Here is a 57,422-nt window from a genome sequence, read left to right as displayed (position 1 = left end):
GCGGAAGAAAGCCGACCTCAAACGCGCTGCTCAGTCGGTTGTGGCTGAACGCCTTTTGGGGCAAGTCGCGCTGATGGCTGTTCTTTTTCTGGGCGTATCTGCATCGCTGCTTTGGCCCGGCGAGTTCGATCACCCTGTTCTGAGCATGACAGTTCTTGCTGCCTTACTATCCGCCCTTGTTGTGGGGGGCGTGCTTTCTCTTGCCCTTCCATCGATCGGGACATTCGTCGTCTTTTTGGCCAGGCTGCAACGTCAAGCTGTCTTTGTTCTGGTCGGTTTGGTCAGCTCTGCATGTCTGGTAGTGGGATTTTTCGCATCAGCACGAGCCGTAGGAGTTACCATACCGCCAGAGGGCTTGATGACTGTCATTCCCCTGATCTTGACCGCTATGCTGATCCCACTTTCCATTGCAGGCTGGGGTTGGAGAGAGGGGGCCGCCGCTGCTCTGTTTCCAATGATCGGAGCGTCATCCAGCGTAGGTGTCGCCTCGGGCATAACTTACGGTGCGGTCGTCCTTATCGCCACGTTACCCGCCACTGCATTTCTGCTGTGGCCAAGACCCATAGAACCACATCCATCAACAGAGAAAAGAAATTCATTATGACACAGCCAGCCCACCTTACGCGCCGTTTCTTTCTTCAAACCGGAGCAGCCGGATTTGCCGCTTCTGCATCCGGGCTGCCTGCGTTGGCGGCCAACTTGCAACCCGTGAACTTCCAGTTGTCCTGGCTGCATTCTGTGCAGTTCGGTGGAAGCTATATCGCAAAAAACAAAGGGTATTGGTCCGATCAGGGTTTGGATGTTTCGCTTGCGCAAGGCGGTCCGAACGCTCCTGTCGAACCGCCCGTGGTTTCAGGGACCGCTTTGGTTGGCATATCTGCCGCGGACTACACTGCGGCCGCTGTGGCGCAAGGTGCGCCTTTCAAAATCATCGCCGTTGCAATGCAAAAGAATCCGTTCGCGATCGCATCCCTTGCGGCCGATCCGGTGAATGAACCCTCTGACCTGATCGGAAAGAAGATCGGTATGGCGGTGGCAAATACGCCGGTCCTGCAGGCTCTGTGCACTTTGAATGGTCTAGACATTGACCAAATCGAAATTGTCCCCACCCAGTACGATCCCGCCCCCCTTGTCAGCGGTCAGGTGGATTGTTTGCTGTGCTGGGAAACAGATCTACCCGTTGCCATGGCCGTGCAAGGCGTAGAAAACACCACTATGCTCATGGCTGACTACGGCTATGCCCTGCATTCACAAACCTATATTGCCACCGAGGACTCGCTTGCCGAAAAGCGATCAGATCTTGTGTCTTTGCTGAAAGGCGAAGTCATGGGGTGGACTGATTACCGCAAAAACACTGACGCCGCCGCTGATTTGACGCTGGAGATGTTCCCTGACGCAGGTCTAGACCCCGCCGCGCAAAAACTGCAAGCCGCGCGACAAGTGCCACTTATGTTCTCGGACCTGACAGCCGAGTTCGGGTTCGGGTGGTTCACCGAGGATACGGTGGCAGCCAATATAGAAACACTTGCCCTGTTGGGCCAAAACGTCACGCCTGACCTGTGGGACAGATCGCTGCTGGAAGAGGTGTATGGCTAGCCCGAGGGTTGAAGTGTGACCACGGCCGGAATCTCCTGTACCAGCGTCCGAAAGAGATTTGATCGCACAGAGGCTGTGTCCGAGCTGTCTATTGATTTTCATTCCGGACAGACAACGGCATTGGTTGGCCCGTCTGGCTGCGGGAAGTCTACCATTCTGCGGTTGATTGCCGGGCTGGAGATCCCCGATGCGGGGCGTATCACCATAGGTCAGGAAACACCAAAGCAGGTTGCCCGTCGTGGGGGGCTTGCCATGGCGTTTCAAGACCCAACGCTGCTGCCCTGGCGCACCGTTCGCTCAAACATCTCTTTGGGCGCAGAACTCGCCCGCAAGCCCGCAGATCGAGTCGATGACCTAATCGATCTGGTTGGGCTGGACGGGTTTGCAAACCATCGGCCTGCGGAACTTTCAGGCGGCATGCGCCAACGCGCGGCCATAGCGCGCAGCCTTATTTCAGAGCCAGACGTCTTGCTGCTGGATGAACCTTTCGGAGCCGTTGACGCGATCACTCGCCGTCGGTTGAATCGGGACCTGCCCCCCTTGTGGCGTGAGCGTAAGACAACGACACTTCTGGTTACGCATTCAGTGCAAGAAGCGGTTTTGCTCTCGGACCGAGTGATCGTGTTCTCACCGCGACCAGCGCGTATTTTGGCTGACTTGCAGGTTGATATTCACGAAACCCGCGCGGTCTCCGCAACAAACTCACCCGAGTTTCAAGCTCTTGCAACACGGATTCTGGCCGCCTTGGAGAGGGTCACATAGATGGCTTTTCTGCGAAGTGTTCTGGGCGTCTTGGTTGCATTTTTGATTTGGGAAGGCTTGGCGCGTGTTCAGCCGAACAGTGTTCTGTTCAGCGGGCCTTTAGACATCGCGGGTTACATCATTGATCATTCCGGCCTTTTGTTTCGGGCCGCGACCGAAACCTCGATGAATGCTGCGCTAGGGTTCTTTTGGGGGAATCTTGCGGCAGTGGTGTTGGCGTGTCTTGTGATTTTGGTACCCAGGTCAGAATGGTTGGTCTCGGCACTTGCTCTGCTCGTCTTTTGCATTCCACTGATCGCAAGCGGTCCGATTTTGCGGGTCCTGTTCGGGCCCGGGACAGGACCGCAAGTAACGCTGGCGGCTTTGGCCGTCTACTACACCACATTCCTCGCTTTGGTCGTCGGCCTTCGGGCGATCTCGCAAAGCTGGACGGATTTGATGACCGTCTACGGCCGGAGCCGCTTGTCGACATTGTACCGTGTTCGCGCCAGAGCCAGCCTGCCCTACCTATTTGTCGGCCTGCAAATCGCAGCTCCGGCAGCCTTTTTGGGCGCGATGATCGGAGAGTTCACGGGCGCAGAGCGGGGATTGGGTGTACTTACTTTGAGGGCCATGCGCGGTCTTCAAACGGATGCAACCTGGGCATTGGCCGTCATATCGGCATCGCTGGCTATGTTCGGGTATGGATGCCTTGGTCTGATCAAAAACAGACTGACGCCGCACGCACCGACTATCTTGTTGTCGTCGCTCAGAGTTGGGCAAAGCCGGTCTCTCTTTAACCAAATACTAGGCGTTGTCTCTATCGCGGCTCTGGTCTTGGTTCTGTGGCAGGGAACAATGGATTTGTTCAATTTGAACTCATTCTTTGCTAAGCGACCAGCAGATATATGGAATTTCGTTTCCAACTCCACAAACCTGAACACCTTGCTGACGGCGCTTGGCGAAACTCTGGCTTATGCGATCCCCGGCTATCTCGCTGGCATATTACTTGGGGTAGGTCTGGCCATCGTACTAAAGCTTTGGCCACCCGTAGCGCAAACGATTCTGCCAACGGCTATCGCCTTGCGCGCCGTTCCGATCATCACAACCGCACCTTTGCTGGTTCTCGCATTTGGGCGCGGCTTTAACGGAACTGTCGCAATCGTCGCCGTGATGATTTTCTTCCCTACCCTAGTCGCATGCTTGCAGGGTCTGCGGCAGACCCCAACACAGATCGTGGATCTCTTTGACAGCTACGGTGCCAGCCGGTTCAAGTTGTTGCGATCTGCGGAAATCCCGGCCATGTTGCCCGCTGTCTTCGCCTCGGCCCGCATGGCGGTGCCAGCTGCGTTGTTGGCAGTCACAACCGCAGAATGGCTGGCGACCGGGCGCGGCATAGGCGTGTTAATGGCACTGACCGCGAGTACGTCCGATTACAATATGCTGTGGTCATGCGTGATACTTCTGTGTCTCGCAGCAGTCATCGCATACGCACTGGTTGCAGGGATCGAAAAACAGGTTCTACGGGTTTATGCGAGCGAGCAACTGGCATGACACAGGCTGTTTTTGCAATCCCAGGTGACAAGGACCAGCGCACTGGCGGTTTCATCTACGAAGCTAGGGTGTTGCGCGTGCTGAACGAGATCGGTTGCTACACCGAACACTTGCAACTGCCAGGCAGCTTCCCAAACCCGACCCAAGAGGATATGGCGTTCACGTTGAACGCCTTGCACGCTGTACCCGAAATGCGCCCAATCATCCTTGACGGTTTGGTTTTCGGGGCCATTGATCCAGAGGGTTTGTCGCAGGTAAAAGCCCCGATCATAGCAATGATACACCACCCCCTTGGACTGGAGACCGGTCTGCCGACAGAACGGGCAGAGTTCCTTCTCAAAAACGAAGCCGAGGCGCTCCGGCACACCGCTCGTGTTGTCGTTCCAAGTCCAGAAACGGCAAGAGTCCTGATTAACCAGTTCAATGCAAAGCCAGAATTGATAACCATCGCGCCGCCAGGTTTTGACCGCCCATCGGTCAACAGGCACCCAATAGATCCTCCTTTGATTTTGTCGGTCGGCCTGTTGGCCCCCCGTAAAGGCCATGACACATTGTTGCGCGCACTGGCTACAATCAAGAACTTGGAATGGCGGGCTATTATCGTCGGTAAAGAACACGACCAGGACACGGCCAACGATCTGTACAATCAGTCAAAAACCCTGGGTCTGAGCACGCGCACAACCTTCGCCGGAGAACTAGACCAAGACTCACTGAACCATTGTTTCAATTCAGCGACACTCTTTGCGCTCGCCACCCGGTACGAAGGCTACGGCATGGTGCTTAGCGAAGCGATGATGTTCGGGCTTCCAATCGTTTCCTGCGATGTAGGTGCCGTTCCTGAAACGGTTGGTGACGCTGCGATCCTGACTCCATCCGAAGACGCTCTTGCTTTTGGCGCAAGTTTGCGTTTGCTTCTCGAAGACCAAGATACACGAACGCGATTGGCGCAACTGTCAGTACTAAGGTCGAAATCTCTACCGTCCTGGCGTGCAACAGGCGAGGTATTTGCACGCGTGATCAGATCCCTGGTTGAATAGGCAAAAACTCAAATAATTATTGATAGCAGTAAGCTACCTCAAAAAGCGCATAGCTGAAACCTGAGAGTGGTCACAATAGAGACAGATGACTTTTTTAATACGTCTGCAGTTTCCACTTGCGTTTGTGGGTGCCGGTTCTTCCGATCGTTTTGTTTATCGCAAATGCGCAACCCGTCTTATCAAGGGAGACAAGGATCGGTCGACGATATGCGTCCGATTTGGTTGCCTGTTACTTGGCATACTATTTGCGACCCAGGGCGAACGTGGTTTCGGTCAGTCTAAACGCGAACGACCATTCTGATTTGGTGTTGGGTGGCGAGCCAATTGAAGTTGAAGCGTTGGTCTTCAGCCGTCACGAATGAGCAGTTCTGTTGCAATCGGGTCTTGTTGACCGTTTTAGGGTATTCATCATCCGCGCGCGACATTCACGCCGCAACAACCTGCAACGGAGCCCAGTCTGTTCCACAATGCTGATGGGGAATAGAAATATCCATATTTTACAGCGTTTCAGCAAATTTTTCGCACCAACGCGTCACAAACGTCGCCCATTGATCGTCATCAGAGCAGAAGGTCAACAGAAGGAAGAAGAACATGACGAGTTCAAACGCGATCAAGTATGAAACCGCAATCCCGGATGTCCTGCAAACACTCGCGAGCGTTCATGAGGTTCTCGATGGCATGGGGCTCGATCCAAAGCTGCGCCATCTTCTGCGCCTGCGGGCCTCGCAGATCAATCGCTGCGGCTTCTGCGTCAAGATGCACACAACAGAGGCACGGCGGGATGGGGAAACCAGCGAACGGCTTGACCGGGTTATCGTTTGGGACCATGTCCGTGATTTCTCTGAGGCGGAACAAGCGGCGCTGGAGTGGACCGAAGCGCTGACAATCCTTGACCCGCGGCTGGACCTCGGGTCCATTCGTGCAAAACTGCGAAAGCACTACTCTGAGGCCGAAATCGGGCTGCTGACTGCTGAAATCGGAATGATCAATCTGTGGAACCGGATCAATGTCTCCAAACACTGAGCTTGCACCGGCTGAGGTCCTCCTTTTTGAGGATCTCAGACCCCGCCTCAACGGTCTGGCTTATCGCATTTTAGGCTCGTTCAGCGATGCAGAGGATGCCGTACAGGACACATTCCTGAAATGGGTAGGCACCGACCGATCCGGAATCGAGAACACCAAAGGCTGGCTTATCTCGGTCTGTACCCGCCGCTGTCTCGACATGCGGCGGACGGGAGATCGCGCGCGAATGGACTATGTCGGCGCCTGGCTGCCCGAACCCATTCAGGTGGCGGTGCCGCCCGAGGCCGAGACGCGTGCTGAACTGGCCTCATCCCTGTCGATGGCGTTCATGATGATGCTAGAGCGGCTGACCCCTAAAGAAAGGGCAGCTTTTTTGCTGCACGATGTCTTTGACCTGTCCTACAATGAAATTGCAGAGACACTGGATGTTTCGGAACCCGCCAGCCGAAAGATGGTGTCTCGAGCTCGCAGCAACATCGGCCAATCGAGGGCTCGCCACGCTACCCCCGTGTCGCGTCAGCAAGAATTCCTGACGGCGTTCCAATCCGCTGTTGCGACCGGTGAAGTTGGTCTCCTGACCCGAATGCTGGCTCAGGACGCAAGGCTAAGTGCGGATGGCGGAGGTAAAGTGGCAGCGATACGCGACCCGATCATCGGCCGGGAGGCGATCTGTGATTTCATTGCGCAAAAGTTGCGACGCTATTGGGCAGCGCTTGACTGGGCGCAGGCAGATCTGAATGGAACGCATGGTGTGTTGATCCAAGCTGGCGGACAGACAAGTTCGGCTGTCTCTGTAACCTACGACGAGGCTGGGTTCGTACAGGAGATCCTGATCGTAAGAAACCCTGACAAATTGCGCAATCTGGCTGTGGTGCAGATCCACTGAACCAATCCGCCACAGCTATGTTGTGCGTCATCCGGACAAACATTGGCGGTTCACAACAGACGCCTGCCAGCGACTATCTCTAGCGCGCTGTTTTTGCGACAATGCCGCGGCGTGTAAAATCTCAGATTTTGCGGGCAACGATGTATCGGCTTGGCAACATACCCGCTTGATCGGCTGTCTCTATGATTTCGAAACCTGCATCCTTGATTTTCTGTTCAAGCACCTGTGCCGATTGGAAATTCACGAAAGGCGCCTTGCCGACCGCTTGCATCAAGGGGATCGCGAGTTTGCGGATCAAGGTATATCGAAAACCTCTCTTCTGCGGTGCGCAGACAGTCTTGGAAATGAAGATACCACCGGATTTTGTCAGCGATCCGATATGAACGAGCGATTGGCCAAGGTCAGGCAAGAGGTGCAGAAGGTTGTGCGCAAGAATGGCATCATATGGGTTTTGACCCAGCGTGGGATCCATAACCTCGGCGACCTTGAAGGTCACGTTGTTCAAACCTTCTTCCGCGCGCTTTTCTTCAGCAATCTCAATCATTCCAGGCGCAAGATCGGTCGCGGTGATGTGCGCAACAGCCGGTGCCAGCAAAAGCGCCGTTGACCCGGTCCCACACCCAATTTCCAGTACACGGTCTTCTGACTTCAGGTAAGATTTCGTTCGCTCAAGCGTGGCTAGATATCCCTCCATATTGCGGATGGGGTCAGCCGCATATTTGCGGGAAATTTTGCTCCAGAATGCGGCGTCTTTCGATAGTGCAGCCATGGCGTGTCTCTTTCGTCTTGGGGACTGATGAGCGCTCTAAAACCAAACGTGAATTTATGGAATTGCCATATTTTGCAGAAGTGTTATGCATTTTCGCATGAATTGGAAGGCCATTAACTTTGATTGGAACCAGGTACGGGCCTTTCTGGCGACGGCGGAAGAGGGATCATTCTCCGCTGCTGCCCGTGTGCTCGATCAGACCCAACCGACTGTGGGACGACAGGTGGCGGCGCTTGAACACAAACTTGGGGTGACCTTGTTTGAACGCGTTGGAAAGTCGCTGAACCTGACGACTGCCGGAACAGAAATGCTGACACATGTCCGAGACATGGCTGACGTTGCAACACGGATCTCAATGACGGCGACCAGTCAGGCCCAGACTATCGAAGGACAGGTCAGGATTACTGCTTCTGATCTGATGTCCGCATTCCAACTCCCACCAATACTGCAACGCATTCGGGCTGCAGCGCCGCGTCTGAACATCGAAGTTGTGGCAACAAATGACTTGCGCGACATTCAGCGGCGCGAAGCGGATATTGCCATTCGGCATGTGCGCCCCACACAGCCTGATTTGATTGCAAAACATGTGGCAGAAGTGAAGGCACACTTTTACGCATCACCTTCTTTCCTCGACCAGGTGGGACGACCCAAAGACGAAGAAGAATTGAGCAGGTTGGAGTTTGTAGGCTTCGGAGACGTCGATATTATGGTCGACTATCTTGAAAAAGCCGGTCTTTCTGTGACCCAAAACAATTTTCGAACAAGTTCGAAAAACGGGATCGTAGCATGGGAGATGGTGCGCCAAGGGTTTGGCGTTAGTGTGATGTCAGAGGATGTGGCAGCTCTGACCTCTGGCGTCGAGCGAATTTTGCCGAACCGGAAACCATTCACGTTCCCAATCTGGTTGACCACGCATTCAGAACTCCACACCGCGCGTCGTATCAGGCTGGTTTTCGATCTGCTCGCCGAGCAACTGGGAAATCGCAAGAACTGAAAGAGGATCTTTCACGGTCGAGAACAGGAGTTGGATGCGCGGCACAATCGAGGACACATAAGCGGCGCACAAATTGCATTGGTTCGACCCATCGGATAAAGACTGCGTCCTCTGATGCCTGCCAACTACCAGGACCGCGCTTTCTTGCTTCCTAGTCCGAAACGGGTGGGACAGTCACAACATCGTCGCCTTGCTTCCAGTTCGACGGCGTTACCAGTTGCTGGCCTATAGGTTTCGAAACAAAGAAACATCACCCAACCGGTTGCAGGACTAAGACACTTGAAACAGTGTACTCGAACTGGTCAATGTCACGACCAAGGATACAACAGGCACCTGATTGCCAAATCTAATCGGGTTGTTGGTTTGAGAGAATAGCTGGCACCAAACTGGGGATGACCGATGCACGGGTACGATCAAGTTGCCATGCACTATAGAATGCTGAGCGATCACGTGCGCATGAAAGCATTCGAGAAGGCAATCCAGGATGTCGTCAATCCCGGCGACGTCGTTTGCGATTTTGGGACCGGCAGCGGGGTGCTTGCCATGTTGGCGTGTCGTGCGGGTGCGCGCAGGGTCTATGCCATCGACCGCAGCAGTTTTATCAGGACTGCAGCGAAACTGTGCGAGACGAATGGTTTTGCCGATCGGATTACGTTTCTCAGATCGGATGCCCGTAGTGTAACCTTGCCGGAAGACGTGGATGTTTTGATCTCGGAATGGCTTGGAAATGCCGCGCTGGAAGAAAACATGTTGCCGCCCTTGATCGGGTTGCGGGATCGTGTGCTGAAGCCAAATGGGGCCATGATACCCGGTGTGGTGCGTATCCTGGCCGCGCCGATCTGCGCGTCAGACAGGTTTGAGCAGATAAACTTCTTCTCGAAACCGGTTTGTGATCTGTCTTTCAGGGATCTTGCACCGCCCGCGGCCCATGAGCGGTTCTGGGCGCACCTGAACCCATCAGAGCTGATGGCCGAAGCGCAGCTTGTGGCAGAGTTGGATATGCGTTCGGTTTCGAACAGACCCTTGCAGGAAACGGTGTCATTTGAATTTTCTGAACGGGGTCTGTGCCAAGGTATCGCGGTGTGGTTTGACGCCGAAGTTGCCCCTGGTGTGCTGCTACCCACCGGACCGATGTCAGCGCAGACGCATTGGCGGCAAGTGATCCTGCCTGTTGGACCGGACCCGATGGACGTTGCGCCTGGCACGCGGCTGCACGCTAACATCGCGGCGCGCGGAGCGGGTGAAGTGACGGAATGGGAGTGGTCGACCGAATTCAGAACAGCCGCAGACGATGCATTGTCAATTCAAACCTAGGCAGGCTCAACAGGTTTCGATCAGGGTTTCCTGCCATCGCTTCCACATTTCAATCGAGGCCTTTGTATCCAGAGCACAATCGAACCTTTGCAAAACAGAACGCTGCTCGGGCTTGCGGTGCAGATGGCTCCGATCAGAGATCAGCGTGTCAACGGGGACACCGACAAATCCGGCAAGTTGAGGCAGCGAGCGTGATAGCTGTTTTGTCGACAGGATTAACCTCCGATCTTGCGGAGCTGACACAAGCAACAGTCGATTCTGTGTTTGCCAATAGGCCAGTAGGTTTTGGGACAGTTCCGGTAACGCAATAGCCAACTTCTTGTCATCCAGAAATACTTCGGGCGCAAAGGATCCAACCGCCAGCTCGGCCTGCCGTTCGAATCTCTCGGGATAGGGCAGACCTTCTTGCAGTGTATTGCGTACGTCGCGTCTGATGTGCGTGAGGACAGAATCCAGCCAATCAACCGGATGGCGCAGTACGATCAGGAACAAAGCGTTCGGAAAAAGGGTGACGTATTGTTTGGCAAACCAGCCATTGAAACTGGCGCTGTCGACTTCCAGTTGTCCCATCGCGTCACGCGTTGCTAGATAGGCACGAAGCCCGGTCTCGTCCAACATTCCGGAGTGAAAGGCAGACAAGGCGTTTGTAGCCTCGTCATGTTGAAATTCATGGGCCGATCGGTAGTTGCCGAATATACCCGCGACGGATTTGGTACCGGTTTTCTGCAAACTCAGATTGATGAGCTGAAATCGCCGAAGATGTGAAAAGCCGATCATTCTCTGGGTCGCAAGATCAAGGGCAAAAGGGATTGGTTGTTTTGACAATTTCAAGCTACGAGGACTACCATGAGAAGGACACCGAAAAATTGAACCTCAGGCAAGATGCATAACACGGATGAGCGGACAAATGGCCCGCCACACAAGACTGAGCTGAACCAAGTTCCGCGCATCAAGTCGCACCAGTCCTTCTTTCAAATCACCTCGACACGGATTCTGGCGGTATCGGACCCAAGCATCCGGGTACTGAACGGTAAGATTTTTTCAGCGTTGCTGCCCACAATCGACGGTCTGCGCCCGGTTCGCGATATTGTCAAAGCACTGGACGATCAATTTGCGGTCGAGCAAGTTCTGTTCGCCCTGCGCCAGCTTTATGATCAAAAGATTGTGGCTGACGTTCAACGCTCACCTGATCCACAAAGCCTAGGCTTTTGGGATAGCTGCGAAACGGACGCGACCGCTGTCGAGACTGCCTTGTCCAAAACTGTTGGTGTTTTTATGGTTGGATCCATTGATCCTGTTGTCTTGGAAACCGTAGTTGCCAGTTTGCGTGAAAAAGGCATCCAGGCGTATCCCAGCCCAGATTTTGGCACCTATGATCTGACCCTTGTTCTGACTGATGACTATTTGCGGGATGAATTAAACAGTCTGAACTCTGACGCTTTGAAGTCGGGCCATATTTGGGCGCTTGCGAAACCAACTGGTCGACAGCTCTGGATTGGACCCGTCTTTGGTCAAGCGAGCCAAGCCTGTTGGCAGTGCCTTGCTCAGTCATTGCGCGACAACCGGCGTGAGCAGATCGTCGCGCGATCCGGGGTCGCGCTGAACTTACACAATCCTTCCGAAGCCTGGAGCAGTAACGCACAGCAATTCGGAGCGTTGATTGCGACACAAGTCGCTCTGGCGATGGCAGCGGAGCATGGTGGCAAACTCGAAGACCGGGTCCTTTCCTTTGATCCAATGACGTTCGAAGCCCAACACCATGCCATACGACCACGTCTCAATTGCCGGACTTGCAGAGAACACCGCGTCTTGGAAACTACGGACAAAGCGCGCATCAAACTTCAAGACCACACGAGTATTTTGGATGCCGAAGGCGGCCGGCGGGTGTGCAAGCCCGAGGCTACGTATCAGAGATTGTCGCCGCTTATCAGCCCGATTTGTGGCATCATTCCGTCTGAACCGATCTGCGTTGAAAGAGGTGGCTATCACGTCGCCAAATGCCGTCAGATTACGCCGTGGCGCAAAGGGTCGAACGATTTGAACTTTGATCTGTCTTTGGGCGCGGGCGGCAAGGGACCGTCGGTGATACAGGCGCGTGCTGGCTGTCTGGCCGAGGCAGTTGAGCGCTATTGCGGCACGTTTCGCGGAGATGAAGTTTGCATTCAGGCAAGCTTTAACGACCTGACCGACAAGGCAGTTCATCCTAACGCGATACAGCTCTATAGTCAGGCACAATATCAGGATCGGGATGCAAATGCCTCAAAAGAACCGTTCTGGGTGCCTGAGCTGTTCGATGAGGAAGAAGCCGTCAGATGGACAAGTGCCTGGTCCCTGTCGCATCTGCATCCCGTTCTGGTTCCCACTACGCTATGTTACTTTGATACTCCGAAAAAGGGTCCAGACATTTGCCTTGCGGACTCGAATGGGTGTGCCGCGGGGAATGTGCTGGAAGAGGCCGTTCTTCATGGTTTGCTGGAATTGATCGAACGCGATGCGCTGGCGATCTGGTGGTACAACAGGCTGCGTCGACCTGCATTTGATATGTCCAGGCTCACCAGCTCTGTGCTCAGACAAATTGAAACCCTTAGGGGGTTTTTGACTCAGGAAAGACGCAGATTGTCTTTCATTGACTTAACAAATGACCTGCGCGTTCCGGTCGTCGGCGCAATAGCGTGGGATGAAAACACAGGCGGGCGGATTACCTTTGGCTTTGGCGCTCATCTGGATGCCTCGATCGCGGCTTCTCGGGCCGCAAGTGAACTCGTGCAGTTGGATGTCTACTGCGCCGAGGCCGCGCAATCCCGATTGGCACCACGGATGTCCTATGTGAAGAAATGGTTCGAAACCGCGCGGATTGACACTCATCCTTATCTGGTGCCATCCGACGATAGCGTTCCGGTCCTGCCTCCGGCATTGGCCGGGGAAAATCTAAAAGCAGACATTGATCATCTGGTCGCGCATCTTGCCCGTTCCGATATCGAAGTTCTGGCGGTCGACCTTAGCCGCAACGACGTGGATTTTTCCGTCGCGCGCGTATTTGCCCCCGGATTGCGCCACTATCACAATCGGTTTGCGCCCGGTCGGTTGTATGATGTGCCCGTCGAATTAGGTTGGCAGGATCGACCCACTGCCGAAGTGGATCTTAACCCCTTGGTATATTTTACATAATGTCCCCTGATAGTCGTCGCTTTGCCCCTTATCTGGGCTATGCCTTGAACGCTTTGACAGATGTGGTCGCAGATGGTCAGGTCCGCGCAACTGCTGATCAACGCCTGGGGGGGATGGGTCTGGGTGAAGCTGTCCCACCCCCGCTTGGGATTGAAATCCCTCTTGCGGGCTGCCGACCGGGTATCGACCTTTCAGTCGGCTACGCAACAGGGTTTGGAAACCGTGCGATCTTCGACCATTGCGCGACGGTCAAAGAGTGGATTCACCCACATGCGCCGGATCTTTTGTCAGAGTTCGACAACATCTGGCTCGAACACGATCTCATTGCCCCCCAGTCGCGGCGTGCGAGCGTGTATTTCTCACCGCGGCTTCAAGATGGGATTAGCGCCGCACCAACACGGTTGTCAGGAACGCAAAGCGAGGCGATTTGCAATTTGGCCATGTCGGTGGCACCGGGATTGACGCCAAACGATGTTCAACACATCAAAGATCTGCTTGGTACTTATACAAACCCTCGTGCTTATGTACTGTGCGGAGTGATGACGGGGCGAAAGATTGCTCGTGTTCGGCTGGTCTTTCGGTTCGAAACTCTTGTCGCCGCGCAAGCGTTCTTAGAGGCGCAAAACCTTCAGAACCACAGCGCAGGGCTTGAATGGCTCAACACGCAATTCGGTGAATTGGTTGAGAAAGTGCTTGTTGGCTGTGAGATCGGCAACAAATCTGCTTTGGGGGTCGAGCTTTACGCCCCGGACGGCACGCTGCAACCGGGCAGTGCAGATGACAGGATGCTCGGTATCCTCGAACAGTCAGGTTTGTGCCACGCAGACAAAGGTGCAGCGCTCAGATCCTATCCCGGGTGCGAGGCTCTGTCGACCGGAGTGGAGAACTGGGGACATGTCTTAAAACGAGATGGCCTGTCACAGGGGCGTATTCAGGTGCCCGTTTGCGAACGACGGCTTCACCATATCAAAGTTGGTTTGCACGACGGGACACCGGTGCAGGCCAAAGCCTACATGTCGGCGCTGTTCCGTTGGTGGTTCAGATAGGCACAGCTAGCCTAGCGTCGGAAGCAGTGGGAAATCGTCACCCTCAAACGGCATCAGCGCATCCTGCCGTATCGGAAAGGACTCACCTGCCTGTTTCCGCATACGATCAGCGATCATCTTACCAGCCGGCGCCAGTACGGCATCGAGCGCGGCCCATCGGCTGATATATCGGCGCACCGGTTGCATGTAAGGATTGCCGCAAGCGCCATGGATACACAGGCTGTTGAAGATCAGGCAGTCGCCCGGGTCCATCGTCCACCGCATAATGTCGTACTGGTCGCGAAGCGCGTCGATATCCGGCAAAGGTTCAGGTTTCGATCCGTCGGGATGTATCAGGTCGGCCTGCGCGGCATCGAACTCTGGCTGAAACTTTCTTTCGAAATACTGTTTTTGCCACAGGTGCGATCCCCGTACGACCTCCAGTGACGCGCCTTCTGGCGTTGGATCAAGTGGAACCCAGATGGCAAGGCTTAGCCCGACGATACCCCAGTCCTGATGCCAGGGCGTTCGGGTCAGCGTGCCCGGGTATTTTGCGATCCAGGAATCGAACACAAACCGCGCTTGGGTCGTGCCGATGCACTGGGCCGCGATTGACGAGACATCCGAGTTTTGCAGGAAATCATCGAAACCAGAGGTATGAGATCGCACCCAGAAGTCCATCACGTAACCACCCAGATCGCCGGGTCTGGTAAAGCGGGTGAAATACTCGGAAGGTTTCGACAGGTTTTGGTCAACCGCAGTCTTCAGTTTCTCGATCCACTGCGGGTCAATCACCTGCCGCAGGCAAACGGCACCCTCATCTCTGAAGGTTTCAAGCGTGCGATCTGTCAGTTGCATGGGCTGATACACAGTGCGACTGAGTCCGGATCAGGCATCGGATTCATTAGGTAGAACAGGAAACATCTTGGTGTCGAATGGCTCCATTGCGCCTTGCAACCTGGGTGCTCCTGACGACAGTTGCAGCAGGTGTTCGGCTATCCAGTCACCATGAGGCGCAAGCAACGCACCTGGTTCCATCCATCGGCACGAATAGCGCCGTACCGGTTCAACACCGTAATTGCCGGGCGCACCATGAACACTAAGCGTGTTTACAATGAGGCAGTCGCCCGGTTCCACATCCCATGAGATGATGTCGTAATCCGTGCGATGGCGATCTATGTCCGGGATTCGCTCGGGTTCGCGCTGTCCGGGTGCGGCGCTCTTGCCTTCGGCTTTAGCAGCGGCGATCACCTCATCAAAACGCTCACTGTGGTAGTGACGACCCCAGCTATGCGAGCCGCGCACAACCTCCAGACTGGTGTCTTTCGACATTGGGTCCAGCGGAATCCAGATGATCAGGCAGTCTCCATGAATGCCTGTGTCCTGGTGCCACGGCGTTCGCATGATGGTTCCAGGGTATTTCGTGATCCACGAGTCAAACAGGAACTGGGCCTTTTCGAGCCCCAGAAACCGCGCCGCAATCTTTGCAATCCCTGACGAATCGCAAAACGTCTTGAATTCATCAAAGTTATGCCGAACCCAGGTGTCCGTCACATACCGTCCGAAATGGCCGGGGCGTGTTCGTACGTTTTGAAACTGAGAGGGGTTCTCCAGCCCACGCGTGATCCCTTGCGCAAGCAAATCCAACCATTCCGGAGAGATGAGACCCCTGAGACAAACGGCCCCGTCCGTCTTGAACGCGTTGATGTCTGCATCGGATATGGCGCGAACTTCAAGTGTGTCGCGAGTGTCGGGCATGACGACTCCCTGCGCTGCCGTAGGGTTGTTTTTCAAAGGGTCACCGGCACCAGCAGTTTGCGCCATACACCTGATTGACGTCGCCCGCCCCGATCTCTGCCTCAAGCGGAGAGGATGGCAGCAGGAAGTACTGTTTGGACTCGCTGTTTTCCAGGATTTCGATCTCGATATCCCCAGGTACTTCGACCTCATATTCTTTCAGGACCGACTTGGGGTCTGCCTTGAACCGGTTTTTGAAGTCCTCGTCGGACCAGCAACGGGCAACGATCTGGCCCATCTTCATGCCATCATCACGTCCGAAATTGTTCATATGCTCTTCCTCCAGAACGGTAGCGTTGTATGCACTTTGCTTTGGGAAAACCTAACATCACGCTTGGCTCAACTGCAATCTATTGGCGAGCCACATGAACAAGTTTTAACCTTTCTTCCCAATTCGAGCGATTTTGCGGTCTGAGAGTGCATAGACCTGATCGGCCGTCGAAAGCGCTGCGGTGGAATTGGATGTTACAATTAAGGTTGTAACCAAGGGTTTTATCCTCAGCAAGATTTTGGCGCGCTTTTCATCTGGTAGTGACGAAATCGGGTTGTCGAGGACAAGTATCTCTGTCCGCCGTGCAACTGCTGCGGTCAATTGTAAAAGCTGCCTTTGTGACGTCGACAGCATTGACCCTTTGGGGCCGACATTCGTTTGCAAACCCAGTGGCAAGGTTGCTATGTCATTGATAAAGCCAGTCGCAGTCGCCGCGGCGAGAACGCGGTTGTGCGATAGCGTGCCGAAATTCGAAGTGATCTGTTCGATACTCATTTGGGATACGGGCGGAGAGTCTACCAGCCCATACAAATAGCCTTGGGGAAACCGTTTCAGGGCGTTGCGTGGGACGCCGGGGTTTCCAAAACGCACCTCGCCCTCACTTGGGTCGAGCAATCCTAGCAATATACGGCAGAGCGTTGATTTTCCGCTTCCTGACCCACCGCAGAACCCAATGAAAGAGCCCGATCCTATGTTCAAGTCCAGATGTTCGAATACGAATGGATCCTGATCGAAATATCTTGCTGACACCCGACTTAGACAAAGGTCAGCTGTCAAAACACCCCGAGGGTCATCGCGTTGGAGGAATGTGCCAGTATTTATCGAAGGGGAGCGGGGCAAGGCCCGGACAGTGTCAGCGACAGGAGGGACCAGAGCCGAGACAAATCCCATCCCGAATATGCCGCATGCGACGAGAAACAGTACTCCATAGGCATCCGAGTTCTGCAAATCCATCAAGAAGATAGCACTACAACCAGCAAGCGCCGCGCAGGCAACGGTTGGCAGGTTGCGCATCTTTGTGCTGGGCGAGCCAGAAAATTTCCACAGGCGTATGTGTCTGAGCATCAGCAGGGCAGAAAGTCCAATGCCGATGGGGAAAGCGGACAGATTTGCCATGGCGGAAAGCGCCAATCCAGCAAAAGCGGAAATAGCGACCGCATAGACGTACAAGAAGAATATGCCTGCCTGTTTCCCCTCGTCGCCCTCTCTGGTCGCGACCCGCCAGGCCCATAACGTCATTTCGGGCTGACATGTCTGTTCGTCGTAGCGCGACGGTAGCGAACAACGAGTTTCCAGTGCCCGAGATGCGGTGAGCGAAACCGCTATCGTCAACCCGACGATGGGGATGACGGCGAACACCGATGCCAGCAGCGTGTCGGCCAACGGCAATACCTCGGTCCCTTGATCAAACCAAGCGCCCAGAAAACACGCGAGGGTGGTCGTCGCAATGGCGCCAGCTACACCTAATATAGCTGGCAATGCGCACATCAGCTTGACCCGACTTGGTTGGTCAGTAGGTCACGATAGGTCTCAAAATCCTCGGGTGCGCCAAGCGGGGTAAGTCGTTTGTGTTCAAGCAATTCAATCCGATCACACAGACGCAGCAGCGGCCAATGGTTTGACAGGATGAGACAGGTAATCCCACGGGATCGCACAGCCTGGATGATGCAGGACACATCTTCTTCATCGACACAGGTCAATGCGTCGTCAAGAATAACAAGGCTTGGCTTGGAGGCTATTTCTAGCGCTACAGACAGGCGTTGCCTCTCGCCTTGGCTAAATCGGATCATCGGTTTGCCGTGATTGTATTTCCTCTTGCGGTCTGTCTCCACCAGTTTCGCAAGCCTCAGTTCAGAGACGAGGTCCTCGGGGATATCGTCAATGGACTTTGTGAGCGGCGGTACTTCAGACAGAAAACAAATCCGCGCGCTTTCTGCGTCAGGCGGACCAAACTGAATTATTCCGCTCTGTGGTGGAAAGTGGCCGGCCGCGAGGCGTCCCAGACTAGTCTTGCCACAGGCTGCCGGTCCCGCGACTGCGACGATGTCCCTGTCTTTCAGCGATAGCGACAGGTTTGACAAGATCGGTGGGGCATCTGGATCAAACCCGAAGGTCACGTCCTTTAGGTGCAGCTCAGAAAATCTGGACGCGTCAAGCCCCGTCATTGCCCGAGCGTTTCCTGTTTCAGGACAAGACCCTATCACCCTTCTGATCGCGTGTATTCGGGTCGGATCAATCTGCGCCGACCGTCCCGCAAACAAGAAGACGCTGACGCTTAATAGGAGGAATCCAGACAGTACAACCCAAGGTGCAACACCCGACTCTGAGACCACTGCAGCCAAAATGACCGTCGCGCCCGCAATTCCGACACATCCAGTTTTGAACACATCATACCGCGAAAGAGATTGCGTTTCTCGATCCCTGCGTCGCTGCCAATCCACAAACGTCGAAGCAAAGGCGCTGTCGCGTAGAAGCAACCTAAGCTGATCCGGATGCAGACACAGCTCTGCAAACTGCGCCCGCAACCTATGCGTCCCGGTGCTTGCAATGGCTTTTTGGGCCAGCCTCCTTTGCCGCTCAAAGAGACCTAGAAATGCCGACAACAGCGCCACCAACAGCAGCGCCGCCCCAAGGGTCACAAAACCTGAGTCTGGACCAAAAACGGTCGAACCAACAGGCAACGCAATGAGGCTCAGAATCCAGGCAATTGGCGCATCACAACCCGGGCCCTCCCCTTTTTTCGAAAAGAGGGGTTGTGGCCAGATCTGCCGAATTTTCCAAGGTAGATGCTTGGTCGTTTGGGATACGGGGTTTGTATCCGTTGGAAAGAGGACCCCGCTGGCAATCAGAGCCATGACCCCAAGAAACAAGACAAACAACCCACTATTCGTCAACGCTAGTGGGAGGTACTCAGGTTGACGCAATCCGATCCAACCAAGGACCAGACACGTAATTGAAAAGACACAAAAACTCGAGACCGTCCTCGGCAACCTGCTTTGAGATGCCGTTGCCCTTCTAAACACAGAACGCCGTTTGTTCGGATGATCGAATTCGATCAATCGACCAGTGTAGCGATCGAAGAACCGTTCTTTGGAAATTACCCGTCTGCCAGACTGCGGGTCATTGATGGCGACGCGGTCCTTTGTTGCGCCTTCCAGTACGACAAAGTGGGACCCGCCCCAAAACACGATCGAAGGCATCGAAGCTGTCAAGGCCTGCGCAGCTGTGTAGTGCCTTATTCGAGCCGCCAGCCCAAATGCCTTGGCTGCGCGCAGCAGCCCGGATGTGCTTGTTCCGTCCCGGGAAGTTCCGGCCTTGTCCAGCACGTCGACATAGCTGGCAGAAATATCATTGTATTCTAGGATTGTGCCCAGCGCCGCTGCCCCGCAATCAAATGCGGACAGTTGGGGAACAACGGGCGTTCTGAACGCAAAACGGAGCCGGAGGTATCCGATCCATTTCATTCCGACAAGCCCAGAGCAAACTCGGCAACCGGGGTCTCCTCGAACCACCGCAGCCCGGTTGCTTGTTCAAAGGGTCGCGGGTCACCTGTACCGATTGCACATCCCCCAAGGCCCAGTTCCGCCGCAGCGTCATACATTGCACCGATCGCAACGCCTGCATTCAGCAGCGTCAACCGGTATGCCATCCCTTTGTATTTCCAGCCTATTCGCGACATGCGAGTGGACAAGACCACCAACACCGGGGGCCTTTCCGCAGAATGTCCCATCGCAGCCTTGGCCCGGCTCAGCATGGTTTCGGCGCACTTGGATGAGTTTGGAATGGGCTCAAGCGCGTGATCGTGTCCGCAATACCTGTAAAGGCCCCGCTGCAACCCTGACACTTTGCCTGCGGCAACGTACCATTCAAGCTCGTGGATGCTGCCGGCTGCGGGGATCGGTTTTTTGACACGTTCCAACCCATCCACTGTAAATCTCTGATCCACCTTACTTAAACGCTGCAGGAAGCAGGCCAAAAGGGAAAGAGGCACGGGTTTTGCGTTCCAAGTTCGGCTGGATTGCTGAGCCTTGACTGCTGACGCGTCCTCGTGCGTTTCCAACACAACAGCCTTGCTTAAATCAGTCAGTGCAGCGCGCGCTGGTGGAGCGGGGAACCGCGTCTGAAGGTCCGAATTGTTGCCAACAATCGGCTCATCCCGACCACGGCGACTGGTTGAGTGCAGGATGGCATCAGCAAGGGTCCAACTTGCCCGGTCCTGCGGCTCTTCTGCCTGAGCCGATTCAAGAAAGCCGAAGCGGCCCAAGGCAACGCACAACGGATCGTCAGCCTGTTCGAACCCAATTTCGGAACTCGACTGCCAGATCGTTTCCAGAACCGAAGGCGAAGACAATGTCATCCGGCAGGGCGTTTCCGGACTAAGCAGGACCAAGTCTGAGCCCTCACGCGTGATGTATCCAAAGCGGGACAATATCAGTCCATTGACAGGACGATGGCTGGCAGGGCGAAACGATCTTTCCAGCGAGGTGAAAATCGCCTGCTCGTTGCCATCATCATCAAGAAGTACCCAGTTGATCCAACGCCTCGACCTGAAAAGCTCTTTCAGGTGGAGCCACATCGCGATCTGTTCCGGGTCCTGCGTCTTGGTCCCCGGATTGTCTTCACTGAGTCCCCTGGTTGCCAGAACCTTACAAAGGAATTCAGCGTCAGGAAGCCGCAACGGTAACCTTATCCCATCGCAATCGCCAGGCCCGGTCACTCGGCCATTGGCCAACACTACACCAGATCTGAAACGCTCGATGATCACGGGTTCAATGACCGCCTTTCGCAAGTGATCTCGAAGATCTCAACCAAACACAATGACGCCGCATTACTTTCGCTTTAGGGTATATTTTCCTGCAGAGTGGTAGACCCCGGAGGTTACAAACCGCAGGTCTATTTCATCAGACCCGACCAGCGAGCCAATGGCCGAGAACTCACCCGAGGTTGTCATCATAAAGCTGTCATCGCCAGTCATGACGGCGACAAACGGAAGCGACACGTTTTCCTGCGTGTTCGTTTCAGGGTTCGTGAAAACCGCTTCGAGTGTTCCGGCGAAAGTTTCGCCATTCTGATCATCCACGATGAGTTTCTGATCTGTATAGGCCTCACTATGGCTGAAACTATTGTCCCATCTTACGACGACCTCGACTTCGGTTCCCGTCCATTCACCTTTCAAATCAGGTGTTTCTGCAGCGGCCACAGCCGGACTCAGGGACAAACACGCCAGGATCGCCAACAGGACAAGAGTCTTTGCCCTAAGCAACTCTACTATTCTTCGATTCCGAACATACTGCATCGATGGCCTCCTTCTTGGTGCCTAACCTTGTGGTGTTGAATGACTATTGCGCGGAATGATTGAGAACGCTACCGGCAAATTCACCCACATTGCATCTGCTTGACCTGATCCGGGACACCATGTTCTTTGATCGCGTGAGACACGATGGTTCAAAGACATGTGACCTTGATGCGTTCTATTCCAAGAACGACATTTCCCTTTGGAAGCAAGTTATCGGCGCCGATCTGCATTACCATTTTGGTGATTTCAGCAAAACGGATGATCCGTCTGAAGCCTTGAAGACGACGGTGCGAAATTTCTATGAGGTCATTCCTTCAGGTGCCCGTGTTCTTGACGCAGGCTGCGGTTGGGGGGCACCTGCAAGCCTGCTGGCCAAAGAGCATGGTTGCCAAGTTACCGGCGTCACGGTTTCGGCTGCACAGGCTAATTATTGCCGGGGCAACGGCCTGAACGTTCTCCATGCTGATCTGGAAGAGTGTGTGCCGGATACTGAATTCGATACGGTTCTGTTTCTTGAGTCCTTCGAACATATCGCGGCCAAAGCTGCGCTGCTCAATCGTCTGCAAAAGCAGTGCAGGCAGGTCATTATTTCGTCAAACGCATGGGCAGACGGTAGCGCGATGTACCGCCCGACCTTTGGCCTTTCATCACATGTTTCGACACCAGCAGAGTTGTGCGCATTGCTGCAACACTGTGGATACGAGGTGCTGAAAATCCGCGACAGGCGTCCGCAGTCCCTGAAAACACTGTTTCACTGGAAAGCCAATTTTGACCGATTGCGGGATGTGGAACTGGATTCTCAACTAGAGGTCTTGCGGGATTACACGAATAAGATCACCGCCACGCAAGACACGCTGGAACAGTTCACCCGGAACGCTCCGCTGGTTGATATTCTGGCGGTTTCGCGAAACAGCCAGTTGTCCTAAGACAAATTCTGCATTTTTGGGGTCACATCCGGAGCCCACACCGCATTTCGGTCAAAGACCTTGGTTTGGCGGCGCAGACAGCCAGGCCCTCAGGATGTCAGTCTGAGTATAACAGTTCCAGGATCGCTGCATCAGGCGTATTTCCGATTGCAACATCCGCACCCATTGGTTTCATCAAGTTGTTTCTATTTTGAACGTTGGTTGGAACATCCAACATCAACGTTCTTATGCCGGGATCAGTCAGGCAAGTTGTCCATAGTTGCGGCGCCCTCTTGGTTTCCGGTGCCTTTATCTATCTCCCAATCGATATCGCCCCATACTGTTTCGTCCAACACCATATAGCTTCTAACCAGAGTAACAGAATCCTCCCCTTTCAGCAGCACATAGTCGAATGTCAGGCTTCCATCGCTCAACGCGGGGTTTGTCAGTTCACCAATCAGTGAAGTGGCTTTTCGGTCCACCTCACCCATAAACACCGCATTTGGCGGATCTTCAGAAAAGCTGTCTTTCCCTTTGTTCAAAATCTCGATCAGGCCTGCGGTCGGAGGGAACATGGTCGACCGCATAGGGTGATCGGAGAAGGCAATCATATTCTTGTCGATGTCATCCAGCGTCAGCGTTCCATCTGACAGGGTGGCCGTATCAGAATGCTGAACAAACAAAGCCGCTTTGTTCGATTCGCTTGAGTCTGCGAAGGCAGATGTCGGCAACCCTGCTGAAATGGCAGCATATCCCATGCTAATAATAGTATGCTTTATGAATTTCCCTATACAATTTGATTTTGGTTCATTTCACATCACCAGAGTTTCGTTGCCAAAACACGGTGCTCACCAGATCAATTATCCCCTAAAGTCGTGTAACATCTTTACATTTCAAGAACGAGTTAACCATTCTCAATTGAACGCAAAGGTTGCAAAAAGACTGGACTGCGGAATACGATCCTATCACACTTGGGACATGATCAATCTTGTTTAGCCGCTGCTGGTATCTCGATGCTGGTCATCACCAACAAACGTGACTCCAAATCAGACGTACCGGAAACCATGGGCGTCTTCATCAGGGAGCAGGCAAATGAAGATCACGATCTTTAAACTGGGCCGCATCGGTGTGCTTTCAACAATAACGACGCTGGCGAAAGCCTTACACAGGGTCTTTTGGTGGATTGACTTGAATGAGCAAATCCATGAACCCAAAAGCCTTTTAGATTTACGTTGCGCCGCGACCACGGCGCGTGAATAGTGGGTCCATGAGACCTGATTGCGAGATTGTCGAACACAAGATGAAACGAGCAAACCGGATACTCTTTACCCTCATTGCAATCGGATTGGTTGGGCCTGCAAGCGCGCAGTCGCAATCAGCAGCCCCGCCAAGTGTGGTTGTTGAGACGGCGTCTCTACAGGTACTGCAGAAGCAGGATGAGTTCGTCGGCCGCGTGGTGGCAGATCAGAGCGTCGATTTGCAAGCGCGCGTTGAAGGTGTGCTGGAAGAGGTGAATTTTACCGAAGGCGGCGCGGTTGCCAAGGGCGACGTATTGTTCAGGATTGAAAAGCAGACTTATCAGGCCAGTGTCGAAAGTGCCCAAGCCGCACTGAAGAGCGCGCAGGCTGCTGCCCAGAGTGATAAGGCCCAACTGGACAGGCAAAAGGAGCTATTTGACAAAGGTGATATACCTCAGGCGGTTCTGGACACCGCCAACGCGACCTACGCGGAAGGGTTGGCCGCTGTGGATGAGGCCGTTGCAGCGGTCAAGATCGCACAGATTGATCTGGATTACACCGAAATCACCAGCCCCTTGGATGGCAGGATCGGTTTGTCAGCCGTTGATGCCGGGAACCTTGTCAATTCCGACAGCGGTGTTCTGGCGACAGTCGCCAGCGTCGACCCGATTTTGGTCAGTTTTTTCGTGAGTGAACCCGTGCTGCTACGCGAGCGTCGGAACGGGTCGATCACTGCAAAAGACATAAAGCTGACGACCCAGATCACGTTGGCCGATGGCAAGGCCTATGCGACGCAAGGTAAGGTGATCTATGTCGGCGACAGCGTTAGCCAGGACACCGACACGATCGAACTGAGGGCCACATTCTCCAACCCGGACGGCGTCTTGATTCCGGGTCAATTTGTCATTGTCGGCCTCAGTGGATCGGAAGACACCAAAGTACTTACGGTCCCGCGCAACGCTGTTCAGTTCGACAAAAAGGGGTATTTTGTGTTCTCGGTCGATGACAAAGACACGGTCCATCGCAAGGATATTGAGATTGGCACCCAGACGGCGACCCGCACTCAAATCACCAAGGGTATAAAAGAAGGTGATGTCGTGGTGGTGCAGGGTCTGCAAAAGGTTCATGACGGGTTGGTTGTAAAACCTGTTGATAGCCAGGGTTAGGGACAGGCTTGATCTCTCATTATTTCATCAATCGTCCGCATTTTGCAGCTGTCATCGCAATCTTGATGGTTCTGTTCGGCGCGGTCTGTGTGCGTTTGATGCCAATCTCCGAATACCCAAATATTACCCCGCCGCAGGTCTATGTGACGACCAGCTATCACGGTGCCGATGCGCAGGTCATCCAGGAATCCGTGGCAACTCCCATCGAAGAACGCGTGAATGGCATCGAAGGGATGCTGTACATTCAGTCCAAAAGTTCGAACGACGGCAGCTATGACCTGAGCGTGTCCTTCGAATTGGGCACCGACCCCAACGTCGCCGCAGTCGAAGTTCAGAACCGGATTGCACTGGCAAGCGCGGAACTTCCATCCGAGGTCCAGCAGCAAGGTATCGAGGTCACGAAACAATCGGGCAACATGATCCTTGTGCTCAACCTGACTTCGCCGGACGGATCGCGGGATGAACTGTATCTGAGCAACTATGCCGCCAACTTCCTACACGATCCTTTGCAGCGCCTACCCGGTGTTGGCGGCGTCGCGCAATTTGGTCAGCTGGAATACAGCATGCGGGTCTGGATCAACCCGGTACGGATGGCCGCATTGAACATAACGGCGGCCGAGATAGCCGATGCGATTGAAAATCAGAACATTGTCGCCGCCGCTGGGCAGGTCGGGGCTCCCCCATTTGGCGATGCACGCACCGACTTTCAATTCAAGCTGCGGGCCGAAGGTTTGCTACGGGACGCAGATGAGTTTGGGCGGATCATCGTTGCAACGGGCAATGATGGGTCAGTGACACGGCTTGAAGATGTGGCACGTATCGAGCTGGGCTCGGCCACATATTCCGGGTCATCACAGCTGGATGGAAAGGACACTGCCGCAATTGCGGTACATCAGGAAAGCACGGCAAACGCGCTTGAGATTTCGGACAGCATTCGAAACCTGATGCAGGAGTTGTCGAAGAAGTTCCCCGACGGCGTCTCGTATGAGATCACCTATGACGTCACGGATGCCGTTCGCGTGTCCATCAAGGATATTCTGAACACGCTTGCGCTAACTGCCGGTCTGGTGATCGCGGTGACGTTCTTCTTTCTGGCCAGCTTTCGGGCAACTCTTGTTCCCGCCATCGCAATCCCGGTTTCGCTTCTGGGGGCTGTAGCCTTGATTTACGCCATCGGGTTCAGCGCCAATATGATCACGTTGTTCGCATTGGTGCTGGCCATAACCCTGGTCGTGGATGACGCGATAATCATTGTCGAAAATGCCGAACGGATCGTTAGTGAGGAAAACCTGGACCCACGCGATGCCACATTGAAGGCAATGTCGCAGGTGAACAGGCCAATCATTGCGACAACCTTCGTACTTGCCGCGGTTTTTGTCCCGGTCTGTTTCTTTCCCGGTGTGACCGGAACGATCTACTACCAGTTTGCCACGACCATTATTTTTGCGTTCGTTTTGTCGGCAGTGAACGCGCTAACGCTGGCGCCAGTGCTGTGCGTGATGGTCTTGAGATCGGGGACCAAACCGATCGGGCCGCTTCGTTTTGTCCCCGCATTGGTTGGATGGGTCAGACGAGCGTATATGCACCTTGTTGCGCTGATGCTGCGATATATGGCGCTGTCACTGCTTGTCTTTGCCGCCTGCGTTGGCACAACTATCTATCTGTTCAGGACGGTCCCAACAGGCTTGATCCCTCAGGAAGACAACGGTGTTCTGCTCGCCTCAATGCAGTTGCCGGACGGGGCCTCGCTCCAACGCACACAAGCCTTCATGGCCGAGGCCGGGGCGCTGATCGGAAAGGCCCCCGGCGTGGAAACGGTCACAACCGTTTCCGGCGCAAGTATGTTGGCAGGTGGCCGATCAAACGTAGGCATGGCAATTGTCACATTGGAACCGTGGGATCAGCGGACCACCCCAAACCTGGGGTGGAGTGCAATCATGCGGGATCTCGATCAGCAATTGTCCACGTTGCCCCAGGCGGAAAGCTATGTCTTTCCCTTCCCAACAATTCATGGGCTAGGGTCGACCGGGGGCATCTCGGTCGAATTGCTTGACCTCGAAAAGGGCGATGGCGGCCAGCTGGATTCGGTGATGAACGGGTTTGTCACGGCGCTGAACGCCGCGCCTGAATTTGTGCGGGCGCATGGCAGTTTCTCGGGCCAGACACCGCAATACCGGTTGTCGGTCGATCGGGATCGTGCCGAGGCACTGGGTGTGAACGTGTCGGATATCTTCACGGCGCTACAGGCCAATCTCAGTTCGTATTTCGTTGATAATTTCATCCTGTCGGAACGGGTGTACTGGGTTATCATTTCGGCCGATGCCCAGTTTCGGCAGACGCTTGAGGATGTCGACAACATCTATGTCAAGAACCGCGCAGGCGAAACTCTGCCTTTGCGAAATTTCGTAAGCAGCGAACCCGTTCTCGCACCTGATACGATCCCGCGATACAATCTTTTCACAGCCGCCTCGGTCAGCGCGCAATTGGCTGAAGGGGTCAGTTCGGGTGCCGGGATCGCAGCGATGCAACGGATCGCCGATAACACACTGCCCGACGGGTTTCGGATCGAGTGGTCTGGTGTCACCCAGCAAGAAGTGAAGTCTCAGGGCCTGGTGCCTTATATCATGTTGTCTGCATTGATATTGGCCTACCTGTTTCTGGTGGTGCTGTACGAAAGCTGGATACTGCCACTGTCCATCATCACGTCGGCAGTGTTTGCGCTGTTGGGCGCGTTGATACCGCTGGCGCTTTATCCGTTCCTGACCAGTAACATCTTCGCGCAGGTCGGGATGGTTTTGCTGATCGGCCTGGCAGCTAAAAAAGCCATCATGGTTGTGGAATTCGCCAATCAGGAACGGCTTTCCGGGGCAAGCACAAAAGAGGCCGCGCTGAAGGCGGCAGAAATCCGATTTCGCCCGGTCACGATGACTGGCTTGTGTTTTATCATTGGCGTCCTGCCGCTGGTTCTGGCCAGTGGGGCGGGTGCTGCGGCGCGGACGTCAATCGGCTATCCGGTTTTGTTTGGGATGATTGTCGACAGCACGCTTGGTTTGCTTATGATCCCGGTGCTGTACGCTGCTTTTCAAACGCTCAGGGAGTTTCTGGTTCGGGTTGGAAGGCGTACACACGCTGTTTGAATGAGGCTTGCAAGACCAGATTCCGCTGGTGGTGGGACGCTCTCGGAGTGTATGGCTGGCATTGGATGCGGTCGAAGTTGCGCAAATGGTCCGGAGCGACCAGTTCGCAGTCGGAACCTATCCTTTCAAGCAATTCGGGGAACTGATCACCCACGTCCAACCCGGTTGTCGATACAACACGCGGTGGTCACAACTCCCGAACAGATCAGAAGAAACGGCAAGGGCCTTTTCGTTAGCCTAATTCAGTCAGCAAAAGCCTGCCCTGCCAAGTTGCGCATCACATCAGATTTCAATCCGAAGAATATGTGGAGTTTTCCATTGTGCCTGAAAGAAGTACGTTGCCGGTGGAAACGCCCAAGACCTCCAAGGAGTCTCCCCACCACGTTTCATCGATCACGATATAGCTGCGTTCAACTGTGACATCGTCTTGGCCATTCAGAAGTACGTAATCGAAAATCAAGTTTTCTTCTGCCAACTGCGGATTTGTCAGCTCAATCACTACGGACGTTGCTTTCCCGTCCACTTCCCCAACCAAAACAGCATTTGGGGGATCGGAGGCAAGGCTGTCTTTTCCCTTGTTCCAGATCTCGATCAAGCCTGATGTCGGAAACGTCGCGGTGGCCCTGAAGGGACGATCAGAAAACGCCAGCATATGCTTGTCGGCATTCGTCAGTGTCAAAGTCCCGCCGGACAACGTTGCCGATGCCGCGTGCTGAACAAACAAGAGTTTTTCATCGCTTTGATCAGTCTCGGCCGATTGCGCGGCCACACACGTTGCCGTACTTGCCAGTACCGCGACCAACCCGATGCCTTTGAATAACATATTCATAGCTCCATCCGTTCTGAGGCAAGAAGTGAATGGTTTCCATGCTAACGGATTTCTTCATCAAGTCCAGCGGCTAGGAGAATCAGGTCCAGGCTTGACACGTAGAGGATGTATCGCAAACTTTGAACCCAATTGACGGACATCCGCGATCTGCCCTCAGTGCCGAATAAATGGATGTCGAACAGGTTTCAGCGTGATCAACATGCATCAAACACACCAAAAGGGATAAGTACGCCAGTGGGTGAAGGCACAGGATGAGATGACAATTAACTCGGGCAAGAGATCGGCTGCGACCGAAAAAAAGAACCGTTCTTACCTTCTTTGGGGCGGAATAGCAGACTCCCTGTCCGACATTCTTGCAAGTCCAAGCATAGTGCTTCCGTTCTTGTATCTCTCACTGGGAGCGCCGCAATTTCTTGCCGGATTGCTTCTTCCTTGCGTCAAGGGTGCTCGGATTATCGCTGAAGCGACGATGTCTCCATATGTGCGGGTAGGAGATCGCTCCAAAAAAGCGATGATACTGCCCAACCTTGTCATTGCTTTGGTTTTGGCCGTGCTGGCCCTATCGGGCGCTGCTCTTCCCGATGGATTTGTCATGGTGCTTTTTGTGGTCGTGGCCTTGGTAGTGGGCTGCTGCTACGGAATCTGGGCATTGGGAAGCAACCATATTTATGGGTCGGAGCTTGAGGAAGAAGAGCGCGGTCAGGTAGTTTTCACGCAACTTGCGCTCAGCAGCATTCTGGCCATTGCAATCGTATGGATTACGCTGACTCTGATGGCCGGAGAAACACCGTTCGAGCGACATCGTGTGTTGCTTTGGTTGGGTGTTCTGGCGCTTTTGGTTTCGTGCTTTTGCATGTTTCGACTTGTGCTTACAAAATCCTCTGAATCGGACAGCAAGCCTCAGGAAACGAAAGCAAAGGAGTCATTTGTAGCGCAAGTTTCGCGTGGCTGGTCTCTGGCGCTTCAACATGCGTGGTTTAGACGCTTCCTGATCGCGCGAGTGTTTTTCTTGTCAGTCGAACTGGCCACGCCGTTCTACACAATACATGCCGCAACCTTTCATCTTTCCACACCGCATATTCTGAGCATCTTTGTTACAGCAACGTGCGCTGGAAGGGCTCTGGGTGCGATGTTGTGGCGGCGGATTGTACGGAAATCGATCCGCTACACCATCGCCGGCGCATCTATGATCGCCTGCATGTCGTCCCTTATGGCGATCGGGTTCGATTTGTTTGGTCTTGCCAGCAACCCATGGATTTATGCCACTACGATTTTCTTTCTGTCTTTTGGAATTGGAGGAGAGACGGAAGGGCGTTATCTATATCTGCTTTCGATGTCGTCAGCAGACAATCGCCCCTACATGGTTGCGCTCTCTGATGCGGTTGCGGGTATAGGCGGTATTATCTTTGCGGCGGTTCTCGGTCTGGTCGCCCAGATCCAAAGCGTTCTGATCCCGCTGGGCGTTCTGGCCGTGCTAAACGCTGTTTCAGTCTATTTGGCCTTATCGTTGACTGAAAAAAACTTAAAAGAGCCAGAAAAAGCTGGTTCGAATTGAGCTTCTCGGGATTGAAGGCCGAATTCTGTGACCGCCCTCAAGACCGCCCCGGCAGAATTGCGGGCTACTGCAACCGCAGGATTTGATTTCCCGCCCTGACGATGGCGTTGGCAAGAGGACCATAGAGGGTTCCGTGCAATCCGCCAGGGACAATATCGAGTTCCGACCGAGGCATGGCTTTGTGAAGGCGCCACGGCGTCCATAGCGGAGCAGAAAGATCGAGCCGGCTATGGATAAGATAAGCTTTCAGATCGACAAGTCTGGTGGCCTGCTCAACCAACGGGACATCCAACCAGGCAAGGTTGCGAAAGTAATGAGTGACCACCCGTGCGAAACCGAGCCGAAAGCGCTCGTTGTCATAGAATGGATTGGGTTCTACGCGTGGGTCCAAACTGACCACGGCGGCCTCCCACGTGCACCAGGCACGCGCCGCCTCTGAGCATAGAGCAGCGTCGTCACCCGTCAGCAGATCGTTGTACCCGGCTGCGATTTCAATGCCGTCACGGGCGTCGGGCACAAAAGCATGAAACCGTTCATGCGCTTCGGGCAAAAATCTTCGAGCGCCATAGTATAGAAAATCAAGATCTTCACCCGATGTCATTGCGACCGCAGCCAAGATCAAACCGTTCACCCGGTCCAGATGCTCCAAGGCATAGGCGATGGCAAGGGTCGTGCCCCACGACGCGCCATAAAGGTACCAATTCGCCAGATCCAATTTAGCGCGCAACCTTTCCAGATCATGTATCAGGTCTTTTGTCGTATTTGCGCTAAGGGCATCCACACTGTCGCCCGCGTGTGGCGTGGAACGCCCTGACCCCCTCTGGTCAATGGTGACAATGTGCCAACGTTGAGAATCGAACAACTGAACCATTTGCGGACGCGTTCCAGCCCCAGGACCGCCGTGCAGCAGCACGATGGCTGGTGCATTAGGGTTGCCGAAAGTCTCCCAAAATACACAGTGACCGTCTTCTTGGGGTAAAGTGCCAGAAAGCAGAGGTGGCGAAGGGTCAAACAGGGTCATGAGCGTGTCTTACACAGAATTGCGACACCTTGACAGATCGGTGTTCGAATTGGCTCAAACGCTGTTTCCAATTGCAGACCCCCTGCCCGGCCTTTGCATCGTTTGCCGGGTTTTCAACGATATCAATATGAATATCCGGCGGCTCCGAAGTACGCTAGGCTCAAAACCCTTTGATTTCCGTTTGGCGGTGTAGTTAACCGTATCCAAAACAAGTAGCTGACATATTTGATTTTTTTTTGGTTGAGCGACGCGCAGACGGCGCATCTGCAGGATGCTGCCGAGGCGGCGGTCGGACCAAGGGTCACATGAATGCAAAGCTGCATGCGATATGCGAAAGCCAAGGACGTGCTTTGATCTTTTTCGCTATCGCAGGTCAGGCCAGCGACTACATTGGTGCGAAAGCGCGGGTCGGCAGCCCGCCGAAAGTCGGACGGTTGCAAGATGATCGGGTCTTGGTGCCGATTGTTCAGAGAAGTGTTGAAGGACAAAGGAAAACGCACCTGCATCCCCCGCCGAAATCAGCGCGAGGCGACGGTCCGTCGCTACAGGATTGAACTCATGTTCGGCAGGCATAAGGATTGAAGGCGTGTTGCCAGCCGATGCGACCGAAGTCCAAAGGTCTTACCGTCGGTCATCACTCTCGCAGCTCTCATCATCTACTGGTTATGTGTCGTGAGCCTAGAATTTCCAGCGTCACCATCCCGATCTGCATCGGGAAACCAAAGGCTTCAACACTTTTTTGCGGGCTTAAATACCACCCGTACTAGCCCTGTTCCTATTGAGCAATCTTATTGGGTGCCAGTTTCATTCAAGCGCACGACCAAGGAATTTGCGGGACAAGGGCAATTGCACGCCCATGCTTCAGATCGTTGTGTTTAGGTTGGTCGCGGACACTTTGACGACCACATGTCCAGATGTCGGGACCGGGTCGGGCATTTCATCAAACTCGAACGGCGCGTCAGGCCCATAGGATTCTAAAACCATTGCTTTCACTGGGATGTTCCTTTTGCGACGTCGTGTCAGGCGCACATCGCAACAACGCACGCCTGACGAGATCATTGTGTTGTGGATAGGTCAGTTGATGTCCTGCACCTGCATCACCAGATCGCTCCATTTGCGTTGGTTTTCGATGTCGTGTTCCAAACCCTGGTCATCCGCAATCTTGAAACGTTTGATGGCTGGGGTCTTGCTGGTGGCCTGGTAAAGCCAATAAGCTTCGGCCTTCAGCGCCTCATCAATAGGTTTGTCGATGGATTCATAAACCATCTGCTTGCATGCATTGATCGACTCTGCAGGGAATTTTGCGATCCGTTCGGCCAGCGCGGTCACATACGGACCAATTTCCTCCGGCTCCAACGCCTTGTTGATAGTGCCCAAGCGTTCCGCGTCGTCTGCGTCGTAGTCCTGCGCGCTGAGGATAATCTCAAGCGCTTTGCCAAGACCGGTCTGACGCGCCATGCGCGACGCGCCACCGCCGCAGGGCAGGATGCCCATGCCAACCTCCATCTGCATGAACTTGTACTTTCCCCGCGCTGCAAATCGCATGTCGAGCGCCAACGCCAATTCGTGCCCTCCACCACGTGCAAACCCTTCCAACTTCGCGATCGTGGCCTGCGGCACCTTGCTGATCCGCTCACAAACCGATTGCAGGTCCAACAACTGGGCCTCCTCGCGGGATACGGCCTCAGTGGACATATCCTTGAGCAGCTCGGTATCGTAGTGACAGACCCAGATTTCCGGATTCGCGGACTGGAAGATCACAACCTTGGTGTCGCGGTCCCGCTCTAACCGCATGGCCAAACTGTTGAGATCGGACAACATTTCCTGGCCTTGCACGTTTACAGGGCCAAAGTTGAATGTCACCGTGGCGATACCGTTTTCGACAGCTACGTCAAAGGTTTGAAAGCTCTCATATTTCATCAGGCAGTCCTTTCTTGGGCCTCGACGCGGCATGCGTGAGGGGGGTGGGTAGAGTTGATGTTGGAAACGCTTGAGGCAGAGTTGCGCCGCGTGGATCAGCCCGTCTGGTTGATCAGGCCTTGAATGGTTCGCATGACGTCGGCAGCGTGACCTTTGTCCAGTGCTGCGGCGTGTGGATTTGCAAAAGCCCCGCTGTCATTGTCGAAATAGGCACCTGACGCGTCGGCGAACCGCTCGCCCAAGGCCGCATCGATCAGAATATCAGCGCCAATGCTCATGTCGTTCCCGGCGACGCCAAAGCCCTCTTTCACCATCTTTGACGCTAAAAGTGATCCGGGATTTACCGCAATCATCACCGGGGCATCGGCGCGCGATCTGGCCCATTCCTGGGTCCAGATGGTGATAGCCAACTTGCTTTGAGCATAGGCTTCCATATCCGCCAGCTGTGATTTGCCTTGCATGGCCTTGATGTTCACCGGTGCCTGTGCCGCTGATGACAAGTTCACAACGCGCCCGTCAGCGGGAATGATCGGCAGCAACAGCTCGGTCAGCAGATAAGGTGCAAGCGTGTTCACGACAAAGCGGATGTCCTGCCCATTCTCAAGCACGGTTTGCGGGGCTTTCAGCACACCTGCGTTGTTGATCAACACATCCAGCTGATCATGATTGGCTCCTACGCTTTCGGCCAGTTCTCGCACCGCAGACAGATCGCTCAGATCAGCGGCATAGGTTTCGGTATCACCGTCAACTGCGGCAGCTGCGCTTTCCAATTTGGGTATGCTGCGACCATGCAAGAGCAGCTTGTGCCCCTCTGCTGCCAGCTTCTTTGCCGTGAGCAAACCAATGCCGTCGGTTGAACCGGTAATGAGAATAGTCTTGGTCATCGGTCTGATCCTTTAAGAAAAGTCAGGCAGCACAGTGTCCGCCAGATGTTCGAGGGTTGCGTCGATGGGCGCTTGATTGAACCGCAGGTTCAATGCCACGTGATTGACCCCGAGCGCTTCAATCTCACGTAGATAGCTGCGCAGGAAATCGGTGCCGGACTGAAACCCAAGGTGGATCGGGCACGGAGGCGTGGCAGGATCGGCAACGACATCGACATAGAGCGATTGCATGACAGGCTTGTCGGGTTGGCCCGCGGCCTTAACGCGCCGCCGGTAATCTGCGATGACCTGTCCTTGAGCCGCTGCGTTGCGGGGATAGGTCATCCAACCGTCCCCGTTCTGCGCCACCCAATCGGGTGTTTGCTGGCTACCGCCAGTAATGAGCATCGGCAGGCGGGTACCATGCGGCTTTGGCAGCAGGTCAATCCCTCCGGACAGTGTGCCCTGCGCACTTTCAAGCTTGGGATAGTCCGATCCAACCGCGCGGATGTATTCAACGCTATCGCGGAAACGTGTTCCACGATCATCATAGCTCCGGTTCATCGCCGGGTACTCCTCGGGCCGGTCACCGGACGCAACGCCCAACAGCAACCGCCCGCCCGAGAGCACATCTGCCGTCGCCGCTGCCTTGGCGACGTGAGCGGGATGTCGCAAAGGCAGGATCACACTGGACGTTCCAAGCGCGATCCGGTCGGTCACCGTTGCAAGCGCACCCAGATAGACAAACGGATCGAAAACCTGTCCGGGATCACCGAAGCTTGGAACATTGAAGGGCACGTCGCGCAGCCAAAGTGCCGCAAACCCGAGTGCCTCAGCCTTCCGTGCCGCGTCCAGATGTCCCCGCAGCGCTGGCTCTGCGCCGACTGCGTATGCCTCCAGCGGCAACACAAGGCCAACGCTCAGGCGCCCCGGGCGAAACACCCGGTTGTAGGCCACGTTGACCTGGGCAAACTCGGTAGGCTGCATTTCATCCAACATGTCTGAGATCCCCTTCAATAGCGTACCAAAGTGCGGCTCTCGATGCTTTTGCGAATAGTTGTGACGTTTGGGTCCTCGATCATATCGAGCGCACTATGCGCAATCGATGGTAGTCCTTGATTGTCATAGATGTTGAAAATCGCAACCTCATCCGGTGTCATCCTTGATTGATAGACCCATTCGTGCGTGGGGTTTCCCACCAGCCCCATTATTTGTCCTTTGCGGTCGGGATAGATCAGGTCCAGCAGAATCCAGTCAGACGGGTCAACCGATTTCGGGCGAACAAAGCCAAGCGGTGCGGAATTGATCGGATGTTCCACAGGACGCCACACATTGACAAAGGCATAATGCCCTTGCGCCCACTCTGCCGCTGTCACGGCCCCCAACAGATCGGTAAGCCGCTGCTCGACTCCATCCTTGCTGTAGTCACTGTGGACGTTGCGCGCGGGTTTGCGCTTCGCATCAGGGTCGTCCACCCGTACGGTGTGATCAAAAACCACAACCTCTCGCGCACCCAGCCTGTCCAGAAGCATCGCCCTCAGTTCCGCATCATATGTCTGTTTCCACGCGTCGCCAGCAAAGTCCCAAACCTGCGATTTCAAAGGAATGAATTCAACGGCATCAGACGTAAATGAAACGGAAGTGGTCGTCTCGCGGTTATCTGCCACCGCTACGGTTGTCGGGGCCAGATCGGGGGAAATCAAGTGTCCCGCAGTCCCACCTGCATCCAGTTCAAAAGCTTGCCGGTAGGGCTTGTGAACATGGTAGTTGACTGTGGCTGTCCGTGTCATGTGCGCCTCCTGTTCAAGCTTTGCTTCGTCTCGAAAAGGGATTTAATGCTAATCAAATTGCAGATAAACTGCCAACTTGTAGATTGATAATTCTGGTTTTGAATATAATGGGACTAGACACAGACGCGTTGCGATTGTTTGTAAAGGCGGCCGATCTGCTGAACATCAGCGCTGCGGGACGCGCGTTGGGCATGGCGCCGGCCGTTGCCAGTGCAAAGCTCGCCAAGCTTGAGCATAACCTGGGTTCCGAGCTTTTGCACCGCACGACGCGCAAAGTATCGCTATCGATTGATGGCGCCGATTTCCTGCCTTTCGCCCGCGAGATCATCGCACAGGAAGAGGCGGCAAAGGCGGCATTGGGCAAGCAGATGACGAGTATCCAGGGCACTTTGCGTTTTGCTGCGCCAAGCACCTTTGCGCAACTCTACATCGCACCGATCCTGCCAAAATTCCTTCGACACCACCCTGACCTCACGCTCGACTTGCGCCTGTCGGATGTGCAATTCGACCTGATCGAAGGGAGCTACGATCTGGCACTCAGAAACGCACCGCTTGTCGACACCAGTTTGAAAGGTCGCAAATTGGCTGATGACCAGCGCATTTTATGCGCCGCGCCGCTCTATCTCGATACACACGGCACTCCCAAAACGCCGGCCGATCTAGTCAACCACCACCTGATCGCTTTCCAAAATCTCCACCCACGCCCGTTGACAGGACCGGCGGGCGAGCAAGCCGCTTTCGACCCCGCGTCGGCCAAAGGTCAATTGGTTATCGATGACGGGCAAAGCCAGGTCGGTGCCACGCTGGCCGGGGCCGGTATTTCCTTGAATGCGCTATGGAGTGTGCATGATCACCTGAAATCAGGACGGTTGATACGGGTTTTGCCGAATTTTGAGGCTGCGGAAGAGAATGTCTTGTGGCTGATTTATCCCAAGTCCAACGTGCTATCCCCCAAAGTGCGGGTATTCATGGATTTTCTGATCGCCGACATTGGCGCACAGCCACCTTGGACAAACAGGCCTAAAACAACTCCTGCGTCCTTGAGACATCCCGACGTCAAGGTCTGAGACAAGCGCTAAACGGGCACGTACGACCCAGTCGCAAAACGTGGATTGCCCACGCCTCAAATATTGCAAATCCAATAGGCTGAGCTTCATGGTTCGCTCTGTGGACCGCATTGCAGCACTTAGACTAGCGGCTCAACGTCGGGATTGGGTCGGCCTTTGATTGAGAAACAGCATTGCAGAGGCAACGGCCCACTCTGCGAGTAATAGCCGCGCGTACAGTCCTTTGGGCGGCTTTGGACCGGGGTTGAGATGGATGATCATCTTGTTGCGGCCATCCGCTAGATAGGTTCCGAATGAGTGTCCGCTCGCACTTCCCCAGATCAATTGTCTTCTGGACTTGCATTTTGCAAGAATAGTAACTATTTGTAGCTAACTTGCAAAATGCAAGTAAAAACTGACCAACAAAGTTTGGTTCCGAGGAATTGCTATTGGGCGGCATACCCAATGTCCCGAAACAGAAGGTAAGAGAATGTCGTTGGCTTCATCTAAACTGAACGGCTCAATTTCGTTCGACATCACCTACGTGTCAGAGGAAGAAGCGTCGGGACGGATGATGATCCAAGATGGCATCCGAAACCCATTTGGGTCTACACATGCGGGGGCACTCATCTGGTTTGCCGATGTGGTTGCCACGACGCTTGCGCTTCAGGGTCAGGCCCCGACCCAGGGTATGGGTGGATTTCCATTGGCCGTAAACCTCAACGCCAATTTGTTGTCGAACTGCCAAAGCGGCCAACTGCAAGCCTCCGCTCGCTTTGTCAAAAAGGGCCGCAGGATTTCGACCATTCGAACGTCTGTCCTCTCCGACACAGGCAAAACGCGCCTCGATCTAACCAGCACGCATATGGCTTCGGAGCAAGCCAAATGAAATCAAGGAAACGGTCAAATTGCCCGATCAGCATGTCACTTGAAGTTTGGGGGGATCGTTGGACCCTGCTCATTATCCGCGACCTATTGTTCGAGGGGAAGCGTACCTATGGCGATTTCCTGCGTTCGGATGAAAAAATTGCAACAAACATCCTGGCCGACAGGCTCAGAAAACTCGTCGATGACGGCATTGTCGAGCAAATGGAAAGTGCCGATACCAAATCGGGGTCAGCATATCGGCTGACTGAACGGGGGATAGACCTGCTGCCAATCCTGGCCGAGGTCTTCCTATGGGCGGACAAACATCTTGAACTGACCGACGAGCTTCGCACCCGCATCGATGCGATCAAGCAAGACAAGCCGGGTTTTATCGATGGCGTGGCGCAAGGGCTCCGTCGAAAAGACAGTTAATGCGAAACACGCGCGGCGGCTTATAGCGCCCCGAGACAGACGACGGAGACACTCGACCGTGGAGACTGTACCAGCCCATTTCTTGAGTTCGCTTGTATTGGTCGGCGGGTCCACGGTCGTTCCCTTTCTCGCACTTGGTACCTATCTGGGGTCCGGCGCGACGGTGCGAAAATCGATTGGCATCGCACTTGGTGTCGCCATTTGGGGTATCGTCGTTTTTCTGTTCGCGCGGCACTGGCAGTTCGGTGTCGACGACCCGATGGTTGTCTGGGCCATCGTGATTACGAACTTCATCCTTCCATCTGTTATAGTCGCGGTGTTTCGGCAGTTCTTTGTCGGAGATGGCTTGTCACTTGCCTGGCTGACACTGCCGCAGGCATTCCGATACATGGGCACCTTGTTTATTCTTGAGAACACACTTGGGCATACCGGCACCGTGTTTGCCTTCACGGCCGGGTTCGGTGATTTCGCCGCAGCAATCATCGCCACCGTCTTGTTGGTTCAGCTTCTGGCAGGCGAAACACCCGGCAAACTAATGTTCTATGTGCTGGTCGTCTTTGGGACCCTGGATTTCCTCGTGGCCTATTCGCTTAGCTTCATGAGCACCGAAGGCGTAACGCTGAACATTCTTGCGTTAAACGAAGACCACCTTATGACGCTTTTTCCGTTGGCGATGCTGCCCTACTTTCTGGTTCCCTTCGCCATGGCCTACCACACCCTGATGTTTCTGACACTAAGGGTGAAGTCATGAAGAACCCTTTTGAGCCCAACATTCTTCCTACGCGCGGCGGATGCTCCTGTGGGAAAGTACGCTACGCAATCACCGGCGTGCCACTGTTTCGAGCGTATTGTCATTGCAAAACCTGTCAGTCGTACAACAAGGCGGACAACGCGGACATCATCCTCTTGCGGTCCGGGGATGTGATGCCAATGGGCGAACACCACATCGACTTCCGATTTCATCAAATGCCACCAGTGCTAAACCGTGGGATATGCGCGGCCTGCGGCGGAGTAGCCATTGAAAGGATCCACCGCCCCCTGATACCCAAGCTGACCATCATTCCTGTGCAGACCCTGGATACACCAGAGACCGCCCCCTCCCCCGCCCTTCACATTTTCTACCACCGGAGGGTCAAGGACGTTGAGGATGCGCTTCCCAAACATTCCGGATATCTCAAGAGCCAATGGGCATTCACAGCTGCGCTCCTTAAAGGGCTGCGCACAAGGCTCCCCACACCCTGAGACATCTGATCAGAAAACCCGTCTTGAGCGGATGGTTGCCCGCGAGCGGGATGGCGACTGAACGGCACATTTCTTCAAGGAGTTCATCATGAAAAATCAACTTACCCTCGAAACCTTCGACGTTCCTCCGCATGCTTTGAACATGCCGTTTCCGATTGACCCGCCTGAGGGCGGTTGGACCTGGCCATATTCGACGGCGACGCTGATTTCCGGTGAGAAGGAGGCTGTTTTGATCGATACGGTCCCCACGCTAGCAGACTCCAACCGTCTCGTTGCGTGGCTCAAGGCAACCGGGAAAGACCTGCGCATGATTTACATCACGCACGGTCACCTGGACCATTACATTGGTGCTTCAATCGTTCTTGACCACTTCCCAAAAGCGTCACTTGTCGCAACAAAATCAACAATAGAATTCATCGAGAAGGAAATGGAGACAGAAAAAGACCGAGCGATGTGGGTGCCTCTCTTTGCCGAAGAAATCGCACAAACCGTCGTCGTGCCGGACCCAACAAACGGGTCGCTCGATATTGAAGGTCACGAAATCACGGCCGTCGAAGTGGGCCAATCGGACATCGCGCGATCAAGCTATGTGCACATCCCGAGCCTGAACGCCTTGATTGTGGGTGACATTGCCTACAATGAGGTTCATCCCACCTTGATCGACAGCAACCACAAAACGCGTGCGGCATGGATCAAGACGCTCTCCGATTTGCTTGCACTGAACCCAGAAATCGTCGTCGCGTCGCACCGCACCCCAGACTCGATAAATGACGTTAACGCCATAAAAAAAACGATGGCCTATCTCGAAGACGCCAATCGGTTCTTGGCGGAAACCGCCACAACGGCGCAGTTTATTGAAAAAATGTTGACGGCCTACCCCGCATATCAAAACCCGACAACGCTCTTTGTCGGCGCGGCCTCTCAGGGGCTTGAGGATACCTCGGGCAATGGATGATCAACTGTCAGGGGCCCAGCTAGTCTTCGTTCTTTTCCCAGTCGTCGGCCCATTGAGGTAGCGCGGGCTACTCCTCGCGCGCGCCCAATTGAGCCAGAAGCTCATCTATCGGAATACGGTCCCGCCCGTTCCTCGCGCAAGCCCGATACAAGACACTCGCGTGGCAAACGTCAATGCGCCAGAGGGTATGATGGGGATAGACGAACCGAACGTCGCAACCAATTGCACATGATTTCATAGTACATCGTCAAAAAGGAAGAAGCAGAATTGTCCAAATTGGTCCCCCCTCGCACGGCCAACGGAAATCTTGCTGGATCAGTAAAGGTCAGGACGCGGCCGATGTTCATTTCTTCGAACATGTCGATGTCCCAGGGCAAGCTATAGTGGTGGGACGTGCGCGCGCCCAAAGTACTCAGGTTGGGCTTTCGTCATTTGCCAAATAAGTCTTCCGAAAAGGACACATGCTCTTCTCTGTCTGAGCCAATTATTGGTTTGGGACCGCGCCACTGGAAATAACCCCACCATCTCAGCATTAAGGCAGTTGCTCAAAGAAGAGGTGGCTTGTGACTTCATCAGTAGGGCAGAGCGCAAGATGGAAAGGAGAAGACGACAGCGAAACCGCCCGCTCCTCTTCTTCTGTAAATCGGCTGCGTCATTGCCCTTAGGGCGTAATAGGCTAGCCCTCCTTGGCGACCATATGAATGGCTCCTGCTCCAGTCGGAGTAACAATGCGCCAAGTTTCAGGTGTCCAAATCTGCTTTTCAGTGGCGCCACCCAGTGCAATCTACCTCGAGGAGTTTGGATCTGACCAAGAGGGCGTTTCAGGTCCAAGAAATTGCCGCTGAGAAAAGCGTTGTCTTCAACAAATCACTTCATACCACTTCGCCGCACAGTTTTTGCTATTCCGTACGACGTCGGAAAACTGCCTGATTGGCACGGGGCCTGTAACCCCGCTTACAGTTGGGCACGTGAGAGCAGGTTGCAGTACGACAGGCTGATTTCTCGCGCTTTACGACGGCAGCGAAGCGTGCAAACGACCGCCTGTCGCTGAGTAGTTTACATCTCGCTTCCAGAGCGACAGTTATCGAGATGTGCCGGTTGGTAGGCCAGATAGTTTTCTTGTATCGAGATCTGGTCTGCGATGAACTTCGCGTCGTGCCATACGCCCCAAATGAACGATGATCCCCGACGCGATTGCCAGGGCAGACCGACGAAATAAAGCCCCGGTACCGGAGAGACGCCGCGCTGATGGACTGGTCTCCCGCTGTCGTCCAGCGCGTCTGCCTCCAGCCAGCCATAATCAAATTGGAACCCGGTGGCCCAGATGATCGTGCTGATTCCATGATCTCTTAAGTTCAGCTCACGGATCGGCTCGGTAACACAGTTGGGATCTTCTGGAATGATCCACGCCTCCGGCTCTGTCGGCAGATCCAGCCCGGTGCGCGCGACATGTGCATCAGCAGCTTTTAGCAGTGACAGCATATTGGCGTCGCCTGCATCAAGATTGGCTTTCAGATCATCGGCAATCTGCAGAATGCCGTCTTCATATCCCGAAGACATGCCCAAAAGAGTGATGCCTCGTTCCGCGAGACGTCTGAAATCCACGGTTTTGCCGCCATGTGCACCGCTCACAGCGATGGTCACATGTTCAGTGCCCGGCGCAGGTGTGTCCATGTTCCAGATACCAAGTACACCCAGCCACCAGACGTTGTCGCGTCCGCGATACCGGCGCGGAGGACGATCGTGCGGCCCGATGGAGAATAAGACCTCCCGCCCCGCGTCGTGCAACTCTGCCGCAATCTGCGAGCCTGATGAGCCGCCGCCGACAACCAAAACTGCACCAGCGGGCAAGGCATCCGGATTCCGGTAAGCGGTTGAATGCATCTGTGTGATGTCTGCGGTCTGCGGAATGATGGGCGGGATCGCAGGCTTCTGAAATGGGCCTGTAGCACTGACAAGGTAGCGGGCGTCGAGCGTGCCTCGCGAGGTTTCAATCAGAAATCCGGCACGTGCGGCATGGGGTCGGACGCGTTCGACCGTGACGCCGGTGCGCACCGGCGCATCGATCATCCTGGCGTAGTCTTCGAAATACTGCGCCACGCTTTCCTTATCTGCAAAGGTGTCGCCGTCGCAGGAAAACTCCATGCCCGGAAAGCGGTCATGCCAGGCGGGTCCATTTGCTACGAGCGAGTCCCAGCGTTCCGACCTCCAACGTTCGGCAATGCGTCCCCGTTCAAGTACAACATGATCAATCCCCTGCGCACGCAGATGCTCGCTTGTGGCAATGCCCGCCTGGCCTGCACCAATGACCACTGCGTCAAATTTCTCCATGATTAAACCCTTTGCCTATCCCGCGAACCCGAGGACCTGAGTGAGGATCTTTCAATCCATCGCCCACGCACCATTGATTTTACTTTGCCTTATGTCGATTAGATTTTAACTATGCAGCAGTTAGGAAGACTTTCTATTTGTTTCCGCAAGGAGCCGCTTCATTATCCAATGGTGAACGCTGATCCACGACTCACTTCAGGAGGTTTGTTCGTGCCCAAAGACCAAATCGATCCAATTGCCGCCCTGCGAGAGAACACGTCGGTTCCGTTTGAAAACGCGCGCGCGATGCCGACCGATGTCTATACCGAACAAAGCTTTGTGGACGCAGAACTGGAACACATCTTTCGCAAAGACTGGTATTGCGTGGGCCGCGTCGACGCGCTGTCGGCCCCGGGGGATTACTTGGCCTGCGAACTGGCGGGGCAGCCAATTGTTGTTTTGCGTGACCGCGACGGGGACTTGCGCGCAATGAGCAATGTCTGCCTCCATCGCATGTCGACGCTTTTACACGGACGCGGCAACGCCAAGACCATCGTTTGCCCCTATCACGCCTGGACCTACAACCTTGATGGCAAGTTGCGCGGCGCGCCCGCAATGTCGCAGAACGCTGGCTTTTGCAAAGACCAGTATGCGCTGCCACAGGTGCGGTGCGAGGAATGGCTGGGTTGGGTATTCGTCTGCCTTGATCCGGGCGCAGCACCGGTGGCCGATCAGCTGTCAGAAGTGGCCCGCATGATCGAAGGCTACGACATGACCAACTATTCCGAGGCATTCTACGAAGAACATGTGTGGGACACCAATTGGAAGGTTCTGGCCGAGAATTTCATGGAAAGCTACCATCTGCCGGTGTGCCATGCCGGTACGATTGGCGGGCTATCGCGACTGGAAGACATGATTTGCCCACCCGGGCACGCGGCCTTCAATTACCACACGATTCTCAAGGATGAATCGCTGCGTATTGCGATGGCGCATCCCGACAATGATCGTTTGCAGGGCGATGAGCGTCGCACGACATATCTTTTGGCGCTTTATCCAAGCCTCATGATTACGCTGACACCGGGCTATTTCTGGTATCTGTCACTACACCCCAAAGGGCCGGGTCAGGTGCATATCCGTTTTGGCGGCGGTATGTCGAACGACTTTGCGGATGACCCGGATGCACAGGATAACTTTACCGCTCTGAAAACACTGCTGGATGAGGTGAATGTCGAAGATCGGGGCTGCACTGAAAAAGTCTATCGTGGACTGTGTTCGGATGTGGCGACACCCGGACATCTGAGCCATCTGGAACGCCCCAACTACGATTTTGCACAGTACCTCATGGCCCGGATTGAAGCAGGGGGCGCGGCACAACATGGCTCATGAGCGCATCCGCCCGTTCAACACTCGCGAGACCTATCCCGAACAATCGCTTGACAACGATCTGTGCCAAGCAGTGGTCACGCGCGGTGGGCGCACGGTCTGGATGCGCGGGCAATGCCCACAGAACCTAGATGACGCCAAGAACATCGACAGCCACGATCCGGTCGAGCAAACCCACAAGGTGATGCAGAACATCCGGCAATTGATCGGCGAAGCCGGCGGCGAGATGGCCCATCTGGTCAAGGTCGTCGTCTACATCACCGATGTGCGGCACCGTGAGGCTGTCTACCGCACCATGGGCGAATACATCAAAGGGGTACATCCGGTGTCGACCGGGTTGGTGGTCCAGGCGCTTGCTCGCCCCGAATGGCTGGTGGAGATTGACGCCACAGCCGTGATCCCGGACTAGGCCGATGACCTTTTCGCTTGTGGCCCGCTGCGTCGAAACTGGGATGTTTGGCGTGGCAATTTCGTCCTCGTCCCCTGCCGTTGCGGCGCGCTGTGCCTACGCGCGCGCAGGTGTCGGTGCTGTGGCCAGTCAGAACGTCACCGACCCGCGACTTGGCCCAAAAACGCTTTATCTGATGGAACAGGGCGGTTCGGCAGCCGAGGCAGTGCAACAGATCACATGCGATGCCGCGCATATTGAATACCGACAGCTTCTGGCGATCGATGGCAACGGGACCACGGCCATTCATTCGGGCCGGAATGTTCTGGGCAACTGGAATGAGGCGCAGGGCATCGATGTCGCCTCTGGCGGTAATCTGTTGGACAACGACCAGGTGCCCGCCGCAATCGTATCCGCGTTCGAAACCTCAGAGGGCCATCTGGGGGACCGGCTGATCGCGTCGATGCGCGCAGGTTTGGCGACCGGGGGCGAGGCAGGTCCGGTGCATTCCGCCGGGATGCTGCTGGTCGATAAGGTCGCCTGGCCCGTGGTCGACCTGCGCTGTGATTGGACACAGGGCTGCCCGATTGAAGCGATTGCGACCGCTTGGGATATCTACAAACCGCAACTGGACGACTATGTTCGCCGTGCGCTCGATCCCAGTGCGGCTCCATCCTACGGCGTTCCCGGGGACGCATGACACGCAGCTAAAGGAGGCTGGGATGACCTATCTGCGGACGAAATTACAGGACCTTGCCGCCCTGCCAGCGGATCGCCCGATGGGCATGCCGGGTGCCTTCTATACCGCGCAGGACCAGTTCGACCACGAGGCGCGCACTGTTCTGCGCACGGGTTGGCATTGTCTGGGCCGGCTGGATGAGATCCCGGAGCCGGGCGATTTCTTTACCCTGCAGCTGTTGAACGAACCGTTGCTGGTCGTGCGGGGCGACGACGACAGCGTGCGCGTGCTGGCAAATGTGTGCCGTCATCGAGGAATGCCTTTGGCCGAGGGGCGCGGAAACACAAAGCGGTTTGTTTGCGCCTATCATGCGTGGACCTATGGGCGTGACGGCGCCCTGCTGCGCGCGCCACGGATGGAAAATGCAGGTTTCGATGCCAAGACTTGCAAGCTGCCGGAACATGACACGCAATTGTGGAATGGCTTCATCTATGTAAACCTTACGCGGGATGCTGCGCCTTTCGAACATCCCGAACTTGATGCCATGCTGGCCCCTTATGAAACGCAAGACTTTCGCCTTGTGCATGTGGCAGAAGAAGACTGGCAGACCAACTGGAAGTGCCTTGTCGAGAATTTCATGGAAGGCTACCACCTGAGCGTAGTGCACCCGCAAACCCTGCACGGCTACACTCCGTCCGGGCTATCGCGCAAGCTTGTCAGTGGCGATGGCTATACCTCTTATGCCGCGAACTACCCTGACAATATCACGCCACGCGGCGATGGCGCCGCCGGGCTCAGCGCGGCTGAGCGCAAACGCTCGTCTCTTTTCGCCAAGTTTCCGACCCAGGTCGCCAGCCAGGCCGCAAGCCTGCTTGTGTCGCTGTCCATCTTTCCGATCCACGCAAATCTGATCCGCGTCAAATGGACGATGTCAGTCTATCGCGACAACCTTGATCACGACACGATCCAGCAGCGGATCGCTTTGTGGGAAGAGGTCAACCGGGAAGATCGGGAAAAGCTTGAGCGCATGCAAGTCGCGCTGCATTCTACCCATGCGATCGAAGGGCCACTTGCCGGGGATGACTATGAGGGGACAATCCGCGATTTCCAGATCTGGCTCGCCCAGCAGGACGCCGCCGTTGGGGCCAGGTGACAGGATGCTAGACGCTCATAGGCGCACGCTGGTGCGCGGACAAGGAACGCAGGCTTGTCCCGTCTGACCCTCCGGCAGCTGGAATATCTTGTTGCCGTTGGTGAAACGGGCAGCATTGCACGCGCATCAGACCGCTTGAATGTGTCGTCTCCGTCTATCTCGTCTGCCATCGCCCAGCTTGAATCCGAATTGGAGATTTCGCTTTTTGTGCGCCAGCATGCTCAGGGTCTTTCGCTGACCCGCGGAGGGCAAAGGGTGCTTGAACAGGCCCGTATCGTTCTTGCGGGCGCAAGGGAAATCACGAATATCGCCGCTGACATCTCTGGCACCGCGCGCGGACCCCTTGCGGTTGGCTGCCTGCTCACTTTCGCTCAACTTGTGCTGCCGCGTATACGACGTGGTTTTGAAGCCGGATATCCGGATGTCAGGATCGTCCAGAAAGAGCTGAACCAGGCAGAGATTTTCAATGCACTGCAACGATCCGAAATCGACATCGCGCTGACCTATGACATGGACATCCCGACCGACCTGAAATTCATCGGGCTCGTGCGTCTGCACCCTTTTGCATTGCTGCACGCAGGGCACGAATTGGCGAAAAAGGGGTCTGTATCCATTGAGGATCTGGTTGAGTTGCCGATGATCCTGCTGGATCTGCCAATCAGCGCGGATTATTTTCTGTCTCTGTTCGAAGCGTCCGCGCTACAGCCCCGCATCGTTGAGCGAACCCGCGACATGGCCGTGATGCGCTCCATGGTGGGGAACGGATTTGGCTATTCCATAGCCAACGTGCGCCCGCAAAGCGACCTGTCGCCGGACGGTAGCCCGCTTGTTTGTGTTCCGATCTCGGGACCCGTCCGACCATTGAGAATGGGCCTGTTGACCACGCATGGCGCGGAAAAGTCCCGCACAGTTGCGGCGTTTGTCAACTACGCGCTGGAACAGGGTCGGTCAGGCGTTTTCAACGCCATCGGCGGAGTGGCACTTACATGAGTCTCTCGCTAGAGGTCCTGGAGCGTTTGGTCGGCTTTGAAACGGTAAGCGATCAATCAAACCTCGGCATGATCGCCTACATCGAAGATTTTCTGAAATCTCGCGGGTTTCGGGTCCAGCGCATCGCAGACCCGAAAGAACCCAAGGCTGGCCTTTTTGCAGAGATCGGTCCGGCGGTCGAGGGTGGCCTGCTGCTGTCTGCACATTCTGACGTGGTCCCCGTCGTCGGACAAAACTGGAGCACACCGCCCTTCAAGCTGACCCGGCAAGGTGATCGGCTGTTCGGGCGTGGTACGACGGACATGAAAGGCTTTTTGTCAGAAATGCTGGCGCTGGCGGATACCGTACAAAATCGCGACCTCAAGACGCCTTTGAAGCTTTTGATTTCTTATGACGAAGAGATAGGATGCGTCGGGATTTCACGTATGAAAGATCGATTGAGTCCGCTTCTGGGGCGTCCAACGCTGGCCATTGTGGGCGAGCCGACAGAGATGCAAGTTGCAATCGGTCACAAAGGAAAACGCGCCTTTCGTGCAGACATTAGGGGAGAGGTCGGGCACTCCGCGCTCGCGCCCCGATTTGTCAACGCGCTGCATGTCGCGGTCGATTTCGTCACCAAGCTGCGCGAGATGCAGGACATGTACCGACAAAAGGGAAACCGCAACGACAACTTTGACATCCCTTACACCACATTTCATGTTGGACAGCTCAACTGCGGCACGGCGCTGAATTTGGTCCCCGACAAAGCCACGCTACTTTTTGAATTCCGACATCTTCCAGAAGATGTGCCTGAAGAGCTTGAAGCACGCATTCAGCAGGCGGCAGTTACGGTGGCAGCTGGTTTTGCGCCAGCAGCCCAGATCTCACTTCACCCTTTGGCAGGTTATCCTGGGCTGTCAGTTGCGGAATCCAAACCTGCGGTTTCTCTTGTCCGGTCCTGGAGCGGTGGAAACACAAGCCACGTCGCCTTTGGAACAGAGGCGGGCGTACTTTCAGAACTTGGGGTCGAGACAGTCGTTTGCGGGCCGGGCTCTATGTCCGAACAAGGCCACAAGCCTGATGAGTTCATTTCAGTGCAGCAATTGGCTGCCTGTTCCCTCATGCTGAGGAAGGGTGCGAACGAGATTTTGTACTGCTGCTAGTCCAGCTCCGCGTTTCATGGCAAACAAACTACATTCTTGGGAGAGGGGCAGCTTTTCAATGAGACCATAGTTAGACCTGTCCGAGCACTAATTGCTTGGAACACATGCCCGAAAGGCTATCCGGTCAAACTGAACCAAAAAATTGCGACACAACACTGGAAAGACCACAAGAGACTGCAGACGGGTTTTGCCGCTGCTGTTCAAGCATCGAATGCCTCCATTCGATAATGGGAGATGGTCACAGCGCTTGACCTGCGACCTGGCGTTCATAATCCAAGGCATCGAACCAGCCAAGTGAATTGGTGATCCGACAGTTTTCGTCCAATTCCCATTCTTCCCAGCCACTGGCTTTGACGAGATTGCCCGTTTCCAAATGATGCCCTTCAAGCGTCCAACCGAAGATGGCGTGATCCCCGGCAATTCGAACAAAGTCCCTGTCAAGTTTCAGATCGGGAAAAGAAGCCATGAATCCTCCGGCCATGGCTATTACGGCTTCGCGCCCGAATTGATTTTCCCCTCGGTTGATCGCGATACCTTTGCCAGGAGCATAGTGATCAGCAACCGCCTCGGGATTTCCCGAGTTCCACGCTGCAGTGTAGGTCTCGGTCATTTTTTCAAACACGTTTTTGCTCGGTCGCATCAAACTTTCCCATCCCCTAGTTCCAAGCCAACCTAGTTGGCGCCCTACTCTTGTGTCCACAGGCCATGTAAGGCGTTATTCTTTTGAAATTTGGGCAAACTCGACGTCTGAGGATTACTCATTGCCCAAACCGGCTTGATCGGGAACACTGCGATTCTTAGACCCTCGTAGAGGACCAGTTGTCGGATGTCCGATCTCATTGAATGGCTGACGCGAAGAAAGCTCCTCAATCTCGAGGCGGTTCTGGTTGAGAATGAGATCGATCTTGATGTCCTTTTTGACCTAACAGATGAGGACCTGCGAGAAATCGGCCTTTCACTGGGCGCGCGCAAACGGCTCCGGACAGCCATAGAGGCAAGTGAACCCGATCAATCTGTGTCTGACGCGACAAGTGCAACAGATATCAAACGCGAAGCCGAACGCCGCCATCTTACAACGCTGTTCGTAGACCTCGTCGGATCGACGGCGCTGTCCGCCCGGTTCGATCCCGAAGACATGAGCGAAGTGATCAAACGGTATCAAAACACCGTAGCCGGTATCGTTACCCGATATGAAGGGAATGTGGCAAAATACATGGGCGACGGTGTACTGTGCTATTTTGGTTGGCCGGTGGCGCATGAAGATGATGCAGAACGCGCTGCGCGCTCTGCGCTGGAAATTGTCGGATCGATTGCCGACATGCGGGCGCCTGACGGACAGGAATTGTCTGCTCGGGCCGGAGTGGCAACCGGCATGGTAGTTGTCGGCGACCTCATCGGGGAAGGCACATCGCGGGAAGAAACTGTCGTCGGCGACACGCCGAACCTTGCAGCCCGTTTTCAGACCTTGGCCGAGCCGGGGCAGGTTCTGGTTCCGGAAGCAACGAAGCAGCTGATTCAGGACACGTTCGAACTGGAACAGCTTGGCCATTTCGACATCAAGGGATTGGATTCGCCTGTACCAGCCTGGAGGGTCGCCGCCGAGCGCAGCCTGGAAAGTCGGTTCGAGACCGAAGACCACAATCCTGTCCTGCCGATGATCGGGCGCAACCATGAACTGGGATTGATCATGGAGCGCTGGCACCGCGCAATTTCCGGCGAAGGCCAAGTCACCGTGCTGATTGGTGAAGCGGGTATCGGCAAGTCCAGACTAACGCGTGCCGTTATTGACGCTGTCTCGACGCAGGATCACTTCCGGATGAACTATCACTGCTCGCCCTACCATACGGATTCGAGCTTCTTTCCTGTTATCCAGCAACTTTCACATGCCGTGGGTCATCTGGAAACTGACACGGCCAGCCAAAAAACCGCGAAGCTTCGCCAGCAACTCCGGGCCGCCGACCCGACGATCATTGCAGGGCTTTTACAGATTGAAACTGATCCATCCGCCGAAACACCCGATCTGTCACCTCAACAGTTCCGAGTCCGGATCATGGAAGAGACCTCGGCAGAAGTTCAGATGCTTTCACGGGAAAAGCCGGTCCTGCTGGTCGTGGAGGACGCGCATTGGTGCGATGCCTCGACGCTTGCGATGCTTGAGGCATGTCTGGACCGAATTGCGACCGAACGTGTCATGATCTTGATTACCGGCAGGCCGACGTTCCAGCACGCGTTCGGAGGTCATCCAATCGTATCCAAGCTTACCTTAAACCGGTTGGGGTCAGAGCAAATCGAAGATGTTCTTGCAAAAATTTCGGGCGGCAAAAGTCTTCCTGCCGAACTGACCAAGGAAATCATCCACCGAACCGACGGCGTGCCCCTGTTCATCGAGGAACTGACAAAAACCATCTTGGAATCCGGCGACCTTGTTGAAACCGAAAGCAGCTTTCAACTCACCGGTCCCATTGACCGGGTGACCATCCCGGCGACTTTGCATGATTCCCTCATGGCCCGGATCGACCGACTTCAACCCGTGAAGGAAATCGCCCAGATGGCCGCCTGCATCGGGCGAAGTTTCGACCGGGCGTCCTTGGCAAAAATCGCCCGTGTCGATGATCTGGCGCTGGACGATGCGCTGGGACAGCTTGAGCGCAGCGAACTTGTTTTTCGGCGCGGAATTCCTCCGGATACGACCTATGTCTTCAAGCACGCTCTGGTTCGGGATGTAGCCTATGAAAGCTTGCTGAAACGCCGACGTCTGGAAATCCATCACCGACTTACGGACCTGTTCGAGGCTGACCCGAATGCGCCCTCGGAATTGATCGCACATCATGCGACCGAGGCTGGGTTGACCGAAAAGGCCATTACTCTATGGGGAGACGCTGCCAGAAAAGCTCAGGCCCGACCGGCTTATGTTGAGGCGGGTAATCATCTGCGAAATGCTCTGACGCTGGTTGCGGGTTTGCTGGACAAACCGGAATGGCGCGAACGAGAGCTGGCGCTTCTGGTGCAACTTGCGCAGGTACATATCGCCAAGGATGGCTACGCATCAGCCGAAGCCAGCGCAGCATTCTCCCAGGCGTTGGAGCGAATTCACGCAACCGCGGACCCAGAACTCAAGGTCGCAATCTATTATGGGACCTGGATTGCGCCTTACATCGGCAACGATCTGCACAAAGCATTCGATCTGGTTTCGAGACTGGTAGAGGACATGGCGAACGAACCCGACCCGATCCCAAAGCTGATCTCGCGTCGGATGCGGGCTGCAACCCTGATTGCCAAGGGCCGCTCTGCCGAAGCTCTTCAGGATCTCCAAGTCGCATACGAGCTTTATCAATCGGCCGAGATCGCAGATTTTTCAGCGAAATTCGCTCAGGACCCGGGCGTACAGATCTGGTGCTATATGCTCCTTGCGCAATGGATGTGTGGTGACGAAGTCATGGCGCGACAGACCTGCCACAAGGCCCTTGCGCGGGCTCGCGAGCTCAAACACGCCAACACAATCTGCTACGCAGGTTTGCACGCTGTCACCTTGTCGATCTGGATTGGCGATGTGGAAGGCGCATCCGAGATCAACGAGGAAATGCGACGGGTCTCGGACGAGCACGACATGGCGTTGTGGAAAGACTTTGTCGCCATTCATGACGCAGTGCTGGCCTGCATGACGGACGCACCCGGCGCCGTTCATCAGCTAGATACCGCTTTGGATGAGTATCGCGCAAAAGGATGTTGGCTTTGGGTGACGCTTTATTTGGCAGAACACGCGAAAGCCCAACTCAGGGCAGGCGATCCCGCGGCAGCCCTACGCACGGTGGATCGCGCATTGCGAGAACAGGATACCACAGGGGAACACTGGGCTGAGGCTGAGTTGCTCCGTATCAAAGGCGAAGTCAGAGCTGCTCAGGGAAACACCGATGCCGCGAATGCCGCCTTTGACCAAGCGATCCTCGTTGCCCAAACTCAAAACGCCCAGATATTGACCGAGCGCGCGCTATGTTCAAAACAAGTTTTCCTTAACGTAAACAGTTGAATCAAAGAAAAATCCGCTCCAAATCAATGGAGGTCCAAACGGGGTGTTCAGTGCGAGACTTGGATGCCGGTCGCGCCTGTTCGGCAACCACTTCCTTCAGATCGCGTGCTTCACGGCGCAGATCTTTGACCTCCGTCGAGGTCGCCGCACGAGCCGTATCGCCAGCAAGGCGTTTCTTCCCAGCTTCGAGGAACTCTTTGGACCAGCTGTAATACAAGCTTTGCGCGATGCCCTCGCGGCGACACAGCTCTGCAATGCTGTCCTGGCCTTTCAGGCCGTCCAGCACGATCCTAATCCTCTCTTCTGCGGAATACTGTTTGCGGATCGTACGGCGAATGTCTTTTACGACCTTCTCACCGTGGCTCTGCTTCGTTTCGGGCTTCTTTCTCAACTCCACTTCTTGGCGGTTACAATGAGCCAGAAACCCTCTCTTATCGAGTCGAACTAAACTGTCCTATTGGCGCTGACGTCAAACAGAGTGGGGTTTATGCGTAAGGTGTCATCAGGGATCTGCACTCTGCTCAACGCTTCGGTTGTGGTGAAAGCCCCGGACGGCTCGCTGTCAGGTGTCAGTGCAGACAGGTCAATCATCGTTGGGTCGGTCAACGCGTTGAGAAATGTGACAATGTCGGAGAACTCGGTATCTCCCATTGGTGTGGGCGTAAGATTGTCGGCTTCGGAAGTACGGGCGTGCAATCGTTCAATGTTATGAACAAAACCGTCCCACGCATCGAAAGCGGTTCGCCGCGTGGGATTGAGCGGGCGAAAGATCAGAACTGAGCCACTTCCAATCTGCTCTACTACGTCGTCGTTCCGACGCAAACGCGGCATGTCGTAGGTTTCAAGGCTTTCCAAGGGATCGGCATGATGCCGGAAGCGTTTCATACGCTCCATTGTTCCCCTATCGCCCCGTCAATCTGGACAAAGGCTCCTAGCCAGACTGTTGGTTAAGAATCCTGCAGCACCTACAATTTAGATTGTACGCGCTCGCGACCTCCTTCAAACCTTGCTGTATCGAGCCGCATTTATCAGGTTTCCGTCTGCACTCAGAGAATTCTCCACATTTGAGTCGCGTTGTCGGGTCGTCTTTTCATGCGCCCATGTCGGAAGCAGTGAATTCTTGCGTGTTGTTTGACAGGTAAATACCTTCGACAACGAACCTCATCAGGCGTTGATGCTGACCAACCGGCCCAACACTGGGTTGTTGTTGAAAAGCAGATTTGGCCTAAGGGACATGAAAGTGGCAAACCTACTTGATCCGTTTCAATTGAAACACCTGACATTGCGCAACCGCATTGTAAGCACATCCCATGCGCCGAATTATGTCGAAGGAGGTCATCCCCGAGACCGCTACCGGTTGTATCACGAGGAAAAGGCCAAGGGTGGGGTCGCCCTGACCATGGTTGGCGGCTCGACCAATATTGCTCCTGATAGCCCTTCGGTGTTCGGTCAGCTCTATGCAGGTGATGACAGTATCATTCCGTGGTTCCGAAAACTTACGGATGGCGTTCATGAACATGGTGCCGCGATCATGTGCCAGATCACCCATATGGGGCGCCGCACAGCCTGGGCTGACGGGCATTGGTTGCCGGTTCTGGCTCCGTCCGGTGTTCGCGAACGCGCTCACCGCGCCTTTCCCAAAGCGATGGAACAAGAAGACATCGACCGCGTGATCGGCGATTTCGCAGCTGCTGCGCGTCGCTGTCAGCAAGGTGGGTTCGACGGGATCGAGCTTCTGTCCCACTCTCATCTTCTGGGGCAATTCCTGTCCCCGCTGACCAACAAGCGCGACGATGACTATGGCGGAACTCTGGAGAACCGCATGCACCTGACGCTGCAAGTGCTTGACGCCGTGCGTGCTGAAGTCAGCCCTGATTTCATCCTGTCAATGCGCATCACCGGCGATGAGCTGACCGAAGGCGGGCTAAGCGCTGAAGATTGCGTTGCCGCAGCTCGGATGCTGGAACGTTCTGGCCATGTCGATATGCTCAACATCCTTGCCGGCGCCCCCTACGATGATCTGGGCTTGGCTGAATGGGTGCGTCCCATGGGCCTGCCAGCGGCCCCGCATATCACCGTGGCTGGACGCATCCGTGATGCCGTCGATCTGCCGATTCTGCATGCAGGAGGGATTGCGGACATTGCCACGGCCCGCCACGCGCTTTCGAGTGGCTATGTCGATCTTGTTGGAATGACCCGCGCACAAATGGCCGACCCCTATCTGGTGAAAAAACTCACGCGTGGGGAAGAAGAGCGTATCCGCCCCTGTGTTGGCTTGGGCTACTGCGTGGACCGGGTCAATCAAGGAAAACCCGCAGTGTGCGGACACAATGCGGCTACGGGACGCGAACAGACCTTGCCCCATATCGTCGCCCTTACGGACACCCACAAGAAAGTGGTTGTCGTCGGAGGCGGAGCCGGTGGTTTGGAAGCCGCACGGGTCTGCGGTCTGCGCGGCCACAGTGTCGTGTTGTTCGAGGCCTCGGATCGTCTGGGTGGGCAGCTGGGTCTGGCCGCCAAGGGGATGACGCGCAGACAGGTATGGGGCGTTGCCGACTGGTTGATTTCAGAGGTGACGGAGCTTGGGATCGATATCCGCTTAAACACCTATGCCGAAGCAGATGACGTACTGTCACAAACCCCCGATGTCGTGATTATTGCGACTGGCGGCTGGCCTGAACCTTTGACTATTCCCGGTGGCGATCTGACGATTTCCAGCTGGGAAATATTGTCCGGTGAGGTACGCGTCTCGGGCAAAGTGCTGTTGTTCGACGAGGTCGGCGACCACCCTGCGGCTGTCACGGCCGACATGCTGGCAGGCAACGATTGCAGCGTCAATCTCGTAACCCCGGACCGGACAATTCTGCATGACCTTGGCCCCACGACCTCTGCCGTCGCCTTGCGCGATCTGGCCGCCAATGGAGTTACCTTCACCTGCCTGCAGGAGCTCACCTCCTTGGTGCGCGAAGGTAGTCAAGTTCGCGTCAGCCTTCGCCATGTGTTGACGGGGAATGTCACTGAACGTCTTGTCGATCATGTCGTCGTCGAACATGGCCTGTCCCCGATGGATGAACTGTTTCATGACCTCAAACCAAGTTCGCGCAACCATGGGCAGGTCGAACACAAGGCGCTTGCCAGCGGGACCTTTCCATTCGTTGACACCAATCGGAGCGGTCAGTTCCATTTGGCCCGCATTGGCGACGCAGTTACAAGCCGAAATATACACGCCGCAATTCTCGATGCCTTGCGGGTATGTTCTAGGGTCTGAAAGAAACTTGATCATCTGCCGATTAAAGATGGGAGCAGACAATCAGCTTTGGCGTAGCAAATGGCAGAAAAACACACACTTAAACAGGTATCGAGCGGGCCACTGCAAACCTTCGCGCGGAGTAACTGTCGCAGCGGTGCCGTTCGTCCAAACGGGAAATCATTGAAGATGCAAAAATTGGAGGGCTTGCGTCGCAAACTATGTGCTGTGGTTGGCGTAGTTGCGTAACTTGGCTCATTTGCTTTGAAATCAATTGTGAGCAGGTTTTAGTATGATCTTTTTGAAAGGCGGCCACTTCACCAAGGACGTGGATCGTACGCTGTCTGAACTGCGGAACGGTTCTGCAGTAACCAAGCTCTTTTCCAAAGCACTGTCTTCAAACGGAACCCCAAGCAAAATCCTTATCGATAAGAGCGGAACCTACGCAGCAGGTATTCGGAAAGTGAAAAGGATGTTGAAGCGGTTCGGTTGCCAAGCCAAAGTGCAGACAGTCAGGTGCCTATCCGATTTGTATGATAGAGCACGGTTCAAATAACGGCGTGTTCGACGCGTGTGTGGGTTCAAGTCCTCCACATCTGCATTTGCAACACTGGATGGCATCGGAGTCGCCAATGTGCTTTAAAAACTGCAATTCTCAAACGCCGCGACCTCGGGCTTTCGTGTATTTGCTGAGATCGCAGGATAAATGTGTGCGATAAATTGCTGCCTCCGGCCGTTCCTAACAATTCGAACACAACCTCGGTCAATCAATCCACGATTAGCCGCGACGCAGTCGCTTCGTTCACGGCCAGTGCCGTATCGTATAGAATGGCAAGTCTTAAGAGTGACTTAACGTCGACGTCATGCGGCAACGCCGAAAGCGGGTCGATAAAAAAGATCAGAGTGTCCAGCTTGCCTTCTGCAATCATGGCACCTATTTGCGCGTCGCCGCCCAGTGGCCCGCTTTTTAGTTGTGTGACGGCAAGATCCGTTTCGTCATTGATCCTGCCACCAGTCGTGCCTGTTCCAAACAGCGTGAACCTTGAAAGAACGTTCTCATGTTCTTTCACCCATGTGATCATCTGATCCTTTTTCTTGTCATGTGCGACCAAAGCGACATTCTTCATGTCACGGCCTTTGTAGAATGTAAGGTGTCATTGTCCGCGGCCCAATTCCATGCGAGGGGTGACTTTCGCTTGAGGGCTCCGCTCAGATGCTGGCGCATGCGATAGGACGCATCGACAGTATTGCCGGCCTCCAGAAGCGCCAGAATTTCAAGATGTTCGGTACATTGTTCAACAAGACGCTCATGGTTGACCTCGGCACGGTACTCCATCAACCGTCGCATTCGATTTACCCGTTGAAGAGCCATGAGAAAATAAGGATTACCGGAGAGCTTGATCAACTCTTCATGAAACAGGGCGCCATTCTTAAGAAGTGACTCAGCTGGTACAGCGCTAAAATCCATCTCCAGCATACCCTCCTGAATACGACGCTGCTCTGACAGGATTTTACGGTTCAATTCGAATGAGGGTTCGAGCATTGCGGCGGGTTCGATCGCCATGCGGAACCGGTAGATTTCGTCGAAAGCTTCTGGCGTGTTGGCAACGGGAAGAAACCGCCACCCATAACCTTCCTTGCGCTCAACCCAGCCTTCTCGCGTGGC

Annotated in this window: 52 protein-coding genes and 2 pseudogenes (2 of these 54 cut by a window edge); 31 read left to right on the top strand and 23 right to left on the bottom strand. The window is 54.9% G+C overall.

What is annotated here, in order from left to right:
* The 7 genes from ACR0L4_RS09070 to sigJ all read left to right on the top strand — a co-directional run.
* On the top strand, nt 1-604 hold the 3' portion of the coding sequence (locus ACR0L4_RS09070) for a lysylphosphatidylglycerol synthase transmembrane domain-containing protein (RefSeq protein WP_480512310.1). Its footprint begins 302 nt before the window's first position; 604 of the gene's 906 nt are visible here — the last part of the coding sequence; its start codon lies beyond the left edge, outside the window; its stop codon occupies nt 602-604.
* Nucleotides 601-1,596: an ABC transporter substrate-binding protein gene (locus tag ACR0L4_RS09065; protein ID WP_480512308.1), complete on the top strand. Its 996-nt coding sequence runs from the start codon at nt 601-603 to the stop codon at nt 1,594-1,596. Before ACR0L4_RS09070 ends, ACR0L4_RS09065 begins: the two co-directional genes overlap by 4 nt.
* 15 nt (nt 1,597-1,611) lie before the next feature.
* A complete protein-coding gene (locus ACR0L4_RS09060) occupies nt 1,612-2,358 on the top strand; it encodes an ABC transporter ATP-binding protein (RefSeq protein WP_480512306.1) in 747 nt (248 codons plus the stop codon).
* Complete coding sequence (locus ACR0L4_RS09055) at nt 2,359-3,891, top strand: ABC transporter permease (RefSeq protein WP_480512304.1); 1,533 nt, start codon at nt 2,359-2,361, stop codon at nt 3,889-3,891.
* A complete protein-coding gene (locus tag ACR0L4_RS09050) occupies nt 3,888-4,928 on the top strand; it encodes a glycosyltransferase family 4 protein (RefSeq protein WP_480512302.1) in 1,041 nt (346 codons plus the stop codon). Before ACR0L4_RS09055 ends, ACR0L4_RS09050 begins: the two co-directional genes overlap by 4 nt.
* Nucleotides 4,929-5,519: 591 nt before the next feature.
* Complete coding sequence (locus ACR0L4_RS09045) at nt 5,520-5,951, top strand: carboxymuconolactone decarboxylase family protein (RefSeq protein ID WP_480512300.1); 432 nt, start codon at nt 5,520-5,522, stop codon at nt 5,949-5,951.
* Complete coding sequence (gene sigJ, locus ACR0L4_RS09040) at nt 5,935-6,837, top strand: RNA polymerase sigma factor SigJ (protein WP_480512298.1); 903 nt, start codon at nt 5,935-5,937, stop codon at nt 6,835-6,837. Before ACR0L4_RS09045 ends, sigJ begins: the two co-directional genes overlap by 17 nt.
* A gap of 121 nt (nt 6,838-6,958) precedes the next feature.
* Here sigJ and ACR0L4_RS09035 read toward each other — a convergent pair whose 3' ends face one another.
* Entirely contained in the window at nt 6,959-7,606 is a 648-nt protein-coding gene (locus ACR0L4_RS09035; RefSeq protein WP_480512296.1) for a class I SAM-dependent methyltransferase, read from the bottom strand.
* A 97-nt stretch (nt 7,607-7,703) separates the two neighbouring features.
* Here ACR0L4_RS09035 and ACR0L4_RS09030 point away from each other — a divergent pair, with 97 nt between their 5' ends.
* Complete coding sequence (locus ACR0L4_RS09030; protein ID WP_170749289.1) at nt 7,704-8,600, top strand: LysR family transcriptional regulator; 897 nt, start codon at nt 7,704-7,706, stop codon at nt 8,598-8,600.
* 151 nt (nt 8,601-8,751) lie between these two features.
* On the opposite strand, the gene ACR0L4_RS09025 is transcribed toward ACR0L4_RS09030, so the two are convergent.
* On the bottom strand, nt 8,752-8,817 hold the full coding sequence (locus tag ACR0L4_RS09025; RefSeq protein ID WP_480512355.1) for a hypothetical protein: 66 nt from the start codon (nt 8,815-8,817) through the stop codon (nt 8,752-8,754).
* A 182-nt stretch (nt 8,818-8,999) separates the two neighbouring features.
* Between ACR0L4_RS09025 and ACR0L4_RS09020 the strand changes: the two genes are divergently transcribed.
* On the top strand, nt 9,000-9,914 hold the full coding sequence (locus ACR0L4_RS09020) for a 50S ribosomal protein L11 methyltransferase (protein WP_480512294.1): 915 nt from the start codon (nt 9,000-9,002) through the stop codon (nt 9,912-9,914).
* Between the two features lie 6 nt (nt 9,915-9,920).
* Here the strand turns inward: ACR0L4_RS09020 and ACR0L4_RS09015 are convergent, their stop codons facing one another.
* Nucleotides 9,921-10,691 carry a sulfotransferase gene (locus tag ACR0L4_RS09015; RefSeq protein WP_480512292.1) on the bottom strand — a complete coding sequence of 257 codons (771 nt, stop codon included), beginning with the start codon at nt 10,689-10,691 and terminating at the stop codon, nt 9,921-9,923.
* A gap of 105 nt (nt 10,692-10,796) precedes the next feature.
* On the opposite strand from ACR0L4_RS09015, the gene ACR0L4_RS09010 reads away from it, so the two are divergent.
* The gene (locus ACR0L4_RS09010) at nt 10,797-13,082 is read left to right on the top strand and encodes a TOMM precursor leader peptide-binding protein (protein ID WP_480512290.1); all 2,286 of its coding nucleotides are present in this window, start codon (nt 10,797-10,799) and stop codon (nt 13,080-13,082) included.
* On the top strand, nt 13,082-14,128 hold the full coding sequence (locus tag ACR0L4_RS09005) for a hypothetical protein (protein WP_480512288.1): 1,047 nt from the start codon (nt 13,082-13,084) through the stop codon (nt 14,126-14,128). The genes ACR0L4_RS09010 and ACR0L4_RS09005 overlap by 1 nt, the downstream gene beginning before the upstream one ends.
* A gap of 6 nt (nt 14,129-14,134) precedes the next feature.
* On the opposite strand, the gene ACR0L4_RS09000 is transcribed toward ACR0L4_RS09005, so the two are convergent.
* From ACR0L4_RS09000 to ACR0L4_RS08970, 7 genes are all read right to left on the bottom strand, one after another.
* Nucleotides 14,135-14,965, bottom strand: a complete 831-nt coding sequence (locus ACR0L4_RS09000) for a phytanoyl-CoA dioxygenase family protein (protein ID WP_480512286.1) — start codon at nt 14,963-14,965, stop codon at nt 14,135-14,137.
* A 30-nt stretch (nt 14,966-14,995) separates the two neighbouring features.
* The gene (locus ACR0L4_RS08995; protein WP_480512284.1) at nt 14,996-15,865 is read right to left on the bottom strand and encodes a phytanoyl-CoA dioxygenase family protein; all 870 of its coding nucleotides are present in this window, start codon (nt 15,863-15,865) and stop codon (nt 14,996-14,998) included.
* 40 nt (nt 15,866-15,905) lie between these two features.
* The gene (locus ACR0L4_RS08990; protein ID WP_170749296.1) at nt 15,906-16,175 is read right to left on the bottom strand and encodes an NHLP leader peptide family RiPP precursor; all 270 of its coding nucleotides are present in this window, start codon (nt 16,173-16,175) and stop codon (nt 15,906-15,908) included.
* 105 nt (nt 16,176-16,280) lie between these two features.
* The gene (locus ACR0L4_RS08985) at nt 16,281-17,558 is read right to left on the bottom strand and encodes an ATP-binding cassette domain-containing protein (protein WP_480512282.1); all 1,278 of its coding nucleotides are present in this window, start codon (nt 17,556-17,558) and stop codon (nt 16,281-16,283) included.
* 104 nt (nt 17,559-17,662) lie between these two features.
* The gene (locus tag ACR0L4_RS08980; protein ID WP_480512280.1) at nt 17,663-19,639 is read right to left on the bottom strand and encodes a cysteine peptidase family C39 domain-containing protein; all 1,977 of its coding nucleotides are present in this window, start codon (nt 19,637-19,639) and stop codon (nt 17,663-17,665) included.
* Nucleotides 19,636-20,853 (bottom strand): SagB family peptide dehydrogenase, encoded by a 1,218-nt coding sequence (locus ACR0L4_RS08975; RefSeq protein ID WP_480512278.1) that lies wholly within the window; start codon nt 20,851-20,853, stop codon nt 19,636-19,638. The genes ACR0L4_RS08980 and ACR0L4_RS08975 overlap by 4 nt, the downstream gene beginning before the upstream one ends.
* 150 nt (nt 20,854-21,003) lie before the next feature.
* Complete coding sequence (locus ACR0L4_RS08970; RefSeq protein WP_480512276.1) at nt 21,004-21,471, bottom strand: hypothetical protein; 468 nt, start codon at nt 21,469-21,471, stop codon at nt 21,004-21,006.
* A 59-nt stretch (nt 21,472-21,530) separates the two neighbouring features.
* On the opposite strand from ACR0L4_RS08970, the gene ACR0L4_RS08965 reads away from it, so the two are divergent.
* The gene (locus ACR0L4_RS08965; protein WP_480512274.1) at nt 21,531-22,397 is read left to right on the top strand and encodes a cyclopropane-fatty-acyl-phospholipid synthase family protein; all 867 of its coding nucleotides are present in this window, start codon (nt 21,531-21,533) and stop codon (nt 22,395-22,397) included.
* Between the two features lie 236 nt (nt 22,398-22,633).
* On the opposite strand, the gene ACR0L4_RS08960 is transcribed toward ACR0L4_RS08965, so the two are convergent.
* Nucleotides 22,634-23,134 (bottom strand): hypothetical protein, encoded by a 501-nt coding sequence (locus tag ACR0L4_RS08960; RefSeq protein WP_480512272.1) that lies wholly within the window; start codon nt 23,132-23,134, stop codon nt 22,634-22,636.
* A gap of 334 nt (nt 23,135-23,468) precedes the next feature.
* On the opposite strand from ACR0L4_RS08960, the gene ACR0L4_RS08955 reads away from it, so the two are divergent.
* Genes ACR0L4_RS08955 through ACR0L4_RS08945 form a run of 3 tightly spaced genes read left to right on the top strand, consistent with a single transcriptional unit; the run spans nt 23,469 to nt 27,917 of the window.
* On the top strand, nt 23,469-23,636 hold the full coding sequence (locus tag ACR0L4_RS08955) for a hypothetical protein (RefSeq protein ID WP_480512270.1): 168 nt from the start codon (nt 23,469-23,471) through the stop codon (nt 23,634-23,636).
* Nucleotides 23,637-23,676: 40 nt separating this feature from the next.
* Entirely contained in the window at nt 23,677-24,780 is a 1,104-nt protein-coding gene (locus ACR0L4_RS08950) for an efflux RND transporter periplasmic adaptor subunit (RefSeq protein ID WP_480512268.1), read from the top strand.
* 8 nt (nt 24,781-24,788) lie between these two features.
* Nucleotides 24,789-27,917, top strand: a complete 3,129-nt coding sequence (locus tag ACR0L4_RS08945; protein ID WP_480512266.1) for an efflux RND transporter permease subunit — start codon at nt 24,789-24,791, stop codon at nt 27,915-27,917.
* A 289-nt stretch (nt 27,918-28,206) separates the two neighbouring features.
* Here ACR0L4_RS08945 and ACR0L4_RS08940 read toward each other — a convergent pair whose 3' ends face one another.
* Nucleotides 28,207-28,740 (bottom strand): hypothetical protein, encoded by a 534-nt coding sequence (locus ACR0L4_RS08940; RefSeq protein WP_480512264.1) that lies wholly within the window; start codon nt 28,738-28,740, stop codon nt 28,207-28,209.
* A gap of 262 nt (nt 28,741-29,002) precedes the next feature.
* Here ACR0L4_RS08940 and ACR0L4_RS08935 point away from each other — a divergent pair, with 262 nt between their 5' ends.
* Nucleotides 29,003-30,301, top strand: coding sequence for an MFS transporter (locus tag ACR0L4_RS08935; protein ID WP_480512262.1), 1,299 nt, complete (start codon nt 29,003-29,005; stop codon nt 30,299-30,301).
* 64 nt (nt 30,302-30,365) lie between these two features.
* On the opposite strand, the gene pip is transcribed toward ACR0L4_RS08935, so the two are convergent.
* On the bottom strand, nt 30,366-31,322 hold the full coding sequence (gene pip / locus ACR0L4_RS08930) for a prolyl aminopeptidase (RefSeq protein ID WP_480512260.1): 957 nt from the start codon (nt 31,320-31,322) through the stop codon (nt 30,366-30,368).
* A 287-nt stretch (nt 31,323-31,609) separates the two neighbouring features.
* Here pip and ACR0L4_RS08925 point away from each other — a divergent pair.
* A pseudogene (locus ACR0L4_RS08925) lies at nt 31,610-31,988 on the top strand (transposase family protein); the annotation flags it as partial.
* A 408-nt stretch (nt 31,989-32,396) separates the two neighbouring features.
* Here ACR0L4_RS08925 and ACR0L4_RS08920 read toward each other — a convergent pair.
* The 4 genes from ACR0L4_RS08920 to ACR0L4_RS08905 all read right to left on the bottom strand — a co-directional run bounded on the left by ACR0L4_RS08920 (nt 32,397) and on the right by ACR0L4_RS08905 (nt 35,895).
* On the bottom strand, nt 32,397-33,242 hold the full coding sequence (locus tag ACR0L4_RS08920; RefSeq protein ID WP_480512258.1) for an enoyl-CoA hydratase/isomerase family protein: 846 nt from the start codon (nt 33,240-33,242) through the stop codon (nt 32,397-32,399).
* Between the two features lie 95 nt (nt 33,243-33,337).
* Nucleotides 33,338-34,126, bottom strand: a complete 789-nt coding sequence (locus ACR0L4_RS08915; RefSeq protein ID WP_480512256.1) for an SDR family NAD(P)-dependent oxidoreductase — start codon at nt 34,124-34,126, stop codon at nt 33,338-33,340.
* A 12-nt stretch (nt 34,127-34,138) separates the two neighbouring features.
* The gene (locus tag ACR0L4_RS08910) at nt 34,139-35,104 is read right to left on the bottom strand and encodes an LLM class oxidoreductase (protein WP_170749311.1); all 966 of its coding nucleotides are present in this window, start codon (nt 35,102-35,104) and stop codon (nt 34,139-34,141) included.
* Between the two features lie 14 nt (nt 35,105-35,118).
* Nucleotides 35,119-35,895 (bottom strand): CmcJ/NvfI family oxidoreductase, encoded by a 777-nt coding sequence (locus tag ACR0L4_RS08905; RefSeq protein WP_480512254.1) that lies wholly within the window; start codon nt 35,893-35,895, stop codon nt 35,119-35,121.
* Between the two features lie 107 nt (nt 35,896-36,002).
* On the opposite strand from ACR0L4_RS08905, the gene ACR0L4_RS08900 reads away from it, so the two are divergent.
* From ACR0L4_RS08900 to ACR0L4_RS08875, 6 genes are all read left to right on the top strand, one after another.
* Nucleotides 36,003-36,962: a LysR family transcriptional regulator gene (locus ACR0L4_RS08900; RefSeq protein WP_480512353.1), complete on the top strand. Its 960-nt coding sequence runs from the start codon at nt 36,003-36,005 to the stop codon at nt 36,960-36,962.
* Between the two features lie 469 nt (nt 36,963-37,431).
* Entirely contained in the window at nt 37,432-37,830 is a 399-nt protein-coding gene (locus tag ACR0L4_RS08895) for a PaaI family thioesterase (protein ID WP_480512252.1), read from the top strand.
* Entirely contained in the window at nt 37,827-38,240 is a 414-nt protein-coding gene (locus ACR0L4_RS08890) for a winged helix-turn-helix transcriptional regulator (protein ID WP_480512250.1), read from the top strand. The genes ACR0L4_RS08895 and ACR0L4_RS08890 overlap by 4 nt, the downstream gene beginning before the upstream one ends.
* 58 nt (nt 38,241-38,298) lie before the next feature.
* Nucleotides 38,299-38,991 carry a hypothetical protein gene (locus ACR0L4_RS08885; RefSeq protein ID WP_480512248.1) on the top strand — a complete coding sequence of 231 codons (693 nt, stop codon included), beginning with the start codon at nt 38,299-38,301 and terminating at the stop codon, nt 38,989-38,991.
* Complete coding sequence (locus ACR0L4_RS08880; protein ID WP_480512246.1) at nt 38,988-39,482, top strand: GFA family protein; 495 nt, start codon at nt 38,988-38,990, stop codon at nt 39,480-39,482. Before ACR0L4_RS08885 ends, ACR0L4_RS08880 begins: the two co-directional genes overlap by 4 nt.
* An 88-nt stretch (nt 39,483-39,570) precedes the next feature.
* A complete protein-coding gene (locus ACR0L4_RS08875; protein ID WP_480512244.1) occupies nt 39,571-40,437 on the top strand; it encodes an MBL fold metallo-hydrolase in 867 nt (288 codons plus the stop codon).
* 1,056 nt (nt 40,438-41,493) lie between these two features.
* On the opposite strand, the gene ACR0L4_RS08870 is transcribed toward ACR0L4_RS08875, so the two are convergent.
* Nucleotides 41,494-42,768 carry a flavin-containing monooxygenase gene (locus ACR0L4_RS08870; RefSeq protein WP_170749318.1) on the bottom strand — a complete coding sequence of 425 codons (1,275 nt, stop codon included), beginning with the start codon at nt 42,766-42,768 and terminating at the stop codon, nt 41,494-41,496.
* Nucleotides 42,769-42,978: 210 nt separating this feature from the next.
* On the opposite strand from ACR0L4_RS08870, the gene ACR0L4_RS08865 reads away from it, so the two are divergent.
* Genes ACR0L4_RS08865 through argE form a run of 6 tightly spaced genes read left to right on the top strand, consistent with a single transcriptional unit; the run spans nt 42,979 to nt 48,482 of the window.
* Complete coding sequence (locus tag ACR0L4_RS08865) at nt 42,979-44,133, top strand: SRPBCC family protein (protein WP_170749319.1); 1,155 nt, start codon at nt 42,979-42,981, stop codon at nt 44,131-44,133.
* Nucleotides 44,123-44,539, top strand: coding sequence for a RidA family protein (locus ACR0L4_RS08860; protein ID WP_170749320.1), 417 nt, complete (start codon nt 44,123-44,125; stop codon nt 44,537-44,539). The genes ACR0L4_RS08865 and ACR0L4_RS08860 overlap by 11 nt, the downstream gene beginning before the upstream one ends.
* A gap of 4 nt (nt 44,540-44,543) precedes the next feature.
* Nucleotides 44,544-45,218 (top strand): DUF1028 domain-containing protein, encoded by a 675-nt coding sequence (locus ACR0L4_RS08855; protein ID WP_480512241.1) that lies wholly within the window; start codon nt 44,544-44,546, stop codon nt 45,216-45,218.
* Between the two features lie 22 nt (nt 45,219-45,240).
* Nucleotides 45,241-46,350 (top strand): SRPBCC family protein, encoded by a 1,110-nt coding sequence (locus tag ACR0L4_RS08850; protein ID WP_170749322.1) that lies wholly within the window; start codon nt 45,241-45,243, stop codon nt 46,348-46,350.
* Between the two features lie 54 nt (nt 46,351-46,404).
* Nucleotides 46,405-47,340, top strand: coding sequence for a LysR family transcriptional regulator (locus ACR0L4_RS08845; protein ID WP_480512239.1), 936 nt, complete (start codon nt 46,405-46,407; stop codon nt 47,338-47,340).
* Nucleotides 47,337-48,482 (top strand): acetylornithine deacetylase, encoded by a 1,146-nt coding sequence (gene argE, locus ACR0L4_RS08840; RefSeq protein ID WP_480512237.1) that lies wholly within the window; start codon nt 47,337-47,339, stop codon nt 48,480-48,482. Before ACR0L4_RS08845 ends, argE begins: the two co-directional genes overlap by 4 nt.
* Nucleotides 48,483-48,720: 238 nt before the next feature.
* Here the strand turns inward: argE and ACR0L4_RS08835 are convergent, their stop codons facing one another.
* Entirely contained in the window at nt 48,721-49,122 is a 402-nt protein-coding gene (locus ACR0L4_RS08835) for a DUF1348 family protein (protein WP_480512235.1), read from the bottom strand.
* Between the two features lie 186 nt (nt 49,123-49,308).
* On the opposite strand from ACR0L4_RS08835, the gene ACR0L4_RS08830 reads away from it, so the two are divergent.
* Nucleotides 49,309-52,509 carry an ATP-binding protein gene (locus ACR0L4_RS08830; protein ID WP_480512233.1) on the top strand — a complete coding sequence of 1,067 codons (3,201 nt, stop codon included), beginning with the start codon at nt 49,309-49,311 and terminating at the stop codon, nt 52,507-52,509.
* A 79-nt stretch (nt 52,510-52,588) separates the two neighbouring features.
* On the opposite strand, the pseudogene ACR0L4_RS08825 reads toward ACR0L4_RS08830, so the two are convergent.
* Nucleotides 52,589-52,900: pseudogene (locus tag ACR0L4_RS08825) on the bottom strand (transposase); the annotation flags it as partial.
* Between the two features lie 53 nt (nt 52,901-52,953).
* Nucleotides 52,954-53,403 (bottom strand): hypothetical protein, encoded by a 450-nt coding sequence (locus ACR0L4_RS08820; protein ID WP_480512231.1) that lies wholly within the window; start codon nt 53,401-53,403, stop codon nt 52,954-52,956.
* A gap of 340 nt (nt 53,404-53,743) precedes the next feature.
* Between ACR0L4_RS08820 and ACR0L4_RS08815 the strand changes: the two genes are divergently transcribed.
* A complete protein-coding gene (locus ACR0L4_RS08815) occupies nt 53,744-55,777 on the top strand; it encodes an oxidoreductase (protein ID WP_480512229.1) in 2,034 nt (677 codons plus the stop codon).
* 746 nt (nt 55,778-56,523) lie between these two features.
* Here ACR0L4_RS08815 and ACR0L4_RS08810 read toward each other — a convergent pair.
* Both ACR0L4_RS08810 and ACR0L4_RS08805 read right to left on the bottom strand, forming a co-directional pair.
* Nucleotides 56,524-56,883: a methylglyoxal synthase gene (locus ACR0L4_RS08810; protein WP_480512227.1), complete on the bottom strand. Its 360-nt coding sequence runs from the start codon at nt 56,881-56,883 to the stop codon at nt 56,524-56,526.
* A protein-coding gene (locus ACR0L4_RS08805; RefSeq protein ID WP_480512225.1) for a GntR family transcriptional regulator crosses the window boundary here: on the bottom strand, nt 56,880-57,422 show its 3' portion. 387 nt of this gene lie beyond the right edge of the window; the window shows 543 of its 930 coding nt (coding positions 388-930); its start codon lies off the right edge, out of view — the gene reads right to left on this strand; the stop codon is at nt 56,880-56,882. Before ACR0L4_RS08805 ends, ACR0L4_RS08810 begins: the two co-directional genes overlap by 4 nt.

This window comes from Ruegeria sp. AB5 (genome assembly GCF_056542645.1).
The sequence above is the reverse complement of the archived record's forward strand: the minus strand, read 5'-3'. Positions and strand labels throughout refer to the sequence as shown.

What these genes read in the sequence shown, in the direction of transcription:
- ACR0L4_RS08960 (WP_480512272.1), bottom strand. Translation starts at nt 23,134, where the DNA reads ATGGGATATGCTGCCATTTCAGCAGGGTTGCCGACATCTGCCTTCGCA.
- ACR0L4_RS08835 (WP_480512235.1), bottom strand. Translation starts at nt 49,122, where the DNA reads ATGCGACCGAGCAAAAACGTGTTTGAAAAAATGACCGAGACCTACACT.
- ACR0L4_RS09015 (WP_480512292.1), bottom strand. Translation starts at nt 10,691, where the DNA reads ATGATCGGCTTTTCACATCTTCGGCGATTTCAGCTCATCAATCTGAGT.
- ACR0L4_RS08935 (WP_480512262.1), top strand. Translation starts at nt 29,003, where the DNA reads ATGACAATTAACTCGGGCAAGAGATCGGCTGCGACCGAAAAAAAGAAC.
- ACR0L4_RS08890 (WP_480512250.1), top strand. Translation starts at nt 37,827, where the DNA reads ATGAAATCAAGGAAACGGTCAAATTGCCCGATCAGCATGTCACTTGAA.
- ACR0L4_RS09005 (WP_480512288.1), top strand. Translation starts at nt 13,082, where the DNA reads ATGTCCCCTGATAGTCGTCGCTTTGCCCCTTATCTGGGCTATGCCTTG.
- ACR0L4_RS08875 (WP_480512244.1), top strand. Translation starts at nt 39,571, where the DNA reads ATGAAAAATCAACTTACCCTCGAAACCTTCGACGTTCCTCCGCATGCT.
- ACR0L4_RS08830 (WP_480512233.1), top strand. Translation starts at nt 49,309, where the DNA reads ATGTCCGATCTCATTGAATGGCTGACGCGAAGAAAGCTCCTCAATCTC.
- ACR0L4_RS08860 (WP_170749320.1), top strand. Translation starts at nt 44,123, where the DNA reads ATGGCTCATGAGCGCATCCGCCCGTTCAACACTCGCGAGACCTATCCC.
- ACR0L4_RS09050 (WP_480512302.1), top strand. Translation starts at nt 3,888, where the DNA reads ATGACACAGGCTGTTTTTGCAATCCCAGGTGACAAGGACCAGCGCACT.
- ACR0L4_RS08915 (WP_480512256.1), bottom strand. Translation starts at nt 34,126, where the DNA reads ATGACCAAGACTATTCTCATTACCGGTTCAACCGACGGCATTGGTTTG.
- ACR0L4_RS08815 (WP_480512229.1), top strand. Translation starts at nt 53,744, where the DNA reads ATGAAAGTGGCAAACCTACTTGATCCGTTTCAATTGAAACACCTGACA.
- ACR0L4_RS08810 (WP_480512227.1), bottom strand. Translation starts at nt 56,883, where the DNA reads ATGAAGAATGTCGCTTTGGTCGCACATGACAAGAAAAAGGATCAGATG.
- ACR0L4_RS08855 (WP_480512241.1), top strand. Translation starts at nt 44,544, where the DNA reads ATGACCTTTTCGCTTGTGGCCCGCTGCGTCGAAACTGGGATGTTTGGC.
- ACR0L4_RS09065 (WP_480512308.1), top strand. Translation starts at nt 601, where the DNA reads ATGACACAGCCAGCCCACCTTACGCGCCGTTTCTTTCTTCAAACCGGA.
- ACR0L4_RS08895 (WP_480512252.1), top strand. Translation starts at nt 37,432, where the DNA reads ATGTCGTTGGCTTCATCTAAACTGAACGGCTCAATTTCGTTCGACATC.
- ACR0L4_RS09010 (WP_480512290.1), top strand. Translation starts at nt 10,797, where the DNA reads ATGCATAACACGGATGAGCGGACAAATGGCCCGCCACACAAGACTGAG.
- ACR0L4_RS09035 (WP_480512296.1), bottom strand. Translation starts at nt 7,606, where the DNA reads ATGGCTGCACTATCGAAAGACGCCGCATTCTGGAGCAAAATTTCCCGC.
- ACR0L4_RS09045 (WP_480512300.1), top strand. Translation starts at nt 5,520, where the DNA reads ATGACGAGTTCAAACGCGATCAAGTATGAAACCGCAATCCCGGATGTC.
- ACR0L4_RS09020 (WP_480512294.1), top strand. Translation starts at nt 9,000, where the DNA reads ATGCACGGGTACGATCAAGTTGCCATGCACTATAGAATGCTGAGCGAT.
- ACR0L4_RS08870 (WP_170749318.1), bottom strand. Translation starts at nt 42,768, where the DNA reads ATGGAGAAATTTGACGCAGTGGTCATTGGTGCAGGCCAGGCGGGCATT.
- ACR0L4_RS08910 (WP_170749311.1), bottom strand. Translation starts at nt 35,104, where the DNA reads ATGTTGGATGAAATGCAGCCTACCGAGTTTGCCCAGGTCAACGTGGCC.
- ACR0L4_RS08850 (WP_170749322.1), top strand. Translation starts at nt 45,241, where the DNA reads ATGACCTATCTGCGGACGAAATTACAGGACCTTGCCGCCCTGCCAGCG.
- argE (WP_480512237.1), top strand. Translation starts at nt 47,337, where the DNA reads ATGAGTCTCTCGCTAGAGGTCCTGGAGCGTTTGGTCGGCTTTGAAACG.
- ACR0L4_RS08940 (WP_480512264.1), bottom strand. Translation starts at nt 28,740, where the DNA reads ATGTTATTCAAAGGCATCGGGTTGGTCGCGGTACTGGCAAGTACGGCA.
- ACR0L4_RS08905 (WP_480512254.1), bottom strand. Translation starts at nt 35,895, where the DNA reads ATGACACGGACAGCCACAGTCAACTACCATGTTCACAAGCCCTACCGG.
- ACR0L4_RS08950 (WP_480512268.1), top strand. Translation starts at nt 23,677, where the DNA reads ATGAAACGAGCAAACCGGATACTCTTTACCCTCATTGCAATCGGATTG.
- ACR0L4_RS08995 (WP_480512284.1), bottom strand. Translation starts at nt 15,865, where the DNA reads ATGCCCGACACTCGCGACACACTTGAAGTTCGCGCCATATCCGATGCA.
- ACR0L4_RS09055 (WP_480512304.1), top strand. Translation starts at nt 2,359, where the DNA reads ATGGCTTTTCTGCGAAGTGTTCTGGGCGTCTTGGTTGCATTTTTGATT.
- sigJ (WP_480512298.1), top strand. Translation starts at nt 5,935, where the DNA reads ATGTCTCCAAACACTGAGCTTGCACCGGCTGAGGTCCTCCTTTTTGAG.
- ACR0L4_RS08970 (WP_480512276.1), bottom strand. Translation starts at nt 21,471, where the DNA reads ATGCAGTATGTTCGGAATCGAAGAATAGTAGAGTTGCTTAGGGCAAAG.
- ACR0L4_RS08990 (WP_170749296.1), bottom strand. Translation starts at nt 16,175, where the DNA reads ATGAACAATTTCGGACGTGATGATGGCATGAAGATGGGCCAGATCGTT.
- ACR0L4_RS08980 (WP_480512280.1), bottom strand. Translation starts at nt 19,639, where the DNA reads ATGAAATGGATCGGATACCTCCGGCTCCGTTTTGCGTTCAGAACGCCC.
- pip (WP_480512260.1), bottom strand. Translation starts at nt 31,322, where the DNA reads ATGACCCTGTTTGACCCTTCGCCACCTCTGCTTTCTGGCACTTTACCC.
- ACR0L4_RS08880 (WP_480512246.1), top strand. Translation starts at nt 38,988, where the DNA reads ATGAAGAACCCTTTTGAGCCCAACATTCTTCCTACGCGCGGCGGATGC.
- ACR0L4_RS08955 (WP_480512270.1), top strand. Translation starts at nt 23,469, where the DNA reads ATGAAGATCACGATCTTTAAACTGGGCCGCATCGGTGTGCTTTCAACA.
- ACR0L4_RS09000 (WP_480512286.1), bottom strand. Translation starts at nt 14,965, where the DNA reads ATGCAACTGACAGATCGCACGCTTGAAACCTTCAGAGATGAGGGTGCC.
- ACR0L4_RS08820 (WP_480512231.1), bottom strand. Translation starts at nt 53,403, where the DNA reads ATGGAGCGTATGAAACGCTTCCGGCATCATGCCGATCCCTTGGAAAGC.
- ACR0L4_RS08920 (WP_480512258.1), bottom strand. Translation starts at nt 33,242, where the DNA reads ATGAAATATGAGAGCTTTCAAACCTTTGACGTAGCTGTCGAAAACGGT.
- ACR0L4_RS08900 (WP_480512353.1), top strand. Translation starts at nt 36,003, where the DNA reads ATGGGACTAGACACAGACGCGTTGCGATTGTTTGTAAAGGCGGCCGAT.
- ACR0L4_RS09030 (WP_170749289.1), top strand. Translation starts at nt 7,704, where the DNA reads ATGAATTGGAAGGCCATTAACTTTGATTGGAACCAGGTACGGGCCTTT.